Below are 56,744 nucleotides of genomic sequence, written 5' to 3' on the forward strand. Positions count from 1 at the left end.
AGCGCCAGGGTGGCGACGTCGGCCTCCAGCCCGTCGATGATGGAGCGCGCCTGCTTGCCCGAGCCGCCGTGGCTTTGCTTGACGGTCACGTCCTGGCCGGTCTTGGCTTTCCAGTGCTTGGCGAATGCCTGGTTGAAGTCGACATACAGCTCGCGGGTGGGGTCGTACGACACGTTGAGCAGCGTCACGGACTGGGCAAACGACGGCAATGCCGTCAGGGCCAAGCTGCCCACCAGGGCGGCGGCGAAGGGAAACTTGATAAAGTCGCGGCGAAAGTTCATTGGGAGGCCTCTTTTTTGGAATGCTGAACGGTGCAATTCACCGATGAAGCGCATTCTGAAAGCCCCTCTACAAAACTGGAACTACTGAGATTTCAGTTCTTTATATCCAAATCATCTGAGCCGCACCACCTCCAGGACGCGGCTCACCCCACATTCATACACAAGGAAACCCCATGGCACGCACCGTCCAATGCATCAAGCTCAACAAGGAAGCCGAGGGCCTCGACTTTCCGCCCTACCCCGGCGAGCTGGGCAAGCGCATCTGGGAAAGTGTGAGCAAGGAAGCGTGGGCCGGCTGGCTCAAGCACCAGACCATGCTGGTCAATGAAAACCGCCTGAACCTGGCCGACGCCCGCGCCCGCCAGTACTTGGCGCGGCAGATGGAAAACCATTTCTTTGGCGGTGGCGCAGATGCTGCGGCCGGCTACGTGCCCCCCAGCGAGTAAGCAGCGAACCGCGCACCCTTTCGCACCCGTCGCAACAATCAGTCAGCACACACGTCCAAGCCTCATGTCCGAACCAGTGGACTGGCTGCCGGACGGCACCCCCTACAGCCCCCGCTTCGGCGACCGCTACCACAGTGAAAAAGGCGGCCTGGACCAGGCCCGCCACGTTTTTCTGCACGGCTGCGGCCTGCCCGCGGCGTGGGCGGGGCAGCCGCAATGGCGCATTCTGGAAACCGGGTTCGGCTTCGGGCTGAACTTCCTGGTGACCTGGGCTGCCTGGCGGGCCGACCCCGCACGCCCCACCCTGCTGCACTTCGTGTCGACCGAGGCGTGGCCCGTGAGCGCGGCCGACCTGCTGCGCGCCACCACGGCCCACCCCGACCTAGCGCCGCTGGCCGAGGAACTGCACCGCCAATGGTGGGGCCTGCTGCCGGGCGTGCACCGGCTGCGCTTTGACGAAGGCCGTGTGCTGCTCACCCTGTATGTGGGCGACACGCAGGCCATGCTGCGCGCGCAGAGCCTGACGGTGGACGCGGTCTACCTGGACGGCTTCAGCCCCCAGCGCAACCCCGAGATCTGGGACCTGCACACCCTCAAAGCCGTGGCACGCTGCTGCCGCCGCGGCACCCGCCTGGCCACCTGGACCATTGCGCGGGCCGTGCGCGACGCGCTGGCGCAGTGCGGCTTCGACGTAAGCCGCGTGCCGGGCGTGCCGCCCAAGCGCGACAACCTGCATGCGGTGTACGACCCGCGCTGGGAGCCCCGCACATCCCGCAAGGATGGGCGCCAGGATGCCGCCGGGACCGCCCCGCGGCCACCCGGCCGCTGCATCGTCGTCGGCGGCGGGCTGGCCGGAGCAGCCACGGCCGCCAGCCTGGCGCGGCGCGGCTGGCAAGTGCAGGTGCTGGACCAGGCCGACGCCCCCGCGGCGGGCGCATCCGGCCTGCCCGCAGGCGTGTTCGCCCCCCATGTGTCGCCGGACGACAGCGTGCTGTCGCGCCTGTCGCGCAGCGGGGTGCGCACCACGCTGCAACAGGCCGCCTGGCTGCTGCGCGAAGGGGCGGACTGGACCCCCAGCGGCGTGCTGGAGCACCGCACCGACGGCACGCCGGGCCTGGGCGCCGGCTGGGCCGACGGAGCCGGCGCGGACTGGAGCGAGGCCGCCAGCGCCGACGCCCTGCAGGCCGCCGGCCTGCCGTTGTCCACCACCGCATGCTGGCACCACCAGGGCGGCTGGGTGCGGCCACCCCGCCTGGTGGCCGCGCTGATGGCGCAACCGGGCATCGAGTGGCAGGGTCGGTGCAAGGTGGCGCAATGGCGGCGCGTGGACCCCGCGCCCGCGGACGCCCCAGCGCCTGAGCACGCAGACGCCGCCCCTGACACAGCGGCCCAGACGGCCCCGCCGGGCACTGCCGGCCACTGGCAGGCTCTGGACGAACAGGGCCATGTGCTGGCACAAGCACCCGTCGTCGTCATCGCGGCAGGGGCCGGCAGCTTGCCATTGCTGCCAGCTCACTGGCAGTTGCAGCCGGTGCGCGGCCAGGTGTCCTGGGGGGCTGCATCAACCGCTGCGGAGGCCCCGCGCGTGCCGTTTCCGGTCAACGGCCACGGCAACCTGGTGCCCCGGTTTCCCCCAAGCGACGGCAACAATGACACCCACACCGAGAGCGCGCCCCCTGCCACCGCCTGGGTCATGGGCTCCACCTTCGAGCGCGATGTGAGCGCCCTGCCCCCTTCGCCCGCCGACCAGCAGGCCGCGCACGCCACCAACTGGGCCAAGCTGCAGACGCTGCTCCCGGCTGTGGCGCAGCAGCTACAGCCTGCTTTCGCCACGGTGCTGCCCGTGGGTGGAGGCCCCGGTGCAGACGCCAGCCCGACGCCACCAGCCGCTGCGGTCCAGTCCTGGGCCGCCGTCCGCTGCACGGCCGCCGACCGCCTGCCCATCGTCGGCCCGGTCGACCCTGCCACCCTGCCCGGCATCTGGGCCTGCACCGCCATGGGGGCCCGCGGCCTCACGCTGGGGCTGCTGTGCGCAGAACTGCTGGCCGCCAGGCTGCAGGGCGAGCCCCTGCCGCTGGACGCCAGACTGGCCAGGGCCCTGGGCAGCGAGCGGCTTTGACGGGACGGCAGCCCCTGCAGGGCTGGGCACTGCAACCCCGCCACATCCCGCATCAATCCTTGCTTATATGAAAAAAGACATACTGGAAGTCAAAAACAATAGTTTGTTTTCATAAGCGAGGCCTCTACATTCGCTGCCATGCATGAATTGGCGTTTGTTTTTGCGGGCTTTGCGGTGGGGCTGATCGTCGGCCTGACCGGTGTGGGCGGTGGCTCGCTGATGACGCCTGTGCTGATCTTTTTCTTCGGCGTGAAGCCGCATTTGGCCATCGGCACCGACCTGTTGTTCGCGGCCTTCACCAAGATGGGCGGCACGGTCAGCATGGCGCGCCAGCGCCTGGTGCCCTGGCGCGTGGTGGGCCAGCTGTGCGCGGGCAGCATCCCGGCCGCGCTGCTGTCGCTGTGGGCGCTGCAGATCCTGGGTCCCGCCAGCGGCACGGCGCAGCGCGTCATGACCACGACACTGGGCTTTGCGCTGCTGCTGACGGCGGCGGCCACGCTGTACAAGGTGGTGGCCTTCTCGCGCGAACGCCAGGCGGCCGACCATGCCAAGCGCGTGGCCGGTGCCGAGCATGCCACGCGCCCCCGCCACTGGGCCCTGCCCGTGCTGCTGGGCGCCGTGATCGGCACCATGGTCACCTTCACGTCCGTGGGCGCAGGCGCCATCGGCGTCACGGTGCTGCTGCTGGTCTACCCGCTGCTGCCCCTGCCACGCGTGATCGGTGCCGACATCGCCTACGCGGTGCCATTGACCCTGGTGGCAGGCCTGGGCCATGCCACGCTGGGCTCGGTGGACTGGCCTTTGCTTGCACAATTGCTGGCTGGCTCGTTGCCGGGCATCTGGCTGGGCTCGCGCCTGGTCACCCGCACGCCTGAACGCCTGATCCGCTCCGCGCTGTCCCTCCTGCTGGCCTGGGCAGGCGCCAAATTAATAATGATCTGATGGGTCCACGATGTACCAATACACCCCTTTCGACAAGAAGTTCGTAGAGCAGCGCGCACACCAGTTCCGCGACCAGCTCAACCGCTGGCAGGCCGGCAAACTGGCCGAGGACGACTTCCGCCCCCTGCGCCTGCAAAACGGCTGGTACGTGCAGCGCTACGCCCCCATGCTGCGCGTGGCCGTGCCCTACGGCGAGATCGCAAGCCGCCAGCTGCGCGTGCTGGCCACCATCGCCCGCGAGTACGACGAGCCCGAAGCGGCCGTGTTCAAGGCCGCCATGGAAGGCCAGGGCCTGCTGGGCACCACCTTCCTGCCCAAGAACTGCGCCCACTTCACCACGCGCACCAACGTGCAGTTCAACTGGATCCCGCTGTCCAAGAGCGCTGACGTGATGGACCTGCTGGCCACCGTGGACATGCACGGCATCCAGACCAGCGGCAACTGCATCCGCAACACCACCACCGACGCGCTGGCCGGCGTGGCCGTGGACGAGATCGTGGACCCGCGCCCCTACGCGGAAATCATCCGCCAGTGGACCACGCTGCACCCCGAGTTCGCGTTCCTGCCGCGCAAGTTCAAGATCGCCATCAGCGGCGCCAAGGACGACCGCGCCGCCACCGGCTGGCACGACGTGGGCCTGCACCTCATCAAGAACAATGCGGGCGAGATCGGCTTCAAGGTCTTCGTGGGCGGCGGCATGGGCCGCACGCCGGTGATCGGCACGGTGATCCGCGAGTTCCTGCCCTGGAACCAGATCATGAATTACATCGAGGCCATCGTGCGCGTGTACAACGAGCACGGCCGCCGCGACAACAAGTACAAGGCCCGCATCAAGATCCTGGTCAAGTCCGAAGGCCAGCAGTACATCGACGATGTGGAAGAAGAGTACCGCCAGATCGTGGAGATCGACGGCGGCCCGCACACCGTGCCGCAGGCCGAATTCGACCGCGTGGCGGCGTGCTTCGTGGCACCCCAACTGGCCGACATCGCCGACGTGGACCCCGCGGCGCTGCAGGCATCGCTCACGGCCCAGGCGGCCGAGCACGTGGCCTTCGGCCGCTGGCTGCAGCGCAACGTGCACGCGCACCAGAACCCGCAGCTGCGCGCCGTGACGCTGTCGTTCAAGCGCCCCGGCCAGTCGCCCGGCGACGCGACCAGCGAACAGCTGATCGCCGTGGCCGACCTGGTGGACAAATACTCCGCCGGCGAAGCCCGCGTGACGCACGACCAGAACGTGGTGCTGCCCTGGGTGCATGCCAGCCGCCTGTTCGACCTGTGGCAAGAGGCCAAGGCCCTGGGCCTGGCCAGCGCCAACGTGCAGCTGCTCACCGACATGATCGCCTGCCCCGGCGGCGACTTCTGCGCGCTGGCCAACGCCCGCTCGCTGCCCATCGCAGAGGCCATCACCCAGCGCTACCAGGACCTGGACGAGCTCGACGACATCGGCGAGATCGACCTGCACATCAGCGGCTGCATCAACAGCTGCGGCCACCACCACAGCGGCCACATCGGCATCCTGGGCGTCGACAAGGACGGCAAGGAGTGGTACCAGGTCACGCTCGGCGGCTCGGACGGCTCGGACCTGTCGGGCGCCGCCGTGGCCGGCAAGGTGATCGGCCCGTCGTTCTCGGCCGCCGAGGTGCCGGACGTGATCGAAGCCGTGCTGACCACCTACCGCAGCCTGCGCGAAAGCGGCGAGACCTTCCAGAACACCGTGCGCCGCGCCGGCCTCGACCCCTTCAAGGAAGCCGCCAAGACCGCCCGCCACCCCGCCAAGCAAGAGCTGGCCACCGCCTGATCGCCAGCCGCCAAGCCCTGATAAGACCCATGAAAATTCTTGCCTCCCAAGACCACCAGCCGCCCGCAGAGGGCGATGCCCGCGCCGTGGCGCTGGCCAACGATGCCGACGCACTGGCGCTGCCGCTCGACGGCGTCGAGCGCGTGGACCTGCATTTCCCCAACTTCACCGATGGCCGCGCGTTCAGCCAGGCCTTCCTGCTGCGCCGCCGCCGTGGCTTCAAAGGCGACATCCGCGCCACGGGCGACGTGCTGATCGACCAGCTGGTGCAGATGCAGCGCACAGGCTTTTCGTCGGCCGTGCTGCGCGATGGCGTGGACCCGGCCGACGCACAGCGCCAGTTCGAGATGTTCCCCGGCTTCTACCAGGGCGACGCGGTGCACCCGCAGCCTATCTTTGCCGACAAGGCTGCCGCCTGAGCCAGGCCCGCAGCGCTGCTACGCACACCCACCAGCACTCCACCATGAGCCAATTCGATCTCGCACGCGTCAATGCCGACCTGGGCCGCAACGCCGAAGGCCTCGTCGCCTGGGCCCTGGGCCTGGGCCAGAGCCCCATCGTCACCACCAACTTCCGCCCGTTCGAGGCGGTGATCCTGCACATGGTGTCCGCGGTGAACCCGGACGTGCCGGTGGTCTGGATGGACAACGGCTACAACACCGAAGCCACCTACCGCTTTGCCGACGAGGTGACGAAGCAGCTGGGCCTGAACCTCAAGATCTACCTGCCGCTGCGCTCGCGCGCGCACCGCGAGGCCGTGGACGGACCGACGCCTGCGCTGGACGACCCACGCCACGCTGCGTTCACCGAAGAAGTGAAGCTTGAGCCCTTTGCCCGCGCCCTGCGCGAAACCGCGCCCAAGGTCTGGTTCACCGCGCTGCGCGCCACCGACACCGCCGTGCGCGCACAGATGGACCCGGTCAGCATCAACCCCGACGGCCTGATCAAGGTGGCGCCGCTGCTGCACTGGTCCTCCAAAGAGTTGCACGAGTACTGCGTCAAGCACGGCCTGCCCAACAACTTCGACTATGTGGATCCGACCAAAGGCGAAGACAACCGTGAGTGCGGCCTTCACATAGCGCACTGAAATGACACCCCCTGAGCCGCTTCGCGTCTTCCCCCTGTCTCGCTTCGCGGGAGGCGGACGCACCCGGTGGCCCGGCAAAGCCGGTTCCACGGGTGCACTGGCCTCGGGCGTGCCAGTTGCGCACGCCACGGACATTGAATCGACGACCGAAAGCAACCCACCATGAATGCCCGCACCGATGCCGCGCAGCTGCTGCAGAACAACGACATGAGCTACCACCTGAACAACTCGCACCTGGACGCGCTGGAAGAAGAAACCATCTTCATCCTGCGCGAAGTCGCCGCCGCCTTCGAGCGCCCCACCCTGCTGTTCTCGGGCGGCAAGGACTCGCTGGTGATGCTCAAGTGCGCCGAGAAAGCCTTTGGCACCAAGGCCAGCGGCGGCGGCATTCCGTACCCGCTGCTCATGATCGACACGGGCCACAACTTCCCCGAGGTGACGGACTTCCGCGACTTCCGCGCCAAGGAACTGGGCGCCGAACTCATCGTGCGCAGCGTCGAAGACTCGATGGCGCGCGGCACCGTGCGCCTGTCGCACCCCGGCGAGAGCCGTAACGTGCACCAGTCGGTCACGCTGCTCGAAGCGATCGAGGAATTCCGCTTCGACGCGCTCATCGGCGGCGCGCGCCGCGACGAGGAAAAGGCCCGCGCCAAGGAGCGCATCTTCTCGCACCGCGACAGCTTCGGCCAATGGCAGCCCAAGGCCCAGCGGCCCGAGCTGTGGACCCTGTTCAACACCCGCCTGCAGCCCAATGAGCACTTTCGCGTGTTCCCCATCAGCAACTGGACCGAGCTCGATGTCTGGCAGTACATCGACCGCGAAAGCATTGCGCTGCCCAGCATCTACTACACCCACAAGCGCCAGGTGGTGGACCGCAAGGGCCTCCTGATGCCGGTGACCGAGCTGACCCCGCCGCGCGACGGCGATGTGGTGGAGACGCGCGACGTGCGCTTTCGCACCGTGGGCGACATCACCTGCACCGCACCGGTGGAGAGCACCGCCGCCACCGCGGCCGACATCGTGATCGAGACCCTGGCCGCCGACGTCAGCGAGCGTGGCGCCACGCGCATGGACGACAAGACGAGCGACGCTTCGATGGAGAAGCGCAAAAAAGACGGCTATTTTTGAGACGGGTACTCTGATGACCACTATGAATTCGATAGCTAGCAGCGCTTTGCAGGCAAGCGGTACAGCCCCAAACAACCGTGCTTCCGCCCTGAAGTTCATCACCTGCGGGTCGGTGGACGACGGCAAGAGCACGCTGATCGGCCGCCTGCTGGTGGACAGCAAGGCCGTGCTGCAGGACCACCTGGCCGGCGTGCAGCGCCAGGGCGAGACCGACCTGGCCCTGCTGACCGACGGCCTCTCCGCCGAGCGCGAGCAGGGCATCACCATCGACGTGGCGTACCGCTACTTCGCCACCGAAGAGCGCAAGTTCATCATCGGCGACGCACCCGGCCACGAGCAGTACACCCGCAACATGGTCACGGCCGCCAGCAGCGCCGACGCGGCCGTGGTGCTGGTCGATGCCACCAAGCTCGACTGGAAGAACGCCGGCCTGGCCCTGCTGCCGCAGACCCGCCGCCACAGCCTGCTGGCCCACCTGCTGCGCGTGCACTCGCTGGTGTTCGCCGTGAACAAGCTCGATGCGGTGGAAGACCCCGCCCTGGCCTGGAAGCACATCCAGGGCGCGCTGGCAGCGTTCGCCCAGGCCGCCGGCATCGCCGTGCGTGCGACGGTCCCCGTGTCGGCCCTCAAGGGCTGGAACGTGGTGGACGCCCACCCCGGCTGGTGCGGCTACAACGGCCATACGCTGCTGCAGGTGCTCGAAGAGCTGCCAAACACGCCCGCCGACACCGGCCTGCCCCTGGCCTTCCCGGTGCAGTGGGTCGAGAAAACCTCGTCCTCGTCGTCGGACACATCCCAGGGCCGCCGCGTGTTCTGGGGCCGTGTGGCGTCGGGCCGCGTTGCGCCCGGCACGGCGGTGCAGATCTTCCCGAGCGGCCAGCTGGCCACCGTGGCCCAGGTGCTGGACCACGCCCGCCGGCCCACCGATGTGCCCGCCGGCACCAGCGCCGGCATCATCCTGGACCGCGAGGTGGACGTCTCGCGCGGCGACTGGATCCTGGCCGCGCCCACGGCGGCTGCCGCTGCGCCCGCCGACGACGACTTCGGCGACACCCCGGCCGCCACGCCCGCCTGGCCCGCCAGCCGCGAACTGCGCACCACCGTGGCGTGGATGGACGACGAACCCCTGGTCGCCGGCCGCGTGTACTGGGCGCTGCACGGCCACCGCTGGGTCAAGGCCAAGGTGAAAGCCGTGGTGCACAAGCTCAACATCAACACGCTGGCCGAAGAGGCCGCCACGCAGCTCGACCCCAACGCCATCGGCCACGTGCAGCTCGTGCTGCAAGAGGCGATTCCGGCCGCGGCATTCGGCACCGCGCGGGTGCTGGGCTCACTGATCCTGGTGGATACCGCCAGCCACAAGACGGCGGGCGCCGTGCTCGTGAACTGATCCGCATCAGGCCTGAGGCGGATTGGCCCTCCATCGCATGACCTAACGGGAGCCGAAGCAGTGCTTTGGCACGGCAAGGCGAACCAACGGCGTCAGGCGTTTGAAGGCAAATTCTCAAGACATCCCTCCCAAGAGAGGGGCCCTGTAACCAAAGGTCGGTGAAAGCTTTTAAAATCGAGGGTTTTCACCGACCCACACAACACTGTCATGACCCACGTCGTCTCCGAAAACTGCATCAAGTGCAAGTACACCGATTGTGTGGACGTGTGCCCTGTGGACTGCTTCCGCGAAGGCCCGAACATGCTCGTCATCGATCCCGATGAGTGCATCGACTGCGCCGTGTGCATCCCCGAGTGCCCGGCCAACGCCATCTTTGCCGAAGAAGACCTGCCCGCAGACCAGATCGCCTTCATCAAGATCAACGCCGACCTGGCCTTTGCCGACGGCTGGAAGAGCATCACCAAGCGCAAGCCCGCCCTGCCCGACGCCGACGAATGGAATGGCAAGCCTGGCAAGGTCAACGAATTGGTCAAGTGACCCTTCACACCCATCCGTTCGGGCTGAGCTTGTCGAAGCCTTGCGCCGCGCTTCGACAAGCTCAGCGTGAACGGTTTGTGTCGATCCAACTCGACGTGGCGCCTGACGCTGCCACCCTGCCGTGCCGACCATGATTCAAGAAACCGACGCCGTCGTCATCGGCGCCGGCCCGGTGGGCCTGTTCCAGGTCTTCCAGCTGGGCCTGCAGGGCATCACCGCCCACCTGATCGACGCCCTGCCCCATGCGGGCGGCCAGTGCGTGGAGCTGTATGGCGACAAGCCCATCTATGACATTCCGGGCATTCCGGTGTGCACCGGGCGCGAACTGGCGACGCTGCTGCTGCGGCAGATCGAGCCCTTCAACACCCACTGGCACCTGAACACGCTGGTCGCTGCGCTGTCTCTACAGGACGACGGACGCCTGCTGGTCGAGACATCGCAGGGTGCGCAGTTGCTGGCCCGCAGCGTGTTCATCGCGGCGGGCGTGGGCGCTTTTGTGCCGCGCGCGCTCAAGGTGGACGGTATCGAGCAATATGTGGGCACGCAGGTGCACTACCAAAGCCTGCCTGCCAACACCGAGCTGGCCGGGCAGCATGTGGTGGTGCACGGGGGCGACGAGCCCGCCGTGGCGCGTGCAGTGGAGCTGGCCGAGCAAGGCCAGGCCACCCGCGTGAGCCTGCTGCACCGCCGCGATGTGTTCCAGGCGCCTGACGCCCTGCTGCAGCGCCTGCAGCAGTTGCGGGATGCAGGCCGCATCCATGTCGAGGCCGCGCAGATCACGGGCATCGAGACTGCGGGCGACCGGCTGGCCGCACTGCAGCTGGTGGATGCCGATGGCAGTACCCGCGCGCTGGCGCTGGACCTGCTGGTGCCGGTGCTGGGCATCTCGCCGCGCCTGGGGCCGATCGCCGACTGGGGCCTGGCCATGGACCGCAAGCAGCTGGTGGTGGACACCGAGGCGTTCCGCACCAGCGTGCCGAGCATCCACGCGGTGGGCGACATCAATACGTACCCCGGCAAGCGCAAGCTGATCCTGTGCGGCTTTCATGAAGCCACGCTGGCTGCGTTCGGCGCGGCCGAGGCGCTCAAGGGCGACAAGGTGGCGCTGCAGTACACGACCACCAGTGCGCGGCTGCACCAGTTGCTGGGTGTGGCACCGGCCGGTAACGCGTAGGCCGCTGGCGCGCAGCCCTCTGCTGCAGGGGGCGCATCCAACTTCTGCGAGATGACTTACCGTGCGCACCACGTGCGGCACGGTGCGGTGTGCGGCTGTCGGCTCCGCGCCGTCAGGGGCGGTGCTGATCACCCAGGCATGCGCTCCACGCCCGTGGGCCGTGCGCCACGCTTCAGGCTCAGAAAAAAGCACAAAATGTCCAATTGGCGCGAGGCCGGTCGGCACGATGGCGTCTCCAAACCACCCCAGGAGCACCGCACCATGAACCCACAACCCCTTCAATCCATCTGGGACACCTACACCGCGTCGTGGAAGACCGACTCGGCCGCCGAGCGCGACGCGCTGTTCGCCCAGTCCCTCGACCCTGCCTGCACCTACAACGACCCGCTGGCCGCCACGCAAGGCTGGACGCAGCTGACGGCCTACATGGACGACTTTCACCGCCAGGTGCCCGGGGGCCATTTCGTGACGCACTACTTCGCCAGCCACCACCAACAAAGCATCGCCAAGTGGAACATGCTGGACGGCAACGGCCAGGTGATTGGCGAAGGCGTGAGCTACGGCCGCTACAACGACGACAACCGGCTGGTGGCCATGACCGGCTTCTTCGAAACCCCTTGATCCACAGGCCCGACTCCCGTGCTGCATCTGCGACAACTCCAGGAGGGCATCGACTTCATCGAGGCCCATCTCGAATCCGACATCGAGCTGGCCGACGTGGCACGGGCCGCGGGCCTGAGCCAATGGCACTTTCAGCGCATCTTCAAGGCGCTGACCCACGAGACCTTGAAGACCTACATCCGCTCGCGCCGGTTTGCCAAGGCGCTGGAGCAACTGGCCGGCACCCGCCTGAGCGTGCTGGACATCGCACTGGCCGCGGGCTTTGAGACGCAGGAGAGCTTCACCCGCGCCTTCAAGGACTGCTTTCGGCTGACCCCGTCGCAATACCGCCGCATGGGCAACCGATCGCTCTTCGTGCGCAAGATCCGGCTGGACGAGGGCTACCTGGCGCACCTGCGCCACAACGTCTCGCTGGCGCCCCAGATCGAAGCCCGGCCCGCGATGCGCATGGTGGGCCTGCCCACCGACTATTACGGCGTCGACTCCGAAAAGAACAACCTGGGCCAGAAGCTGCCACCCCTCTGGGGACAGTTCGTTCCGCGGCTGAAAGAAATTACCAACGCGATACCAGGCGTCTGCTACGGCGTGGTGGCACCGGCCGCGCCCGACAGCGAGCAACTGCGCTACCTGGCCTGCACCGAGGTCCAAGGCCCCGGCGATGTGCCGCCGGGCATGGCTGCGCTGGAGCTTCCAGCTGCGACCTATGCACGGTTCACCCACCGAGGCCCGGCCCAGAACGTCGATGCCACGGTCAACTACATCTACGGCAGCTGGATGATGTCGTCCGGCCAGGCCCACTCCCTGGGGCCGGACCTGGAGATCTACGATGCGCAGTACCACCCGACGTCCGAGCAGTCGGTGATGCACTACGCGATCCCCGTGAAGCCCACGGGAACTTGAACAGCCATCACGGCGCAGCGCCGTGAACGTCTTGAACGCCGTTATTGCGGTTGTCGCGGTTATCGCCGGTCAGGTCGGCGCACCATCTCCAAACCACTGCAGTGCACCTGCCGCGTGGAGCGACTGCAGCACGTCCACCGGATCGACGGCCTGCGCCAGGGCCAGCGCGCCGCGGTGCGGGTACGCAGGGCCGAGCAGGCGCTGCGCCACCTCCACCACGATGGGCGCCGTCACCGCATAGATGTCCTGGCCGCGCACCCCTGCCGTGCGGCTTGAGCCGCCCTGCACCACATGGACGGCCAGCTCGAACCGCTGGGCTGAGCGCCCCGCGCCGTCCGTGGCCGTGGGTGGCGGGGTGGCCGCATCGCGGATGTCCTGCAGCGCAGAGCGGTTGAGCAGCGAACGGATCTCGCCCACCGGCAGGTGGTGGGCCAGGGTGATGACTTCGCTGAACGGAATCTCGACCATGGCCTGGCGGCCCAGCGGCTCGGCAAAGGTCCAGTCCGGCACGTCGGCGGACGGCACCAGGGGCGCCAGTCGGCCCTGCTGGACCACCAGCCGGGGCGCGGTGTTGCGCTCGCCGGTGCGGCGCGTGCCCGCCGTGGGCCACCAGTGGTCGAGTGCGACCGCCACGGTGATCATGTCGATAGGGCCGGGTGCGGCGAGCGCGCTGGCCAGCAGGTCGGCCAGCCCGCCGTAAAAGGCAGCGGCTGGCACCACCACGCGGCCCGCCGCGCGGGCCGGAGCATCCAGCCCGTCCAGGGTGGCTTGGGTGCTGGCCTGCTCGGCCGTCACGTCCAGGTAGTGGCACCCTGCCCGCAGGGCGGCCTGCCCCACCGGCACGGCGGTGTCCATGAACGGCCCGGCGCAGTTGATGACGACGGCGCAGCCGGCAAACGCCGGGTCCAGGCTCGACGGGTCGGCCAGGTCTGCGGTACGGCAGGCCACGCCCGGCGGCATGGTGTCGGCCAGCTTGCGTGCGTCCCGGCCCACGGCGACAACGGCCAGGCCGCGCCGCAGCGCCTCTTGCACCACGAACTGGCCGGTGTGGCCGGCGGCACCGAACACGGCGATGGATGGCTGGGTGGAATTCATGGCAGTCCTTGATGGTTGGGCTTGAAAAGATACAGACCTGTCTGTTCTTAAAATATTACAGACAGGTCTGTATCATTGTCAACATGCCCACTGCAAAAACTTCTGAACCCGTTGCCGACCGGGGTGTCCCGTCGTTGGACGCCGGCGCCAGCGCCACGGCCGCTCCCTCCCGCCCAGCGCCCAGGCGCGCTGCCAAGGCCGCCGCCAGCGACGGCGCCGATGTGCGCAGCCGCATCCTGGACACGGCCTCCCGGCTGTTCTACGAACGCGGCGTGCGCGCCGTGGGGGTGGACCTGGTGGTGCTGGAGGCCGAGGTCGCCAAGACCAGCCTGTACCGCTACTTCCCCACCAAGGACGACCTCATCGTGGCGTTTCTGGAGCGGGAGGATGTGGACTTCTGGGCTACCTGGGATGGTGTGGCCGCGCAGTTCCGCGACGACCCCGCGGGCGAGCTCAACGCCCACATGGGCTGGATCGGCGAGCGCCTGGCACGGTCGAACTACCGGGGCTGCCCGCAGATCAACGTGGCGGCCGAATTTGCCGAACAGGACCACCCCGCGCGCCTGGTATCGCAGCGGCACATGCAGGCGCTGCGCCAAAGACTGCATGAGATCGCAGAGCGGCTGAGCGCCCCCCGGCCTGACCTTTTGGCCGCCCAACTGGCCGTGCTGGTCAACGGCGCCTTCGTGAGCGCAGGTTTGCTCAGTGCGGAGGAAGGCACGGGCGTGCTGCGTGCCGCACTGCAGGCCATGCTGGCCGGCGCGCAAGCCAAGGGCTGATGCCATCGCGGGGCTGCTAAGTTCCAAGACTGGGCGTGCGTGGGGAGTTCCTTCACACGCGCCCACGCCCTGCCCCCTTTGCCGCCCCGGTCGTAACCGACCGTTTCCGCGTGGCACAATCGCGCCGCTGCCTTCGGGCGGCAATGCTAGGGGTGTCCCGCCGAGCGCGGGGCTGAGATCACACCCTTTGAACCTGTTGCACACCCGCCGTCCGATCGCCTGACGGCTGTGTGCGTGAGATCATCCTCGCGCAGGGAAGCCAAGTCCGACGACGCCACGCCCTGCACCTTCTGCGCTGCGGGGCGCCAGCCACCCGGGCCGCCCCTGCTCTGTATGCCTGTCTGTCTACGGAGCCCTCCATGCCTGTCCACACCGCCGCGCCCGCTGCCACCAACGAAGCGCTGGCGCCCGTCTCCCCCGACCGCCGCGTCTTCCAGTGGCACGACCACGCCTCGCTCTGGTTCAGCCTGGGCGTAGGCCTGCTGGTCATGCAGGTGGGCGCGTACCTGATGCCCGCGCTGGGCACGCAAGAGGCGCTGATCGCCATCGTCTGCGGCTCCATCGTGGGCGCAGGCCTGCTGGGCTGGGTGGCCAAGCTGGGCTGCGACAGCGGCCTGGCCAGCGCCGGGCTGATGCATGCGGTGTACGGCCGCACGTTCGCCAGCCTGCCGATCATTTTGAACATCGTGCAGTTGGTGGGCTGGGGCACCTTCGAGCTGGTGGTCATGCGCGATGCCACGGTGGCCATCGGCCAGCAGTCCGGCACCCTGGCCGGCGCGCACTGGCCCGTGCTGGCCACGCTGCTGTGGGGCGGCGTGGTGATGCTGCTCATCAGCGGATCGATGGTGCAGCTGGTGCGCAAGGTGATCGCCCGCGTGGCGCTGCCGCTGGTGGTGCTGTCGCTGCTGTGGCTGTCGTGGCAGTTTTTGTCGCTGGCGCAAGCCCAGGGCTTTGAAGCGCTGTGGACGCGCAAGGGCGCAGGCGGCATGGGCGTGCTGCCCGCGCTGGACCTGGTGATCGCAATGCCGATCTCGTGGCTGCCGCTGGTGGCCGACTACGCGCGCCACGGCAAAAGCGGCGGCGCTGCGCTGCGCGGCACCTGGCTGGGCTACGCGCTGGCCAACATGTGGTGCTACACCCTGGGCGTGCTGGTGGCGCTGACGCTGCCCAGCAAGGACCTGGTGCAGGCGCTGCTGCTGGCCCAGGGCGGGCTGATCGCGCTGTCGCTGATCCTCATCGACGAGGTGGACAACGCCTATGGCGACACGTACTCGGGCGCGGTGTCGGCCCACAGCCTGCTGCCGCGCTGGAGCGTGCGCCGCTGGGGCCTGGGCGTGGCCGCCGTGTGCACCGCCCTCGCGCTGGTACTGCCCATGCACAGCCTGGAGCCCTTCCTGCTGCTGCTCAGTTCGGTGTTCGTGCCGCTGTTCGGCGTGATCCTGGGGCGCCTGGCATTCGGCGCCAACGCACCCGCACTGCTGGCCAATGCGCGCCGCGTGAATGCGGCGCCGGTGGCCATCTGGGTGCTGGGCATCGCGGTGTACCACCTGGCCCCGCAAGTGGTGCCCGGGGCCGGGTCGGCACTGCCGGCGCTGGCGTTCAGCTTCGTGCTGGCGCTGGCCACGCGGCCGCGCGCTGCGTGATCTGCACCCCTGGCAAAGCCTGCAACGCCTTCACCCTGGCGTTGCTACCAAATTCATAGCTTCTACCGCTTTATGGACAAGCGGTAGCAGCCTAAAAGCCATGCATCAGTCCCGAACCATCCCCATGGCTGCGGCATCTTTTATTTAACTTGAACAAACCGTTCGGGCTGAGCTTGTCGAAGCCTTGCGCGGCGCTTCGGCAAGCTCAGCGTGAACGGTTCAAGTTGAAGAACGCCGAATCAATAAACCACGACCTGCGCCACCGGCGCATAGCCGTGGTTCAGCGGCCCGTGGCCACGGCCCGTGTGCACGTCGGCACCGGCGGCGATGGCGCCCAGGATGTAGCTGCGGGCGCGCTCCACCGCCTGCTGCAGCGGCAGGCCCAGCGCCAGGTGCGCGGCAATGGCGGACGACAGCGTGCAGCCCGTGCCGTGGCCGTTGTGCGTGGCGATGCGCGCTGATTCGAGCCGCTGCGCCACGCCGCCGCGCGTGCCCAGCAGGTCCACCACCCAGTCGCCGGGCAAGTGCCCGCCCTTGAGCAGCGCGGCGGGCGCGCCCAGCGCCAGCAGGCCATCCACTGCGGCCTGCAACGCATCCACACCCTCGATCGTGCGGCCCAGCAGCCAGCCGGCCTCGTCCAGGTTGGGGGTGATCACCTCGGCCAGCGGGAACAGCTCTTGGACCAGCACGCCCACCGTCTCCTGCGCGATCAGCCGGTCGCCGCTGGTGGCCACCATGACAGGGTCCAGCACCACGTGCGGCAGCTGGTAGGTGCGGATGGCATCGGCCACCACGCGCACCACCTCGGGCGAATGCAGCATGCCGATCTTGACCGCATCCACGCCGATGTCCTGCACCACCGCGTCGATCTGGGCCTTGAGCATCTCGGGCGGAATGCCGTGGATGCCGGTGACGCCGCAGGTGTTCTGCGCGGTGATGGCGGTGATCGCCGTCATGCCGTAGCAGCCCAGGGCGCTGAAGGTCTTGAGGTCGGCCTGGATGCCCGCCCCGCCGCCGCTGTCCGAGCCGGCAATGGAAAGCACGCGTGCGTAGCGCCGCGCCGCGGGGGGCGCCTGAGTCGAAGATGTCATGGCAAAAATTATGGCCTATGCGCCACATCAAAAAGGCGCGGCAGAGGGATGTGCTGTAATTGATTTTTCCGGACGAAACAGGGGTGTCCCGCCCGCCCGGTCATGGATGCATGGCCGGCAAGGGGGACTGAGAAATACCCTGGGGCCCCGCATCGCCACCGGCATGCAACCGCCCCGCTACCCGATCCAGGTCATGCTGGCGTGGGGAGTTTCCACCAACGGCACAGCCCCGTTTTGTCCTTGCACCCTGGCTCGCACCGTCGTCGCGCCTGGCCTGCAGCCCACGGACACACGAATCGCCTATGCCCCTGTCACCCTCTTCCTTTGCCATCCTGGGCGCAGGCCTCATGGGCCGTCTTCTGGCCGTGGAGCTGGCCCGCCAGGGGCACCGTGTCGACATCTACGACGCCGGCAGCCCGGCCGCCGAAGGCTCGGCCGCCACCGTGGCGGCGGCCATGCTGGCGCCCCTGGCCGAATCGGCCATCACCGAGCCCGGCGTGGTGCGCATGGGCCACCACGCACTCACCCGCTGGCCGCAGTTGCTGGCGCCGCTGGCCGAGCCGGTGTTCTTCCAGCAGGCGGGCACCCTCATCGTCTGGCACCGTCAGGATGCCGCCGAGGCCCAGCGCCTGACGCGCCAGCTGGAGACCAACCAGCGCGCCGTGCCGGAGCTGCCCAGCCTGCAAAAGCTCGATGCCACCGGCCTGGCCCAGGCCGAGCCCACGCTGGCCCACCGGTTTGCGCAGGGCCTGTACCTGCCCGGCGAAGGCCAGCTGGACAACCGCCAGCTGCTCGCCGCCCTGGTGGTGGAGATGCAGCGGCTGGCGGTGCGCACCCACTGGCACGCACCCCGCTCGCCCGACGCCTTTGCCCCCGGCCAGCCGGGCCAGCCCGACTGGGTGCTCGACTGCCGCGGCCTGGGCGCACGGCCCCAGTGGGCCGCGCTGCGCGGCGTGCGCGGCGAAGTGGCGCGCATCCACGCCCCCGACGTGACGCTGCTGCGCCCCACGCGGCTCGTTCACCCGCGCTACCCCATCTACATCGCGCCCAAGGAAGACCACCTGTTCGTCATCGGCGCCACCGAGATCGAGTCCGACGACCTGTCGCCCGCCAGCGTGCGCTCCACGCTGGAGCTGCTGTCTGCCGCCTACGCCGTGCACCCGGGTTTTGGCGAAGGCCGCATTCTGGAGTTGGCCACGCAGTGCCGCCCCACCCTGCCCGACAACCTGCCCGCCATCCGCCAGCCGCGTCCCGGCGTGCTCGAGATCAACGGCCTGTACCGCCACGGCTTCATGATCGCGCCCGCCATGCTGGATGTGACGCTGGAGGTGCTGAACGGGGGACAATCGCAGCTTTCGCAACGTTTTGACCTGGCGCTGGACCTGGAACACACCCCCGAGGGCCCGGCCCGCACCACAGATTCAGCAGCCCGCGCCATCGCATGAACATCTCCATCAACCAGACCCCGCACGACCTGCCCGAGGGCGCCACCGTGGCCGACGCCGTGGCCGCCATCGCCGCGCGACCCCCGTTCGCCGTGGCGGTGAACACCACCTTCGTGCCCAACACACGTTATGCCGCCCACACGCTGCAGCCGGGCGACCGGGTGGAGGTCATCTCGCCCGTGACGGGGGGCTGATCCACCCTCAAATTCGAGCAAAATCGGCCCCTACCGCTGATCCAGCAAGCGCTAACAGCTATCAAATTCATAGTACAGACATGACCACCCCGACGCCCCAAGACCCCCTGGTGCTGTACGGCCAGCAGTTTGCCAGCCGGCTGCTGCTGGGCACCTCCCGCTACCCCTCGCCCGCCGTGCTGGAGGCCGCCGTGCAGCGCGCGCAGCCGGCCATGGTCACCGCGTCGCTGCGCCGCCAGGGCAGCAACCCGGCCGAGAGCGGCAACAGCTTCTGGGAGCTGCTGCGCAAGCTCAACGTGCCGGTGCTGCCGAACACCGCGGGCTGCCACAGCGCGCAAGAGGCGATCACCACCGCGCAGATGGCGCGCGAGGTGTTCGACACGCCGTGGATCAAGCTGGAACTGATCGGCGACGACTACACCCTGCAGCCCGACACGCTCAACCTGGTGGGCGTGGCCGAACACCTCATCAAGGAAGGCTTTCAGGTGCTGCCCTACTGCACCGAAGACCTGGTGCTGTGCCAGCGCCTGGTGGACGTGGGCTGCCAGGCCGTCATGCCCTGGGCAGCGCCCATCGGCACCGGGCGCGGCCCCGTCAACCCGTATGCCCTGCAGACGCTGCGCGAGCGGCTGAACGTGCCCATGCTGGTGGACGCCGGGCTGGGCCTGCCGTCGCACGCCTGCCAGGTGATGGAATGGGGATACGACGGCGTGCTGCTGAACACCGCCGTCGCCCTGGCGCAAGACCCGGTCGCCATGGCTGGCGCGTTTGCCGACGCGGTGAACGCCGGGCGCACCGCGCGCCGGGCCGGCGCCATGTCGGCGCAGGATGCCGCCCAGCCCAGCACGCCCGTGCTGGGCACCCCTTTTTGGCACCATGCTCAAGATGCTTGATACGAAAGCCCTGGCGCAACAGATCGTTGCGCACCACGCCGCCACCTTTGCGGGCTTTGCGCCCCAGGCGGCGCCTGCCCCCACCCGGCAGGACCCGGCCTATCTGGCGGCACTGCAGGCCTGCAGCACGCTGGGATTCATCGCCCACGACGCCGAATGCGTGGCGCAGGCCTGGCAGGCCCGCACCGAGCGCACCGGCGCCGTGCAGCCCGACCTGTGGCCCGACGCGTCCGAGGATTTCGGCCTGCAGCCCGTGCCGCGCGCGCAGGCATTCGCCCCCTGCCCGCAGCACCTGGGCCTGTACGCCGTGCTGCCCGACGCCGACTGGGTGGGCCGCATGGCCCGTGCGGGCGTGCCGACGGTGCAGTTGCGCTTCAAGTCCGACGACGCGGCGGCCATCGACCGCGAAGTGCGGGCCGCCGTGCAGGCCGTGCTGGGCACGTCCGCGCTGCTGTTCATCAACGACCACTGGCAGGCGGCCATCGCCGCGGGTGCCTACGGCATCCACCTGGGCCAGGAAGACCTGGATGCGCTCAGCGCGGACGACCTGCAGGCCCTGCGCGCGTCCGGCCTGCGCCTGGGCGTGAGCACCCATGGCTATGCCGAAATGGTGCGCGCGGATGCCGTGGGCCCGAGCTACATCGCCATGGGCGCCGTGTTCCCCACCACGCTCAAGAAGATGGCCACCGCGCCCCAGGGCGTGGGCCGCCTGGGCGTGTACGCGCGGCTGCTGCGCCACTACCCGCAGGTGGCCATCGGCGGCATTGGCGCCGGTCAGTTCGCGGAGGTCCTGGCGACCGGCGTGGGGTCGATCGCGGTGGTGAGGGCGCTGGTCAATGCGCCCGACCCGGAGGCCGAAGCCGGCGCCCTGATGCGGGCCATGCGGGTCGTGGGCACCACCGCCTGAACCCGCGGCGCCCTGCGGGCTGCGGCTCGCGCCAGCCTTGGTCGCGTCGCCTGCCAGAGCGGCAGCCACCACGGACCCGCTGAACGGCCGGCGCTGCCCCGCACCGCAAGACGGGCGTGGGCGGAACCCGAAAGAATGGGAACCACTGGGAAAGGCCGGCAAGCGCTCGGCCCCTCGCCCATCCGCAACCCCCGCTGAGCGGCTCAGCGGCTCAGGGACGGCCCTTGTTGCTGTTGTCCTTTTGCTCCAGCTCCAGGCGCAGTTCCATCAGGTCGTTATCCATGCCAAAGCCCACCGCCCCGCCCGATGCCGGAGGTGGCGTGACCGGCACGGGCGGCAGGTCGCTGAGCGTGAGGTGGGGAGGCTCGGACAGGTCCAGGTCCAGCGGCGCGCCCCGCGTGTCCACAGCGACGCCAGGCGGTGCCATGGGGGGCCGCGTGGCCGCAGGCGGCTCGGGTGCCTGCACGGCGCGCGGCGTGCGCAGCGACTCGTCGAAATCGAACTCCAGGCTGGCCGCCAGCGAGTCGAGCGGCAGGTCGTCTTGCGGCGCGGCAGGCCGGGGCGGCGGGGCCGAGGGCTCGGTCATCACCACCGCGTCGATGCGGTCGGGCGCCAGCGGCGTGGTGCGCTTGCGCGGCCCGTCGCCGCCGCGTGCGGAGGCCGGCGTGGTCTGCGCAACGGCCAGCAACAGCAGCAGCTCGTCGTAGGCCGCCATGTCGAACGGCTCGATGGCGCCGACACCATCGCGCCTGAACAGGTACTTCTCAAGCAGTACCAGCACGGACGGCGACGTCCACTCGGCCTCGATCTCGGCCAGCGCATCGGTGTAGTGGTACAGCATGCGTCCCGTGCGGTGAAAGCCGGTGAACTCCGGCACTTGCGCGTTGAACGACTGCATGAACTGCTTGCGCAGCTGGGCGAACTCTTCCACGCGACTCAGCGTGTGGTACAGCCGCAGCAGCTCCAGGTACGCCAGCGGGGACACATCGCCGCGCTCGTCGATGTGCTTCTTGAGCACTTCGATGGCCTGCTGGTGCTCGCCCACCGAGATGAAGAACTCGGCTTGCTGCTGGATGTCGAACAGCTCTTCCGGGCTGACGATGTGCAGCGCTGCCCGGCTGGCGGAGGCCGATGCGGCGGCGGCTGCCGCTGCGGTGGCCGCGGTGCTCGCAGGCGCCGGCGCCGTGGGGCTGGGCGCCGCCTGGGTATCCGCCATGGAGGGCGCCAGCGGCGCGGCCCCCGAGCTGCGGCCGGCCCCCTGGGCCGCCGGGGCTGCGGCGGGCGCGGCCTGCGGCACTGGGGACGGCGTCGTGTCGGGCGGCAGCCAGGTGTCGCCCGGATGGGGCCTGAGGCCCAGCGCCTCGTCGCGGGCCGCGAGCGCGGGGTCCCGCCCGCCCAACGCAGCCACGGAGTCGCGCCAGTCGCGGATGGCCTTCTCGGAGCGGGTGCGCATCCGCACCAGCACCCACGCCACCAGCAGCAGAGCGGCGGCCAGCAGGCCACCGAGCACATACACCACCAGGGCGGGGAAACGTTCTTCCTGGACCTGCTCCAGCTGTTGCTGCGCCTGCGCGGCGCTGGCGCGGTCGCGGCTGGCCTGGGCGCGCAGGGTGGCCATGTCGGCCTCCAGCGCCTTCAGGCGGTCTGCGTCCTGGTTGATGTCTTCGGGCTGCGCGTTCAGGGACTTCCAGACCGCAGCAGCCTGGGCACGCTGTGCAGACGGCTGGTCCGACGGCGTGACCAGCAGCTCGGGCGACGCACGCAGGGCCACGGGGCGGTCGAGCCACAGGTCCAGCGGCTCCACGACCAGGCGCGAGCGCTCTGCGGGCTTGGGTGCAGCGGCCGCAGCCGCAGCCGCAGCCGCAGCCGTGGGAGGGCGCTGCGCACTGCGCGCTGGCGCCGCATTGTTGGCTGCAGCGCGTGGCACCGGCCGGCTGGCAGCCGCGGCGGATGGCCGCGCTGGCGCGGCAGGCGTGTCACCGGGCAATGCGGCGGGCGCGGAACCGGCGGGGGCACGCTGAGCGGTAGTGCCCGTGCCCATGCCAGTTGCGGCGCTGGTGCCGGCCGCGCTGCGGGGCACGTCCGCCGCGCCAGGCGTTGCCGACGACAGCCGCGACACATCGACAGGCGCCGTGGAGCGCGCCACCGAGGCAGGCAGTTCGGACAGAAAGGTATAGGTGCGGCTGATCTTGCTGCTGCAGCCCGCCGACAGCGTGACGGTGAGCACGGGCTCGTCGATGGCCACGTTGGCCTGCACGCGCACACCGGGCGGGCGGCCGCGCATGTCGGGCAGCGGCGTGATGCGCACCCGGGCGTCGCCGATGGGGGTATCTCCGGCCCGGACCTGGGCCGACACGCAGGACGATGCGACATCGGAGCCGGCATCCGGCTGCACCTCGAACGACACATCCAGGGGCGCGCCCAACACCACCGTGCCTCTGCTGCTGCCGAGCGAGAGTGCACCGGCGCCCGCAGCAACCACCCACAGCCCGGCTCCAAGTACGGTGTTACGGATTTTCACAATAGGTTCTATTTATGGTGCGGCCCATTCTTGCACATAAGTCCCGGTCAAGGCCAGAGCCATAATGGCGCTATGAAAATTCAGTTTCACCACATCGGAATCGTAGGCACCGGCGCCATGGGCCGGGGCATTGCCCAGATCGCAGCCCAGGCCGGAAGCCAGGTGTATCTGCTGGACGCCAATCCCGGCGCCGCCCAGGCCGCGCAGGCCGCGCTGCAAGAGCAGTGGGCCAAGCTGGTCGCCAAGGGGCGCATCGAGGCCGACGAGGCCACGGCCCTGGCCGCGCGGCTGCACCCGGTGCAGGCGGTGGCCGACCTGGCGGGCTGCGACCTGGTGGTGGAAGCCATCGTGGAGCGCCTGGATGTGAAGAAAACGCTGTTCGCCGAGCTCGAAGCCGTGGTGCGCAGCGACGCGGTGCTGGCGACCAACACGTCCTCGCTGTCCGTCACCGCGATTGCGGCGGGCCTGCAGCGGCCCGAGCGCCTGGCGGGCTTTCATTTCTTCAACCCCGTGCCACTCATGAAGGTGGTCGAGGTGATCGCCGGGCTCAAGACCGACGCTGCCGTCTGCACCGCGCTGGCTGCATACGCCCGCCAGATGGGCCACACGCCCGTGCAGGCGCAGGACACGCCGGGCTTCATCGTCAACCACGCAGGGCGCGGCTTCGGCACCGAGGCCCTGCGCATCGTGGGCGAAGGCGTGGCCGACTTCGCCACCATCGACCGCATCCTGCGCGACCAGGTGGGTTTCAAGCTCGGGCCCTTCGAGCTGATGGACCTCACGGCGCTGGACGTGTCGCACCCGGTGATGGAATCCATCTACCGCCAGTACTACGACGAGCCGCGTTTTCGGCCCAGCGTGATCACCGCGCAACGCCTGGCCGGTGGCGTGGTCGGCAAGAAGGTGGGCGAAGGCTTCTACCGCTATGTGGACGGCGCGGCCCAGGTGCCCGCCGAGCCGCCCGTGCCGGTGGTGGGCGACATCCCGCCGGTGTGGGTGTCGCCCCGCGCCGCGCGGCGTGCCGAGCTGTACCAGCTGCTCAAGGACCTGGGCGCCACCATCGAGACCGGGCAATCGCCCTCGCCGCAGGCCATCACGCTGGTCGCGCCGCTGGGCTTTGACGTGACCACCGTGGCGGTGGTCGAGCGGCTGGACCCTGCGCGCACCATCGGCATCGACATGCTGGTGGAGGACGCAGCCACCAAGCGCCGCGTGCTGGCCACCAACCCCGCCACGCGCGTGGACATCCGCAACGCGGCGCACGCCCTGTTCGCCCGCGACGGCAAGGCCGTGAGCGTGATCCGCGACAGCGGCGGCTTCGTCACGCAGCGCGTGGTGGCCACCATCGTCAACATCGCCGCCGACATCTGCCAGCAGGGCATCTGCTCGCCCAAGGACCTGGAGACCGCCGTGACCCTGGGCCTGGGCTACCCGCAGGGCCCGCTGGCCATGGGCGACCGCTGGGGCCCGCCCAACATCCTCGAGGTGCTGTTCAACATGCAGACCGTGTATGGCGACACCCGCTACCGCCCCAGCCCCTGGCTGCGCCGGCGCGGCGCCATCGGCCTGAGCCTCACCCACGTCGAGGAATGAGGCACTCCGGTTCTGACCGGATGCCTCAGCAGTCGTTACAGCCACCGCCCACACTGTCCACCAGGTCACGCACATGCCCGCAGAACTCAAGAGCACCAGCCAGGGCCAGACCCTGATCCTGACCCTCAGCAACCCCGAACGGCGCAACGCGATCGACCCGTCGATGTACGCGGCGGGCATCGAGGCGCTGAGCGTGGCCGAAGGCAGCGCCGACATCCGCAGCGTGATCATCACCGGCTCGGACGGCATGTTCTGCTCGGGCGGCAACCTGCAGCGCCTGCTGGCCAACCGCCAGCAGCCGCCCGAGGTGCAGGCCCAGAGCATCGAAGGCCTGCACAACTGGATCGAGACCATCCGCACCTACCCCAAGCCCGTGATCGCAGCGGTCGAAGGCGCGGCGGCCGGTGCGGGCTTTTCGCTGGCGCTGGCCTGCGACTTCATCGTGTCGGCACGCAATGCGGTGTTCGTGATGGCGTACAGCAACGTGGCGCTGTCGCCCGATGGCGGCGCGAGCTGGAGCCTGTCGCAGGCCCTGCCCCGGCACGCGGCCACCGAGATCCTGATGGGCGGCGACCGCATCGGCGCCGAACGCCTGCACGCGCTGGGCGTGGTCAACCGCGTGGCCGAGCCCGGGGCGGCGCTCGATGCGGCGCTGGCGCTGGCCGAGCAGCTCAATGGCAAGGCGCCCAACGCGCTCGCCAGCATCAAGGAGCTGCTCAACGACGCGCCCGGTGCCAGCCTGACCCAGCACCTGGGCCACGAGCGCGACCACTTCGTGAAGAACCTGCACCACCTCAACGGCGGCGAGGGCATCACCGCCTTTTTGGAAAAGCGCGCGCCGCGCTACGAGTGACCGCGCGCCTTGCGCCGCGGCAGTGTCCGCGCCGCTTGCAAAGCACTCCACAAGCCCCTGCGTGCCCCGTCGGCACCCAGGGGTTTTTTTCTGCGCGCACGCGCAGACGCGCAGGTGACAACCCTGACGCAGCGCGAAGGTCCCTCACGCGACAATGGTCCTGTTTCTAGTCACGCAAAAGACAGGCCATGGACGACCCGATTCTTACTATCGAAGAACGTGAAGCGATCAACTCAGGTCGCTGGTTTTCATCCCTTTCACCCTCGCTACGCCACGACATCCTGCGATGTGCATACGTCAAACGCTTCAAGGACGGCGGCCTCATCGCCGCCCGCGGCGACCCGCCCGAGGAGTGGATCGCCTGCGCGCGCGGTGCGGTGCGGGTGAGCTCCACCTCCATCTCGGGCAAGCAGATCACGCTGACCTATGTGGAGCCGGGCATCTGGTTCGGCGACGTGGCGATCTTCGACGGGGACCGGCGCACGCACGATGCCTATGCGCATGGGGACACCACGATCCTGTGCGTGGCCAAGGCCGACTTCAAGAAGATCCTCGCGGCGCACACCGAGCTGTACGAGGCCATGCTGCGCCTGCATGCACGGCGCATACGGCAGCTGTTCGGGCTGGTGGAAGACCTCAACACCCTGCCCCTGCGCTCGCGCCTGGCCAAGCAGCTGGTGCACCTGGTGCGCAGCTACGGCGTGCCCAGCCTGTCGGACGGCAGCGAGATGCGCATCGGCCTGCAGCTGGCGCAGGAAGAACTGGCGCAGCTGCTGGGTGCGTCGCGCCAGCGGGTGAACCAGGAGCTCAAGGCCATGGAGCGCGAGGATGCCATCCGCATCGAGCCGGGCGGCCTGGTGGTGCGCGACCGGGAGGCGCTCATGCGCATTGCCGAAACCGACAACTGAAGAACGACAACACACCCCTCGCCCACCCATGAGCAACTTTGACCATTTCGTGGGCACCCGGCCCGTCTCCGACCAGCACGCGTTCGACATCGACACGCTGACGGCCTGGCTGGCACAGCACATGGAGGACTTTGCCGGCCCCCTGACGGTGGAGATGTTCAAGGGAGGGCAGTCCAACCCCACCTACAAGCTCATCACCCCCGGCACCAGCTACGTGATGCGGGCCAAGCCCGGCCCGGTGGCCAAGCTGCTGCCCTCGGCCCATGCTATCGAGCGTGAGTTCGCGGTGATGAGCGGCCTGCACGGCACCGATGTGCCGGTGCCCCGCATGTTCGTGCTGTGCGAGGACGAATCGGTCATCGGCCGCGCCTTCTACGTCATGGAATGCATGCAGGGCCGTGTGCTGTGGGACCAGTCCCTGCCCGGCATGGCCCCCGCAGAGCGCGCCGCGATCTATGACGAGATGAACCGCGTGATCTCTGCGCTGCACAGCGTGAAGTTCGCCGACCGGGGCCTGGCCGGCTATGGCAAGCCCGGCAATTATTTCGACCGCCAGATCGGCCGCTGGAGCAAGCAGTACGTCGCGTCGGTCACGCAGCCCATCCCCGAGATGGACAAGCTCATGGAATGGCTGCCCGCCCACATGCCCGCCAGCGCGCGGGACGAGGGGCACGTGTCCATCGTGCACGGCGACTACCGGCTCGACAACCTGATGTTCCACCCCACCGAGGCGCGCGTGATCGCGGTGCTCGACTGGGAGCTGTCCACGCTCGGCCATCCGCTGGCGGACTTCAGCTACCACTGCATGAGCTGGCACATCCCCGCCGCCATGGGCCGCGGCATCGCCGGGCAGGACCTGGCGGCGCTGGGCATCCCCGACGAAGACAGCTACATCCGCCGCTACTGCGAACGCACCGGCATCGCCACGCCCGACGCACTGCGTGCCGACTGGAACTTCTACCTGGCCTACAACATGTTCCGCATCGCCGCCATCCTGCAGGGCATTGCCAAGCGGGTGGAGGCCGGCACCGCGTCGAGCGCGCAGGCCAAGGCCTCGGGCGACACGGCACGGCCCATGGCCGAGCTGGCCTGGTCGTTCGCGCAGCGCGGATGAAGACCACACCCACGCCCGCACCGAGACCCACACGATAGAGCGGCACCGACGCCGCCCTGACGATCCAACGATTACCAACGGAGACGACACCCATGGACTTTGACTACTCGCCCAAAACCAAGGAACTGCAGTCCAGGCTGCTCCAGTTCATGGATGACCACATCTATCCGAACGAGGTGGCGTACAAGAACGAGCTGATCGCCAACACCGCGGCCGGCAAGCGGTGGACGGCCCTGTCCACCATCGAGAACTTGAAGCCCAAGGCCCAGGCCGCCGGTCTGTGGAACCTGTTCCTGCCGGTGGACAGCGCCGCAGCCTCGGGCTACGACGGTGCAGGCCTGACCAACCAGGAATACGCGCCCCTGGCCGAGATCATGGGCCGCGTGCCATGGGCCAGCGAGGTGTTCAACTGCTCGGCGCCCGACACCGGCAACATGGAGACCATCGCCCGCTACGGCGACGAGGCCAACAAGGCCCGCTGGCTCAAGCCGCTGCTCGAAGGCAAGATCCGCTCGGCTTTTGCGATGACCGAGCCCGACGTGGCATCGAGCGACGCGACCAACATCGAGACGCGCATCGAGCGCGACGGCGACGAGTACGTGATCAACGGCCGCAAGTGGTGGATCTCCGGTGCGGCCGACCCGCGCTGCGCGGTGTTCATCACCATGGGCAAGACCGACCCCGAAGCGCCGCGCCACTCGCAGCAGAGCATGGTGCTGGTGCCCGCCGATGCCAAGGGCATCACCATCATCCGGCCGCTGAACGTGTTCGGCTACGACGACGCGCCGCACGGCCATGTGGAGATGACCTTCGAGAACGTGCGCGTGCCCGTCTCCAACATCCTGCTGGGCGAAGGCCGCGGCTTCGAGATCGCCCAGGGGCGCCTGGGCCCCGGGCGTATTCACCACTGCATGCGCCTCATCGGCCTGGCCGAGCGCGCGCTGGAGCTGATGTGCAGGCGCGCCTCGTCGCGCGTGGCCTTCGGCAAGACCGTGGCGCAGCAGACCGTGACGCAGGAACGCATTGCCGAAGCCCGCTGCAAGATCGACATGGCCCGCCTCTTGACCCTGAAGGCCGCCTGGCTGATGGACGTGGCCGGCAACAAGGTCGCCAAGACCGAGATCGCCATGATCAAGGTGGTGGCCCCGAGCATGGCCTGCCAGGTCATCGACTGGGCCATGCAGGTGCACGGCGGCGGCGGCATGAGCGACGACTTCCCGCTGGCGTACGCCTACGCCGGTGCACGCACGCTGCGCTTTGCCGACGGCCCGGACGAGGTGCACCGCAACGCGATCGCCAAGTGGGAGCTGGGCAAGTACGGCGCCTATGGCCGCGATGCGGGTGTGCCGATCACTCGCGGAAGTTAAGTAAGCACCCCCTGAGCCGCTTCGCGTCTTCCCCCTCTCTCGCGCTGTGCGCGGGAGGGGGACGCACCCGGTGGCCTGGCGAAGCCAGTTCCACGGGTGCACTGGCCGGGGGCGTGCCAGTTTCAAAGGGCAAGGGCGTACGACACCAAACAACACGGGGCCACAGGCCCCGTTTTTGTTTTGCAGCGAGAGTGTGCGATGTCAGCGGCCGAAACCCGCCTCGTCATCCGGCCCCGCCACCGACATGGGCGGCAGGTTTTGCAAGGCGGCTTGGCCGGCGACCAGCAGCAGTTGTTTGGCATGGGCGATCTCGGCCAGGCTGCGCTGGGTGTGTTCCAGGCGCAGATAGACCTTGCCGCGCGCGAGCATCAGCACCATGGGGGATTTGGCGCGTTCGGCGCCGCCCTCGCCTTCCACCGCGTTGAGCAGCTGCGAGACCACGGGCGCGTGGATCCAGCGCTGGGCCTGCTCGATGCGCTCGGCGACCACGGTGAAATGGTCGCGGAACGACGTCGGCAGGCCGGGCCAGGTCACCTCCTCGTACATCGACAGCCATCGCATTTCTTCAGGCAGGCTGGTGCTGATGGCCGTCTGCAGGGTGTCGGTGATCTCGTCGTAGGCGGTGCGCTCCAGCACCTCCTGCAGAGGGCGGTTGATCACCATCACGGCGGCATCGGGGTCGGCGCCCACGTCGGCGCGGCCGCGCAGCTCCAGGCCCTGCACGTAGTCGCGCGTGGGCGTGCTGCACTCGAGCCGCCAGGGGTGGCCGTGGATGTCGCCGCCCAGGTCGAAATGCCCGTCGGTGGCGTGGGCGACGATGGGCAGGCGCTGGTCCGCCGCCCAGCGGGACACATCTCGGTTGGTCACAGGCCGGCCGGGGGCGCCCAAGGAGCCAGTGGCGCTGAATGCTTTGCGGAGACGGTCGAACATGTTGGGCCGAAGCACAAAGCTTCGCAAGAGTCACAGGTGCAGGCATTATTGAGGGCATTGCAGTGGATAGAAAGCCCCCCTGAGTCGCCTGGCGGCGCCTTCCCCCAGAGGGGGACGCACCCGGTGGACTGGCGAAGCCAGATCCACGGGTGCACTGGCCGGGTGCGCGCCAGTTTCGGCGGTTGTGCGTGTGAGCACGCTTTTTGGATGAAGACATGTTTTTTGTGACTGTGAACCGGCGTTTTGCCGTGACGGCTTTGGTTGCTGGTGGTGTGCTGGCAGCCGTGCCCGCGGCCGCTGCGCCATTGCCCCAGGATGCCTCGCCCACGGCGCGCCGGCTGGTGCGCTGGGCCACCGACACGGCCGACCACCAGGGCCTGCCGTTTGCCGTGATCGACAAGCCAGCCGCGCGCATCCATGTGTTTTCGGCACAGGGGCAGTGGCTGGGCAGCTCGCCGGTGCTGCTGGGCGCGGCGCTGGGCGACCGGTCGGCGCCGGACATCGGCCAGCGCCCGCTGTCGCAGATCCGCCCCGAAGAGCGCACCACGCCCGCTGGGCGCTTCGTCACCGAGCCCGGGCGCAATTTGAAGGGCGACGACATCGTCTGGATCGACTACGACGCCGCCGTGTCGCTGCACCGGGTGCGCAGCGTGAGCGCCGCCGAGCGCCGCCACCAGCGCCTGGCCAGCCAGGGCGCGCAGGACAAGCGCATCAGCTACGGCTGCGTGAATGCGCCCGAGGCGTTCTACAACCAGTTCATCGCACCGCTGTTCGGCCAGTCGCGGGGCGTGATCTATGTGCTGCCCGACACGGAGCCGTTTGCTACTATTTTTGTAGCTGCTAGCGCTTACTAGTCAAGCGGTAAAGGCATTTTTCAATCAAATTCCGGCGCGCGCAGCGCAGTGGCCCGCACGACAGCCCCGGCAGAACCACTGCCAAATTCCCGGCTCAGGCGCTGGCGGGCTCCAGCTTGAACACCGCCCGCCGCTCGCCCACCTGCAAGCCCTTGGCGTTGACGATGCGTGCGGACCGGCGCGGGGCCAGTGCCTCGCGCTGACCGGCATCCAGCCAGCCGAGCTGGTCCATCACCTCCACGGCGGCCGCGACCTGCGCCACCATGCTGCCGTCCATGACCTTGAGCGCAAAGGCCTCGCCCCGGCTGCGGCTTCCCACCACCTGCACGCCGTCGGCGCCGGTCTTGGATACCCAGTCACCCTGCCCGGCCCGCATAAAGTCCAGGTCATGCCGCCCGGTGCCCGAACCCAGTTCGGGCCGCGCGACCATCGCGTCGGCCAGCGTGGTCAGGCTGTGGTGCAACGCAGTATCCGGTGCGCCGCCCGCCAGACGCGCATAGCCGCGCGCCAGGTGGGCCAGCGGCATGGCGTAGTTGGGCGCCGAGCAGCCGTCGATGCCCATGGGCATTTGGTCGGGCGCCAGGCCCACGGCCTGCGCCACATGGTCACGAATGGCCACCTGCAGCGGGTGCGCCGGGTCCAGATGCCCCTCCAGCGGCAAGCCCTGCTGCACGCAGTGCGCCACAAAACCCGCGTGCTTGCCGCTGCAGTTGTTGTGGCGCTCGTCGGGCACGAAGCCTGCGGACATCGTGCCCAGCCCCAGCTCTGCGAACAGCGGCCGGTGGCAGCCGCACTGCAGCGCGTGGTAGTCCTGGCCCACGGTGGCCAGCATGCGCTCGGCCTGCTGCACGTGCATCGGTTCGCCGTTGTGGCTGGCGCACAGCAGGGCCAGCTCGCCCTGGCCCCAGCCCAGTGCGGCCGCGCCGCCGGCCTGCATGAACGGCAGCGCCTGGAAGGCCTTGATGGTGGAGCGGGTGAAGGTGACGGTGTACGGGTCGCCCACGCGGGCCAGCACCTTGCCTTCGCGGTTGGACACCGCCACGGCACCCCAGTGCTGGCACTCTGCAAAGCCGCCGCGGCTGACGTCGATCAACGGTACGAAACCCATGGTGTATTCCTTGCAGGCCGCGTCACTTCGCGGCGGTGTCGGGGGTCAGCGTGAGCGTATGCACCCAGCGTGCGGGCTCGCGCTGCAGCGCGCGGTAGCCGGTGGCCGCCCAGGTGGCGCTCATGTCGCGGTAACGCGGCGAGAACACCAGGCCGCTCTGGCCCGTCTGGTAGATGAAGCGCGACTGCTCCAGGTCGGCCAGGTCGTACACCGCGCGCAGCGATGCCGCATGGCGGTTGACGAACGGGCCGCTGGCCTCGCCCGCGTTGTACTGGCCCACGTTCACCGTGTAGCCGTCGCCATGCGAGGGCACGCTCACGTCGAAGAAACGGGCCAAGGCCGGCACGTTGCCAAAAGGCCGGTGCACGCTGAGCGCGGGGTGTGCCGCGCCCCAGCGCCACTGGGCCGGGTCTGCGCCATAGGCGGCCTGCAGGCGGTCGAGCGCACGGCCCAGGGCGGCGGCGGACTGCTCGGCGCAGGTCGCGGGCTGGCACCACCAGGTGTCGTTGCGCTCCAGGATGCCCTCCAGCGCCGCACGGTAGTCGCGCTTGCCGTAGGTGGCGGTGAAGCGGTCCTCGCCGATGCGCGGGACGATGAGGCCGCGGGCCAGCTCGTCCGTCCAGGCGGCAAAGATCAACGGGGCCGGCTTGTTCGCGTCCATCACGCCATCGAAGCCCTGCAGCTGTTTGTGCGCTGCGGCTGCCAATGCATGGGACGACTGTGCCTGCTGCAAGTACGGCAGCAGGCGGCGCGCCGCGAGCGATGTGATGTCGCGGTGGATGGCCTGCATGCTGGCCGCGTCGTGCTTCGGCGTGGCTTCGATCAATTGTGCGATGCGGTCGTAGCGGTAGGGCAAGGCCCAGTCCTGGGTCAGGAAGTGCGGGTAGTCGGGGGGCGTCACGCGCTGGTTGGCGGTGGCGATCCATCCCTTGCTGCCGTCGTCCTGCGGGGTCTGGTCGTACGGTATCCAGCCCTTCCAGTCGTAGCGCGCATCCCATCCCGGCGACGGGGCCACGCCGCGGATGTCGTTGGCGGCATCGCGCAGCGGCGCGCGGCCTGCGGCCTTGAAGCGGATGGTGCCCTGGTCGTCGGCCGCCACCACGCTCTGCATGGGCGAGTGGTAGTGCGCCAGGCCCGCAAACAGCGCGTCCACGCTCTTGGACTGGTTGGTCTTGAAGCCCGCGACCACGGTCTGGTTGTCGTCGTCCAGCGCGCTCCAGCGCAGCGCCAGCACGTACTTGCCCAGGTCCAGCACCTCGGCGTGCGACTTCTGCGCGTCGCTCAGCACCGGGCCGTGCCGCGTGCTGCGCAGCGGCACCTTCACGTCGGCCTCGCCCTTGACGCGGATGGTCTCGTTGCGCACCGTGAACGGCGCCCAGCCGTCGGGCGTGCGGTACTGCGTGGGGTCGGCGGGGTTGATCTGCTCCAGGTACAGGTCCTGCACATCGGGCCCGGTGTTGGTGAAGCCCCAGGCCACCTTGTCGGTGCGGCCCAGCACGACGAAGGGCAGGCCCGGCAAGGTGGCGCCCACCGCGTCGATGGGCGCGATCGGCGTGCCGTCGGCGGCCTTGCCGGCCGGTGCCTGCAGCCCCGCGAAATACCAGATGGCGGGGGCCGACAGGCCCAGGTGCGGGTCGTTGGCCAGCAGCGGCTTGCCGCTCACGGTGCGCGTGCCAGCGATCACCCAGTTGTTGCTGCCCTTGCCCTCGTTGGTGCCCGCGTTGCGCGTGAGCTCGTCGGCCCAGGCCAGCATGCCGGCGCTGATCTGGCGGGACAGAGGGCCTCGGGCCTGCCGCCCGGCCACACCGGCCACGTCTTCTGCTGCGGAGCCCGGCACGGCCGCGGTGGAGCCCGCCCCGGCCGCGCGGTACACCCCCAGCTGGCGGTACAGCGCCGCCAGGTCGGCCGTTGCGGCGGGCTTCTCGCCAGGGTATGGCGGCATCAGCTGCCACAAGCGTTCGGTGTCGAGCGTGCGGGCCACCGACAGGCGCGCAAACTCGGTGCCCCAGTTGCCGCCCAGGTCCAGCGCCATCATCAGCGCCCAGCCCACGCTGTCTTCGGGCTCCCACACGGCACCCCGGTCGCCTCCGGGCTTGGCGCCCAGCAGCAGGAACTCCGGCGGCAGCGCCTGCGGGCGCTGGTTGTGGAAGGCGTGGATGCCCTGGCTGTAGGCCTGCAGCGCCTCTTTGGCGTATGGCGGCAGCCCCGCATACTGGCGGCGCGCCACGCCCATGATGTCCAGCGCGCGCATGAGCTTGTCGGTCTCCAGCGTGGCGGGGCCGAACAGTTCGGACAGCTCGCCGTGCATCACGCGGCGGTTGAACTCGAGCTGCCAGGTGCGCTCCTGCGCATGCACGTAGCCCATCGCAAACCAGGCGTCCTGCGGGGTCTGCGCCCGCACGTGCGTCACGTCGGCCGCATCGCGCTGCACCTGCACCGCCTGGGCCAGGCCCGCCACGCTGAGCTTGCCGTCCAGCGCCGCAAAACTGCGCTGCACATACACCGCTGCGCCGGTCCCGGCGAGCAACGCCACCGCCACCAGGCCGACGGCGGTCCGCTTCATCCATGCCATATTGATCTGTCTCCGATACTGTCTTGAAGGGGCCGGCGCGGCGGGTGCGCGCATGCCAAAAGGGGGGCCCGGCCGTCAGCCCAGGTGGACGTTCGCACCTGCGACCTGGAAGTTCATGACCGGTGCGCTGGGCTCGTTGAACGACACGCCCAGCGCAATCTGCCCGGTGCCGTGCAGGATGCAGGCATCGCGGCGCAGCCGCACCGGCGCGTCGCTGCCGTCAAAGCGCACCCAGGTGCCGAAGCTGCTCATGTCGGTCAGCAGGAACCCGCTGTTGCGCCAGTCGATGCGGGCATGCAGGCGCGACACGCGGGGGTCGTTGATGCACAGCTGGGCGTGGTTGGCGCGCCCCACATGCACCGGTGCGTCCGACGAGCTGAAGGACATGTCCACCCCGTGCCACGAGAACTGGATCTGCCCCAGGATGGAATCGGCGGGCGCGAAGCTGCTGACCAGGGCGGCCTGCATGGTGAGCGAGTCGGGCGCTTCGTCCTCGCGCCATTCGACCTGGTAGAGCATGAGCGATTCGGCCTTGCCGCGGATCTCCATCATGCCGAGCTTGCGGTACCAGACGTCGGGCGCGGCACCTGCGAGCAGCACCGTGGTCTCGGTGGCCCAGATCTCGGCCGGGCCGGCACGCTCGCACAGGCGGGACGCGACGTTGACGGCGTCGCCATAGCAGTCGCCATCCACGTCGATCACTTCGCCGCTGGCCACGCCCACCCGGATGTCCATGCGCAGGGGCTGGGGCCAGCGTCCTAGCCGCAGCTTGTGCTGGCGCAGCATGGTGGCCATGGCGGACACGCCGCCGGCCGCATCGCCGAACACGCCCAGCACGCCATCACCCAGCGTCTTGACCACCCGCCCGCCGTGGGTCTCGATGGTGCCGCTGATCCACTGCGTGACCTGCGTCACCGCCTCGGCAGCCCGCTCGTTGCCCAAAGCTTCGTACAGCGCCGCACTGCCCGATATGTCCGCGAAGACCATCGTTGAGAGCACACTCATGAACGCTGGCCTATTAGTAACATCATGTGAATCAGTTTAGACCAAGCTCCCTGGCGGCGCACACACAAAACCGTCAAGAATCGTTGCGCCAGGCGGCCAGGCTTCGTACCGGGCAGGTTTGCCGGCCCGCCGGCAGGACGGCGACCCGAACTGCGTAAAAGTTGGCAACAAATCCGCTTGATTTGTTGTCTTTCTGCAAAAACAGGAGCAACACCCTTGCGCCGATGCGAGCTCCCGCTTAATTTGGCCGGCCCTGTTACAAAAACCCTGCCTCACTTTCCCCACCATGCGCTGGAACAAGCCCAATGTCCGCAACAACCTGCACGACCTGCTCGGCCGTGACAAGCCGTCGTCCACGGCGTGGGTGCGCGACCAGGGCCTGGAGGACGTGCGCCGGGCCATGCTGCAAAGCCTGATGGGCACGACCGGGTGCGAAGTCGCCCGGATGAGCATGCGCCTGCGCTATGCCGCGGACATCGAGGCGCTGTGGTACCTGCGCATCGACCTGTTCAAGACGCTGCTACTGCTGCGCGGCGACATCAGCGCGCAGCGGACCATCGATGAGCTCACCATCCTGTTCCAAGGCCAACTGCCGCGGTCGCCGCGCCCGCCGCAGGCGCCCCATCTGCCGCCCATGCACTGAGCGCCGCGCAAGCGCTCAGCCCTCCAAGGCCAGCGTCAGCTCTGGTGCCCCCAGTAGATCAGCGCATCGCGCTCTTCCACCGACAGCGACACCGTGGCGCCCACGGGCAGCAGGACCTTGGTCTCCACATGGCCGAACGGCAGGTTGGTCAGCACCGGCGCCTTGATCTGCGTGCGCAGCCAGTCCACCACCGACTGCAGCTTGTAGCCCTTGTCGTGGGGCGCGAGCTTGAAGTTGGTGAACTGCCCCAGCACCACGGCCTTTTGCTGGGCCAGCACCCCGGCGTGCAGCAGCTGGGTGAGCATGCGCTCGATGCGGTAGGGGTGCTCGTGCACGTCTTCAATGAACAGCACGCCGCCCTTGATGGCCGGCAGGTACGGCGTGCCCACCAGCGAGGCCAGCACGGCCAGGTTGCCGCCCCACAGCGTGGCGCTTTTCACGTACACGTTGGGCACTGCGGGCTTGCCGGTGATGGCGTTGGGTTTTTCGTTGTTCATGCGCCAGCCCGTGCCTTCGCCGTGGCCGGTGAGCAGGTCGTCGAAACAGGCTTCCATGATGTCGTCCGGCTCGCCCGCCACGCCGAAGTCGGCGCCCAGCGACGGGCCCGCCCACGAGGTAGCGCCTGTCTTGGCCAGCAGCGCCATCTGGAACGCCGTGAAGTCGCTGACGCCCACGAAGCGCATGCCGCCCGCGATGGCCTTGGCCACCGCCTTGTAGCGAATGCCCGGCAGGATGCGCGACAGGCCGTAGCCGCCGCGCGAGATCAGCGCCACATCGGCGCCGCTGGCCGCCGCGCGGTGGATGGCGGCCAGGCGCGTGTCGTCGTCGCCCGCAAAGCGGGTGTGCGTGGCCAGCGCGTCCACGTCCACCTCCACCTCGTGGCCCAGGGCCTTCAGGCGGGCGATGCCGCGCTTGAACGCGGCCTTGTCGCGCACCGCGCTGGAGGGCGAGTAGATGTAGATGTGCTGGGGGCCGTGGTCGTGGCTGCACTCGGAATGGTCGTGATCGTGGTGGTGATCGTGTGCGTGGTCGTGCAAAGCGCTCAGGCCGTGAAGGGGCCTGCTCCGTCAAAAAGAGGGGTCGTGCGGGGCCAGGTCAGCCGGCAGAGCGGCCGGCCCCGGGAAACGAGAAGTATTCCACAGCCTGCCGGGCGATCGCGCCGCCCTGCTCCTGCACGAAGTGCCCGGCGTCTGGCAGCACCGTCGGCGCGGGGCAGCCGCGAATGTGGCGGTGCAGCCCGTGCATGGTGGCGGGTCCCAGCACCGGGTCCCGCGCGCCGATGACCATCAGGCTCTGGCCCTGCCACTGGTGCTGCCAGAAGTCACGCGCCTGGCGGGACAGCGCAGCGCCGGGCGCATCGGTGCGGTCCGGCACGCGCTCGGGGAAAGCGCGCAGCGCGGCGCGATAGCCCTTGTCCGGAAACGGCGCGTCGTACGCCGCGCATTCGGCGGCGGTCAGGTGCGGGTTGCCGCGTGCGAGCAGGCGCCCCACGCCGTACAGCGGCTTGTCGCGGCACATCGCGCGCCAGTCGACAAACCCGTCAGGCAGCGGCGCATCGCCCGTGGCCAGCACCGTGTTCATCACCAGCAGGCCCGCAAAACGGTCCGGGCAGGCCATGGGCAAGGTCAACCCCAGAATGCCGCCCCAGTCCTGCACCACCAGCACCACGTTGCGCAGGTCAAGCCGCTCGACCAGCTCCAGCAGCACCTGGCGGTGCCACTCGAACTGGTGCACGGCCTCTTTCTTGGGCTTGTCGCTCTTGCCGAAGCCGATCAGGTCGGGCGCCACCACGCGGTCGCCCGCGGCCACAAACACCGGCAGCATGTGCCGGTACAGGTAACTCCAGGCCGGATTGCCGTGCAGGCACAGCCAGGTGCGGGGCGCATCCGCCGGGCCTTCGTCCACGTAGTGCATGCGCAGGCCCGCCAGGCTGGGCAGGTCGCTGACGTACCGGGGTGCCCACGGGTAGCCCGGCAGATCGGCAAAGGCGGCATCGGGCGTGCGCAGCGCATCGTCGCGCAAAGGGTGGCGGGCCCGTGCATCGGCGCGCTGCTGGTTGCGCCGGGCGCCGAAGAAGCCGGTGAGCAGCGCGCTGCATTCGGCCGCCAACACCCCGCCGTGCACGCCGGTCTGGTGGTTGATGGCGGTGTGCGCAAACAGGTCCAGCACCGAGCCTGCCGCGCCGGTGCGGGGCTCGGTGGCGCCGTACACCACGCGCGCCAGGCGCGCATGCAGCATGGCACCGCTGCACATGGCGCAGGGCTCCAGCGTGACGTACAGCGTGCAGCCGTCGAGCCGGTAGTTGCCCAGGCGCTGCGCCGCAGCGCGCAGCGCCACGATCTCGGCGTGGGCCGTGGGGTCGTGGGACTGCACGGGGGCATTGCGGCCGGTGGCGATCACCTGGCCGTCCTTGACGACCACGGCGCCCACGGGCACCTCGCCCGCGGCCACAGCGGCCCGCGCCTCGGCCAGCGCCAGGCGCATGCCGTCTTCGTCGCTCGACACCACTGCCGCTGTCATGTCCGCATCACTTGTCGGCTTCAGGGAGGCTCTGGGCGCGCTGCTTCATGATGTCGTCGAGCTGCTGCTGCACCTGCTGCTGCACCTGCTGACTTTGCTCGCGCACATTGCCCGTGGGGTTGATCACGGGCACCGATGCGCCCACGCCCGGGCCAGGCGCCTGCTGCACCGCCGCCGCTGGCGCGCGCGTGGCCGACAGCTGCTTCCTGGCCACGATGCCGACGATGGCCAGCACCACGACCAGCCCCACCAAACCGAACAATCCCCGCATGCCTGTGCTCCCTGTGCTGTGCAGGACTGCACTGTAAACCGGGACGGCCCGCTCCTTGCGCGCAGTGCGTGCGCCCGTGGGCCTCTCGGTACGATTCAGCGCATGTCAGTGTGTCAGGGGCAGCGCCGCGCCCATCAGCCCGAACAGCCCGCCGCAGGCACGGTTGAACTTTTTGCCGGTGCGCTGCAGCCAGGGGCGGATGCGGTGCGCGAGGCTCGCCAGGCCGAATTCGACCGAACACTCGACCACCGCGAAGGTGCCCGCCATCACCACGAACTGCAGCCACAGGTCGCGCCCTGGCGCTATGAACTGCGGCAAGAAGGCGCCGTAGAACAGCAGCACCTTGGGGTTGGAAATGGCGGCCAGCAGGCCCTGGCGCCACAGCCTGGCGCCGGTGGCAGTGCGGGTGCCCGCGGCGGGGTCCATGGCCTCCGCCGCGGGCAGGGCCTCCTGCAGTTGCATCGCCGGTGCCCGCCACAGCTGGATGCCCAGCCACACCAGGTAGGCACCGCCCACCCACTTCATCGCCGTGAGCGCGTGGGCCGACGACTGCAGCAGCGCGCCGATGCCCAGCATGGACAGCCCGATCAGGCCCACAAACCCCACCGCCCCACCCGCGATGGTCCACAGCGTGCGCACGCGCCCGTGCAGCGCGCCATGGGCCAGCACCAGCAGGCTGTTGGGCCCCGGGGTCAACGACAGCCCGACGACCGCCAACAGGTAGACGAGCCAGATCTTCAAGTCCATCGCCGCACCATTCCATTCCTCTGAAACATGTGCGCAGTCTAGGTGGCGGTGGCCCGCTGCGGCGAATCCAATCTGGCTATTATCAATACCCAACTGGACACTCCATGCTGCCCGCCGACGCCAGCCCCCTCCCCCGCCCCGACGTGCGCCTGTTGCTGATGCCGCTGCCCGACTTCGCGCTGCTGCCCTTCGGCGCGTTTCTGGACAAGCTGCGCTTTTCGGCCGACGACGAGGACCGCAGCCGCCAGCGCTATTGCGCCTGGACGCTGATGGGCATCGACGGCGCGCCCGTGGTGTCCAGCAGCGGTGTGCAGGTGTCGGTGGACACCGCGGCCGACGCGGTGGACCTGGCGGCCTACGACTACCTGGTGGTGTTTGGCAGCCGCACGGTCCAAGCGTCGCTCGCGCATGTGCACACCCATGGGGCGGTGCTGCGCCGGGCCGCCGCGCGGGGCGTGCCGCTCGTGGCCATCGACAACGCCAGCTTTCTGCTGGCCGGGGCAGGTTTGCTCACAGGCCGCCGGGTGGCGCTGCACTGGCGCCATGTGTCCGAGTTCCGCCATGCCTTTCCGCGCATCGCGGTGGCCAGCGAGCAGATCTATTGCTTTGACCGCGACCGCATCACCTGTGCAGGCGGCACGGCGGCCATCGACATGGCGGTGGAACTGCTGTCACGCCACTGCGGCCGGGAGCGCGCCTTCAAGGGGCTGGCCGACATGCTGGTGGACGGGCCCCGCCACCAGGGGCATGCCTTGCAATCGATGGAAGGCGGCGGGCCGGACCTGGGCCGCCACGTGGCGCGCGCGGTGGCGCTGATGCGCAGCTCCCTAGCCGACGGCCTGACCGTGGCCGGGATCGCCGAGCGCATCGGCATCGGCCGCCGGCAGCTGGACCGGCTGTTCACGGAGCGTTTCGGCCACAGCGCGCACGACCACTGGACCACGATGCGCATGGAGCACGCCCACTGGCGCGTGACCCATTCGCACCACAGCCTCTCGGCCATCGCCGACGAGGTGGGTTTGGGCAACGCCAGCAGCCTGGCGCGCCTGTTCCGCCGCCACTACGGCACCAGCCCCGGCGCAGTGCGCGCTGGAGCGGGCAGGAAACTGATGCCGAAGGATCAGTTCAGCGCTACGCGGTTGCCGTCCTTGTAGGTGTACAGCGTCACGGCAGGCGTGGTCAGCTCGCCCTTGGCGGTGAAAGCGATGTTGGCGGTCACGCCCTTGTACTCGGTCTTGCCGATGAAGGGGATGTACACCTTGGGGTCCACCGAATTGGCGCGCTTCATCGCGTCGGCCAGCACCATGGCGGCGTCATAGGCGTAGGGGCTGTAGATCTGGAACTGGCCAGGGAACTTGGCGTCGTAGCGCTTCTTCCAGTCGGCGCCACCCTGCATCTTGTCGACGGACGCGCCGCCCGTGGCGCAGTTCACGTTCTTGAGCGCGGGGCTCTTGCCCGACAGCTCGGGCAGCTTTTCGGTGCACAGCGCGTCGCCGCCGAAGAACTTGACCTGCCCCAAGCCCAGTTGCTCCATCTGGCGCAGCATGGGGCCGGCCTGCGCATCCAGGCCGCCGTAGAAGATCGCGTCGGGCTTCTTGTTCTTGATGGAGGTGAGGATGGCCATGAAGTCGGTGGACTTGTCGTTGGTGAACTCCTCGCCCACTACCTTCAGGCCCTTTTGCAGCGCCGTGGCCTTGAACACCGAGGCCACGCCCTGGCCGTACGCGGTGCGGTCGTCGATGATGGCCACGCTCTTGAGCTTCAAGTGGTCGGCCGAGAAGATCGCCAGCGCTGCGCCCAGCGCGCTGTCGTTGGCGATCAGGCGGTAGGTGGTCTTGTAGCCGGGCTTGGTCAGGTCCGGGTTGGTGGCGGCCGCCGTGATGTGCGGCACGCCGCACTTGTCGTAGATGGCGGCTGCAGGGATGGAGGTGCCCGACTGCAGGTGGCCCACCACGCCCGCCACCTTCTGGTCGCACAGCTTTTGCGCCACGGCGGTGGCCTGGCGCGGGTCGCCCGCGTCGTCTTCGGCCGCCAGCTCGAACTTGATCTTCTTGCCGCCGATGACCAGGTTCTGCGCGTTCAGGTCGTCGATGGCCAGGCGCACGCCGTTTTCAGTGTCCTTGCCGATGTGGGCGATGCCGCCCGACACGGGGCCTGCGTGGGCGATCTTGACGGCCTGGACGTCCTGGGCGAAAGCCGCCTGGGCAGCGGCAGCGCAGACTGCGGCGATGGTCAGTGGCACGAAGGGGCGGGAAGCACGGCGAAACACGTTGGAAGTCTCCGGAAATTGATCAATGGCAAAGGGTCTGGCCCAACGCCATGCACCACCTTGGGGCACAGCGCGGCCCCGCATCCTAGCCACACGAGCCCCTGTTGACGCGTAAATGCTATGTAAACATAGCAACTTGGCGGGTCATTAAGCGGGCTAATAGTGGCAATACCGCACTCGGACCTGCGCATCCGGATGCCCCACACCGCTGCATGGCTGGGATAATCACGTCCCATGTCCCTCCTGCCCCACCAGCTTGAACTGCTCTCGCCCGCGCGAGACGCCGACATCGGCATCGAAGCCGTCAACCACGGCGCCGACGCCGTCTACATCGGCGGCCCTGCCTTCGGCGCACGGGCCGGCGCGGGCAACGACATCCGGGACATCGAGCGCCTGGTCCAGCACGCGCACCGGTTCAACAGCCGCATCTTCATCACCCTGAACACCATCCTGCGCGACGACGAACTCGAAGCCGCGCGCCGCATGGCCGGGCAGGTGTACGAGGCCGGCGCCGATGCGCTCATCATCCAGGACATGGCCCTGCTGGCGATGGACGACATGCCGCCCATCCAGCTGCACGCCAGCACCCAGACGGACATCCGCACGCCCGAGAAGGCGCGCTTTCTGCAGGACGCGGGCCTGTCGCAGATCGTGCTGGCGCGCGAGCTCACGGTGCAGCAGATCGCCGCGGTGCACAAGGCGCTGGGGCCGGTGGATGCGCCGGGGCGCGCCAACATCGAGTTCTTCATCCACGGCGCGCTCTGCGTGGCCTACAGCGGCCAGTGCAACATCAGCCATGCGCAGACCGGCCGCAGCGCCAACCGGGGCGACTGTAGCCAGGCCTGCCGCCTGCCCTACCAGGTGACCGACGCGCAGGGCCGCTTCATCGCGCACGACAAGCACGTGCTCTCCATGAAGGACAACAACCAGAGCGACAACCTGCGCGCGCTCATCGACGCCGGGGTGCGCAGCTTCAAGATCGAGGGGCGCTACAAGGACATGGGCTACGTGAAGAACATCACCGCCCACTACCGCACGCTGATCGACGAGATCCTGCAAGAGCGCGAGAGTGCCGGCCGGCCGCTGTCGCGCTCTTCCAGCGGCGCCACCACCTTCACCTTCACGCCCGACCCGCTGCAGAACTTCAACCGCGAGTTCACCGACTACTTCGTGACCGGCCGCAAGGAAGACATCGGCGCATTCGACACCCCCAAGAACCCGGGCCAGGCCATCGGCTGGGTGACCAAGGTGGGGCCGGACTTCGTCGAGCTGGAGGTGAGCGACCCCGCCACCGTGCTGCACAACGGCGACGGCCTGTGCTACTACGACCTGCACAAGGAGCTGGTGGGCATGGCCATCAACGTGGCCGAGCCCGTGTCCGCGCGCAGCGTGGGCCAGTGGCGGGTGTACCCCAAGGACCCCATGGACGGCTTCAAGGATCTGCGCAAGGGCACCGAAGTGAACCGCAACCGCGACATGGACTGGGTGCGCACGCTGGAGAAAAAGTCCAGCGACCGCCGCATCGGCCTGTGGGCGCACCTGAGCGAAACGCCGGCCGGCTTCAGCCTGATGCTGACCGACGAAGACGGCAACGTGGGCTGCGCCGACGTAGAGCAGCCCCACCAGAGCGCCACCGACGCCGCCAAGGCCGAAGCCAGCCTGCGCGAGCAACTGGGCCGCTTCGGCGCCACCATCTTCGCGGTGCACGACATCGCGCTGCAGCTGTCCGAGCCCTGGTTCGTGCCCGCCTCCGTCCTCAACGCGCTGCGCCGCGACGCGCTGGCCGACCTGGAAGACTGCCGCGCGAGCAACTTTGCGCGCCTGCAGCGCGCTGTGCCGGTCGACCCACCCGTGCCCTACCCCGAAGACACGCTCTCGTTCCTGGGCAACGTGTTCAACCAGAAGGCGCACGACTTCTATGTGCGCCACGGCGTGAAGGTGATCGATGCGGCCTACGAGGCGCACGAGGAGGAAGGCGAAGTCAGCCTGATGATCACCAAGCACTGCGTGCGCTTTTCGATGAGCCTGTGCCCCAAGCAGGCCAAGGGCGTGACGGGCGTGCAGGGCACCATCAAGGCCGAGCCGCTGATGCTGATCAACGGCAAGGAAAAACTCACCCTGCGCTTTGACTGCAAGCCGTGCGAGATGCACGTGGTGGGCAAGATGAAGAAGTCGGTGCTCAACCAGCACGCCAAGGAGACCGAGGCGCTGGCGGTGCCGCTGCAGTTCTACCGCGCACGGCCCACGGGCAATTCGCTATCGAAATAGTAGCTGCTGGCGCTTGTCCATCCAGCGGTGAAGGCACTTTTCATTCAATAGTCGCAGGCCGTAACGCGCCTGCGGTCAGCCTGTGTTCAGCCTGCATCGGCCCCGCATCGAGCCTGAATGCAGCTTGAATACAGCCTGCGCCGAGCGCATAAGCTCATAGCCAACGATTCGACCCATGCGCACCGTCCCGGTGCAAGAATGGCCGCTGCCGCCTGCGCACACACCGTGCCGCAGGCGCCCGTGTCAGCGTTTTCATTCCATCCAACGGGAGCCCCCTCCGCATGAAGATCGAAACCCTTGCCGTCCACGCAGGCTACTCGCCCGACCCCACCACCAAGGCCGTGGCCGTGCCCATCTACCAGACGGTGGCCTACGCCTTCGACAGCGCGCAGCACGGCGCGGACCTGTTCGATCTGAAGGTGCCGGGCAACATCTACACCCGCATCATGAACCCGACGACCGACGTGCTGGAAAAGCGCGTCGCGGCGCTCGAAGGCGGTATCGCGGCGCTGGCCGTGGCCTCGGGCATGGCGGCCATCACCTACGCGATCCAGACCATTGCCGAGGCGGGCGACAACATCGTGTCGGCCAGCACGCTCTACGGCGGCACCTACAACCTGTTTGCGCACACGCTGCCCCAGCAGGGCATCACCACGCGCTTTGCCGACCCGCGCGACCCGGCCAGCTTTGCGCAGCACATCGACGCGCGCACCAAGGCGATCTTCATCGAATCCATCGGCAACCCGCTGGGCAACGTGACCGACATCCGCGCGTTGGCCGATGTGGCCCACGCGCACGGCATTCCGCTGATCGTGGATAACACGGTGCCCAGCCCCTACCTGCTGCGCCCCATCGAGCATGGCGCCGACATCGTGGTGCACTCGCTCACCAAGTACCTGGGCGGCCACGGCAACAGCGTGGGCGGCGCCATCGTGGACAGCGGCAAGTTCCCATGGGCTGAACACAAGGCGCGCTTTCCGCGCCTGAACGAGCCCGACGTGAGCTACCACGGCGTGGTCTACACCGAAGCCCTGGGCCCCGCCGCCTTCATCGGCCGCGCGCGCGTGGTGCCGCTGCGCAATACCGGCGCGGCGCTGGCACCGCTCAATGCCTTCTTGATCCTGCAAGGCATCGAGACCCTGGCCCTGCGCATGGACCGCATCTGCGACAACACGCTGGCGCTGGCGAAGTACCTGCAAAGCCACCCCAAGGTGGAATGGGTGCGCTACGCCGGCCTGCCGGACCACCCGGACCACGCACTGGTGCAACGGCAGTCGGGCGGCAAGGCGTCCGGCATCCTGAGCTTCGGGCTCAAGAGCGCCGACGCCGACCCGCGGGCGGCCGGTGCGCGCTTCCTGGATGCGCTGCAGCTCTTTACGCGCCTGGTGAACATCGGCGACGCGAAATCGCTGGCCACGCACCCCGCATCGACCACCCACCGCCAGCTCAACCCCGAAGAGCTGGCCAAGGCGGGTGTGAGCGAGAGCATGGTGCGGCTGTCGGTGGGCATCGAGCACATCGACGACCTGCAGGCAGACCTGGTGCAGGCACTCGACGCCGTCTGACCGTTCGACCGTTCGACCGCAGCCGACGCCAGTTGCGGGATACTGGCGGGATGGCCCCGCAGATCGCGGGGCGCCCTGCCCCTCTCATCGCCATGTTCCGCCTATCTTCTCTTGCACCGCTCACCCTCGGCCTGCTGACTCTGGCCGGCTGCAGTTCCTCACTGTTCACGCCGCCGCGCGGCGCGGATGTCACCGAGTCCCACGTTTCCAGTTTCCGCCAGCGCGAGGACGAACAACTACTGCGGCAGCAGGTGTCGCCCCCGCTCGACACGCCCTTGACGCTGCTGGAGGCGCCGCTGCCGCGCTACCCGTCTTTCCTGCTGAATGACACCTCGCCCCAAGCGCGCGGCGATGTGACGGTATCGTTCGAGATCATGCCCAGCGGGCTGGTCGGCACCGTGCGCGTGGTGTCGAAAACGGGCGAAGATGCCCTGCACAAACCGGCGATCGATGCGGTGCGCCGCTGGAAGTTTGCGCCGCTGGTGCGCAACGGCGAGCCCGCCCGGCTGGTGCTGCAGCACACCTTCCGCATGGAACCCTGAGCGGGCCAGATGCCCCGGTAAAGCGACTCAAGCGTCACGCGCCAAGCGCAGTCCCGTGTACTGCCAGCGCGCCGTGGCCGGGAAGAAGTTGCGGTAGGTGCTGCGCGCATGCCCGGCAGGCGTGGCGCACGAGCTGCCGCGCAGCACGTACTGGTTGACCATGAACTTGCCGTTGTACTCGCCCACCGCGCCGTCGGCGGTGCGAAAGCCCGGGTAGGCGGCGTAGCTCGACTGCGTCCATTGCCAGGCGCTGCCGAAGAGTTGTTCCAGCGCTTGGCCGTCGTGGCCTCCGTGGCCGTCATCGCCGTGCCCGTCAGCCACCGCGGCTTGCGCCGCATGCTCCCACTCGGCTTCGGTCGGCAGGCGTGCGCCCACCCAGCGGGCGTAGGCATCGGCTTCGTAGTACGACAGGTGCACCACAGGCAGGTCGCCCCGCAGCGGCTGCAGTCCTGCCAACGTGAACGCATGCCAGACGCCGCTGCCCAGTTGCTGCCAGTACAGGGGGTGGTCAAGCCCCTGGGCCACGCGCCAATCCCAGCCTTCGGCCAGCCAGTGGGCGGGGTTGTCGTAGCCGCCGCCTTCCACAAAGGCCAGCCATTCCGCGTTGGTCACCAGCCGCGAGGCCAGCGCATACGGCGCCAGGTAGGTGCGGTGGCGCGGGCTTTCGTTGTCGAACGCAAAACCGTCGCCCCGGTGGCCGATGTCCACCAGTCCGCCGTCCAGCGTCAGCCACCCGAAGGGCTCGATGGCTGGCACCAGGGCCAGGTCGCCCGCCGAATCTGAAGTTGTACCGTACGCCGGCCACGTGGAGTTGCACGACAGCAGGTGCTTGACGTCCGTCACCAGGAGCTCCTGGTGCTGCTGCTCGTGCTGCAGGCCCAACTCGATCAGCGCGCACAGCGCCGCGTCGTTCAACACGGTGGGCAACAGGCGCGCCATGCGCTGGTCCACGTTGGCACGGTAGGCCCGCACGGCATCGAGCGACGGGCGGGTCAGCAGCCCGCGCTGCGCACGCGGGTGCTTGGCGCCCACGCCGTTGTAGTAGGAATTGAACAGCACGCGAAACGCGGGGTCGAAGGGCGCAAAGCCCGGCTCGTTCGGCTCCAGCACGAAGGTTTCGAAAAACCAGGTGGTGTGCGCCAGGTGCCACTTGGCAGGGCTGGCGTCGGGCATGGACTGCGCGCCGCAGTCCTCGGCTGACAGGGGCGCGACCAGGGCCACGCTGTGGTCCCGCACCGCGGCGTAGCGCGAGAGCAGCGCGGTCAACGGGGGGCACACATCCATGTTGGTCATAGTCCATCCATCCTCAGGGGCGCGCGTGCAGCACGGCAAACCAGCCGCGGTCATCCGTCCACGCCTGGGCCTGCGAGAACCCCGCGCGCGCCAGCATGTCGGTGAACACGGGCAGGGGGTATTTGTAGCTGTTTTCGGTGTGGATGCGTTCACCCTGGTCAAACCGGCGGCCGCCACCAGGCCAGCGTACGTCGGCGTCGGCCACGGCCTCCAGGTGCATTTCGATGCGGGACTCTTCCTGGTTGAAGAACGCGCGGTGCTGCCACTGCTGCACGTCGAAGTCGCTGCCGATCAGCCGGTTCACATGCGTGAGCACGTTGCGGTTGAACGCCGCCGTCACGCCCGCAGCGTCGTCGTAGGCGGCTTCCAGCACCTGCACGTCCTTGGGCAGGTCGATGCCGATCAAGAGGCCGCCGTCGTCGTCGACCAGCTCCCGCATGTGGGCCAGCAGCTCCAGGGCGTGCGGCGGGTCGAAGTTGCCGATGGACGAGCCCGGATAGAACACCAGCCGCCCCTTGCGCGGAATGTCTGCGGGCAGCACCACGCCCTGGGTCATGTCGCCGCCCACGGCGCGCGCATCCAGCCCGGGGAAGTCGTCGCGCAGGCCCTGCACCGCGGCCTGCAGGAAGTCTGCCGAAATATCCACCCCCACGAAGCAGGCGGGTTGCACCAGGCGGCACAGCGTGCGCGCCTTCTGGCAATTGCCCGCACCCAGCTCGATCAGCGTACGGCCCGGGCCCACAGCACGCCCAATGCTGTCAGCGTGCTGCTGCATGAGCGAGGTTTCGGTGCGGGTGGGGTAGTACTCGGGCAGGCGGGTGATCTCCTCGAACAGCTCTGAGCCGTGCTGGTCGTAGAAGTACTTGGGGGAGATGCTGGCGGGGCGCTGGTTCAGGCCGCGCGTGATGTCGTCGGTGGGGCTGGGCAAAGGCATGGATCTTGAAGCGTCTGGCGCGGCATGGCTTGCCACTGCTGGTAATAGAGCGGAATCGCCGTGGAGCCCACAGGCTCCGAGCCGGCCATCCCGCCCGCAGGCTGGACCGTGGAAGGCAATATAACCCCACGGCCATCGGGACATTCTGCGGCGGCGGGATGATGCGGTGTGTAGGTCATTTCCCCGTTGCCTGCGGCGCACAGGCCGCCTACACCGACCGGCGCGGCACGGCTGCGGCACTTTTTGCGCGCCGGGTGGCTCCTACCGCCGTGCGTCCGACACGGAGCCGATCACCCACCCGCAGCCGCCCCAGGCAGGAGCCCGCCATGCCCGACAACATTGCCAACGCCCACCTTCCGCCACGGCACACCGCCCCCACACGCCGCCAGTGGCTGCAGCAGGGCCTGCGGGGTGCTGCGCTGGTTGCCGCACCAGCGCTGGTGCAGCCGGCGGCAGCCCAGGCCCGCGCCATGCCCACACCGCGCCAGACCGAGGGGCCCTACTACCCCGTGGACATCCCGGCGGACAGCGACGGCGACCTGCTGCGCAACGGGATGCTGCGCTACACCCAGGGCGAGGCCGTCTGGGTGGAAGGCCGGGTCACCGACACACAGGGCGTGCCGCTGTCGGGCGGCACGGTCGAGATCTGGCAGTGCGATGCCGACGGCCACTACCACCACCCGGGGGACGGCGGCAAGGCGGCACCGGCCTTCCAGGGCTTTGGCCGCGTGGTGCTGGGGCGCGACGGACAGTACCGGTTTCGCACCATCCGGCCGGCGCCGTACACCGGCCGAACCCCGCACATCCACTTCAAGGTGCGGCTGCCGGGGCGCGAGTTGCTGACCACGCAGATGTATGTGGCCGGCGACTCCGGCAATGCGCGCGACTACCTCTGGAGCCGGCTGAGCGAAAAGGACCGTGCGGCGCTCACGGTCCGCTTCGCCCCCTCGGCCGACGGCGTGCGGGGAGAATTCCCGATCGTCGTGCAGACCTGATAGGGTCGCAAGGCAACGGCACCAGCCTGCGCCCCCGTCCATCCACCTGCCTCGCACCCGCACCACACGCCCGCATGGATTCCGTCACCCAAATCGTTCTGGGCTCCTCCGTTGCCATCGCCACACTGGGCCGCCGCACCGCCGTGTGGAAGGCGGCGCTGTGGGGCGGCATTGCCGGCACGCTGCCGGACCTGGATGCCTTCGTCAACCACGGCGATGCCATCCTGAACATGGTGCTGCACCGCGCAGAAAGCCATGCCCTGTTCTACCTGACCGTGCTGTCGGTGCCGATGGCGTGGCTGGTATCGCGCCTGCACCGCGAAGCGGACCGGTTCACGCGCTGGTGGCTGGCCCTGTGGCTCGCCCTCATCACCCACCCGCTGCTGGACTGGATGACGGTGTACGGCACGCAGCTGCTGCGGCCCTTCACCGACACGCCGTATGCCGTGGGCAGCGTGTTCATCATCGACCCGCTGTACACCCTGCCGCTGCTGCTGGGCGTGCTGCTGGCGCTGGCGATGCGCCAGGGGCGCGGCATAGCCTGGGCACGCGCCGCGCTGGTGGTGAGCACGGCGTACCTGGCCTGGGGCGTGGCCGCACAGCAGATCGCCACCCGCCAGATGCTGGCGTCCGCGCCGGTGCCGCACCTCACGCCGGAGCAGCTGCTGGTCACGCCGGCCCCCTTCAACACCGTGTTGTGGCGCGCCGTGGCCGTCACACCCACGCACTACTACGAGGGCTACTACTCGCTGCTGGACGGCGACCGCCCCGTGCGGTGGACCACCCACGTGCGGGGCGCCGATCTGTATGCACGCTACCGTGACCACCCCCTGGTGGACCGCGTGGCCCGGTTCAGCCACGGCTTCTTCAAGATGAGCGAAGCGGCGGGGGGCGACGTCTTCATCACCGACCTGCGCATGGGCAACGAGCCCACGTACAGCTTTCACTTCAACCTGGGCACGCCCGCAGAGATGGCCGCCGGCCAGCGCGCCGCCACGCTGCAGATGCAGCGCCCCGACCTGGCCACCGCCCTGCCCTGGCTGTGGAAGCGCATGTGGGGTGCCGACGTGGTGCTGGCAGCGCCAGCGCCGCCGCAAGGCCGCACGCCGTAGCTGCGTTGCTGCGTTGCTGCGTTGCTGCGTTGCTGCGTTGCTGCGGTGTGGAGCCACTGACAAAGGATAGAGCCGCGCGCTGGCGCGCCGGCCCAGTGGGCTGTACTGCGTGTGCGCGCCCCACCGGCACCTTGCCCTGCAGCGACGGCTTGGCATACGCTTGGCAACGCCAGTGCCCCATCTTCCTCTTCACAACCACCCAAGGACACCCATGCTCGAGCTGCGCCCCAACTGCGAATGCTGCAACAAAGATTTGCCGCCCGACTCCACCGACGCCCGCATCTGCACCTTCGAATGCACGTTCTGCAGTGACTGCGCGAGCACACGGCTTGACCACATCTGCCCCAACTGCGGCGGCGACCTGGTGCAACGCCCGCGCAGGCCCGCGTCCAAGCTGGCCAAGTACCCGGCATCCACCGAACGCGTGCTCAAGCCGGTGGGCTGCGGACTGCTGGCATGACACTCGCGCGTTCGTGACGCTGGTGCAGATAGCCAGATCGGAACGCACGGTTTGCTGATCAAGGCAGGCAAGCCCGCTGTCTCCCGCTGCGCCGGATCCATAGCGGCGCTGCGCTGGCCAGCACCACCGTGGATCCGGCTTTGCCGGTCCGCAGGAGGCACTGCCACGAAGGCGCGCAGTGCCTCAGGGGGAGCCCTCTAGAACCTCCAGCCCAGGCCCACGCCCACCAGCACGGGGTCAGCCTTGAAGGTGCCCAGCTTGGCGCCGCCCGCCGACACATCGGTCTTGATGAACACCTTCTTCACGTCGAAGTTCAGATACAGGTTCTTGGCCAGCGGAATGTCCACACCCACCTGCAGCGCGGGGCCGAAGCTGTTGCGGTCGATGTCCACGCCCGCCGGCAGGCGCACGCCGGAGAAGCGCGTGTAGTTCACGCCCGCGCCCACATAGGGCTTGAAGCCGGGCGCGTTGAAGTGGTACTGCACCAGCAGCGTAGGCGGCAGGTGCTTGAGCGAGCCGATGGCGGTGCCACCGGCGCTGAGCGTGTGTTTCTGCGGCACGGTCAGGATCAGCTCGGCCGCGATGTTCAGGTTGAAGAAGTAGGTGACGTCGACTTCAGGAATCGTCTTGTCGTTGATGGCAAGGCCCAGGGGCGTGCTGTCCTTGTTGGCGCTGTCCAGGTGCACGGCGCGGGCACGGACCATCCAGGGGCCTTCGGCCTGTTGCGCCATGGCAGCGCCAGAGGACAGGACACACAGGGCAACGACAGCCAGCAGGTTCTTTTTCATGTTCAGTTCACATCGGTTGGACGGGGACGACCCCCGTGCATGCATTGAACTGCTGCGGCCGCCCACCGGCCTTGCCCTATCTCAAGGCCCGCTCACCCGCCCTTAGACATACATCAAGAAAGAACAAAGGCCTGCACCTGCAGGCCTTGCCACACTGCCAGGGGCCGCACTGCACAGCGCTCAATGCGCAGCCGACTTGCCCCGCACGCGCTTGACCAGCGTCACCGCGGCCAGCACCAGCCCCCCGGCGATGATGCCGACCACCGCGTTCAGCAGGTTGGGCACCAGCACGGCCCACAGGCCGCCCACCGGCCACTGCGCCGCTGCCGCGCCCGTGCCATCGACGGCATGGTGCAGCGCAGGCACGCCGTGCACCAGGATGCCACCGCCCACGAGGAACATGGCCGCCGTGCCCGCGATGGACAGGCCCTTCATCAGCCAGGGCGCGGCGCGCAAAATGCCGTTGCCCACGGCCTGCGCCGCGCTGCTGGCCTTGCGGCTGAGCCACAGGCCCAGGTCGTCGAGCTTGACGATGCCGGCCACCAGCCCGTACACCCCGATGGTCATGATGACGGCGATGCCGGACAGCACGGCCACCTGCTGCGAGAACGGCGCGTTCGCCACGGTGCCCAGCGTGATGGCGATGATTTCTGCCGACAGGATGAAGTCGGTGCGCACCGCGCCCTTGACCTTGTCCTTCTCGAAAGCCACCAGGTCCACCGCCGGGTTGGCATTGGCCTGGGCGTGGCTCTCGCGTTCGGCCGCGTCTTCATGGGGTGCGTGCAGCAGCTTGTGCGCCACTTTCTCGAAACCCTCGAAGCACAGGAAGGCGCCGCCCACCATCAAGAGCGGCGTCACCGCCCAGGGCGCAAAGGCGCTGATCAGCAGTGCGGCGGGCACCAGGATGACCTTGTTGATCATCGACCCCTTGGCCACTGCCCAGACCACGGGGATCTCGCGCTCGGCACGCACGCCGGTGACCTGCTGGGCGTTGAGCGCCAGGTCATCCCCCAGCACACCGGCCGTCTTCTGCGCGGCCACCTTGGTCATGACCGACACGTCGTCGGCCATGGCCGCGCTCTTCTTGGCTGCGACCTTGGTCATCAGTGCCACATCGTCGAGGATGGTGGCGATATCGTCGAGCAGGGCCAGCAAGCTGCCAGAAGCCATGGGGAATCCTTGAAGAAAATGGTTGTGGGTGGGGCTGTCCGGCGGATCGCGCGGCACCACGGTGGCCGCATGCGCGGCCCCGGGCACGGGTGTGCGGCCCCACCGCTGTGGGCTGCACTATAGCAACGCGGTGCAGGCCATCGCGATGTTGCAGGGCTGGCAGGCACGGGCCGGTACCTGCACGCGCAAAGCCCGCCCGGCAAAGCGGCGGGGGGCTGGGGCTGCCAGGCACTTCGCGGCAAGGCGCATACTCGCGTCTTCACCCACCAACTCTGGGGGTCCCTGCAAGCCCGTGCTTGGACGGGCTTCGCACCCCGCCATGCCAGGCTATCTCACCAAGCAGGAGGACATCGCCATCGCCGGCGCTGCCGACCTGGTCATCCGTTCACTGCTGGACAAGCAGCAATTCAGCGACCCCGAGGGCGCCGCCGAGGCCCTGGGCATCTCATCGGCCGCCTGGCCGCTGTTCGGACTGCTGTGGCCTTCGGGCGCGCAGCTGGCGCAACGCATGGCCACCCGGCCTCTGCGGGCCGGAGAGCGCGTGCTGGAGATCGGCTGCGGCCTGGGCCTGGCCAGCCTGGTGTGCCACCGCCGCGGGGTGGACATCACCGCCAGCGACTGCCATCCGATGGCCCAGCAGTTCCTGCAGGAGAACACGCGCCTGAATGGCCTGCCGCCCCTGCAGTACCGCACCGGCCAATGGGGCTCGGACGCGCCCGCCCCGGCCGGTGCCGTGCAGGGCCGCTTCGACCTGATCATGGGCAGCGACGTGCTGTACGAGCGCGATGCGCGCGCGTCGCTTGCGGCCTTTCTGGACCGCCATGCCGGCAACGGCGCCCAGATCTGGATCGTGGACCCCAACCGGGGCAACCGATCCACCTTCCACAAGCAGATGGCCGTGCACCGGTTCGAAGTGGTCGAAGAGCGGCTGGACCACCCTGCGCTGGACGCCACGCCCGCCTACAAGGGCCGTCTGCTGGTTTACCAGCGGCCATTGTTGGACTGAAACCGCCTGACGACCCCGCGGGCGTCGTCAGGTAGCCAGGTGGCCGTTTGCCAGAAAGCGGCCTGCAGCGCAGGCCAAGGTGCGCGCAAGGGACCAGCTCAGCAGCCTGCAGAGCCGGCCGGCTGGCAGTCTCCCGCCAGCGTTGCCAGCACCCGCCCGGCCTGGGGCCTTACCCCACCCACTTGCGGGCATTGCGCCAGATGCGCATCCAGGGGCTCGCTGCGCTGCGGTCGCCGCTGGTCCAGCTCATCTGCACGTTGCGGAACACGCGCTCGGGGTGCGGCATGATGGCCGTGAAGCGCCCGTCCGCGGTGGTCACGCCGGTCAGGCCGCCCGCGCTGCCGTTCGGGTTGAAGGGGTACTGCTCGGTGGGCGCGCCGTGGTTGTCCACGAAGCGCATCGCGGCCACGGCCTGGGCCGCGTTGCCGCGGAACTTGAAGTTGGCATAGCCCTCGCCGTGCGCCACGGCAATCGGCAGGCGGCTGCCCGCCATGCCGGCAAAGAACAGGCTGGGCGACTCCAGCACTTCCACCATCGACAGGCGGGCTTCGAAGCGCTCGCTCTGGTTGGTGGTGAAGCGCGGCCAGTCCTGCGCGCCGGGGATGATGTCGGCCAGCTCGGCAAACATCTGGCAGCCGTTGCACACGCCCAGGCCGAAGGTGTCCGTGCGGCCGAAGAAGCCCTGGAACTGCTCGGACAGCACCGGGTTGAAGGTGATCGAGCGCGCCCAGCCGATGCCGGCGCCCAGCGTGTCGCCGTAGCTGAAGCCGCCGCAGGCGACCACGCCCTTGAAGTCTTCGAGCTTGACGCGGCCGGTCTGCAGGTCGGTCATGTGCACGTCGTAAGCCTCGAAGCCCGCCTCGGTGAAGGTGTAGGCCATCTCGATGTGCGAGTTCACGCCCTGCTCGCGCAGGATGGCCACCCGGGGTTTGGCCAGGTTCAGGAACGGCGCCGCCACGTTGTCGGCCGCGTCGAACGTGAGGTGCACGTGCATGCCGGGGTCGGTGGCCTCGCCCGCGGTGGCGTGCTCGGCATCGGCATTGGCGGGGTTGTCGCGCTGCTGGCAGATCTTCCAGCTCACGGCGTCCCACACCTGGTGCAGGTCGGTGAGCTTGGCGCTGAACACGGCCTTGGCGTCACGCCAGACCTGCAACTCACCCTTGCCGGCGTCGATGCTCGACGACTGCGGACGCGTCTTGCCCACGAAGTGGCTGAATCTGGACAGGCCGTGCTCGCGCAGCACCTGCATCACATCGTTGCGCTCTGCGGTGCGCACCTGCAGCACCACGCCCAGCTCTTCGCTGAACAGGGCCTTGAGCGTGAGCTCCTCGCGGCGTGCGCTGACCTGCTGCGCCCAGTTCTTGGCGTCGCCGGTTTCCATGCGGCTGTCGCTGATGCCGTCGCCTTCGGTGACCAGCAGGTCCACGTTGAGCGACACGCCCACATGGCCGGCAAAGGCCATTTCGGCCGCGGCCGCGAGCAGGCCGCCGTCGCTGCGGTCGTGGTAGGCCAGGATGCGGCCCTGGGCGCGCAGCGCGTTCACGGCGTTGACGGTGTTGACCAGGTCCTTCGGGTCGTCCAGATCGGGCACCACGTCGCCGCTTTGCTCCAGCGTCTGGCCGAGGATGCTGCCGCCCATGCGGTTCTGGCCCTTGCCCAGATCGATCAGCACCAGGGTGGTGTCGTCTTCCTGCGCATCGAGCTGGGGCGTGAGCGTGCCGCGCACATCGGACAGCGACGCGAACGCGCTCACGATCAGGCTGACGGGGGAGGTGACCTTTTTCTTGTCATTGCCGTCAGACCATTGCGTGCGCATGGACAGCGAATCCTTGCCCACGGGGATGCTGATGCCCAGGGCGGGGCACAGTTCCATGCCCACGGCCTTCACGGTGTCGTACAGCGCAGCGTCTTCGCCCGGCTCGCCACACGCGGCCATCCAGTTGGCCGACAGCTTCACGCGCGGCAGCTCGATGGGCGCGGCCAGCAGGTTGGTGATGGCCTCGGCCACCGCCATGCGGCCCGATGCGGGTGCGTTGATGGCGGCCAGCGGCGTGCGCTCGCCCATGCTCATCGCTTCGCCGGCAAAGCCCTTGTAATCGGCCAGCGTCACGGCGCAGTCCGCCACCGGCACTTGCCAGGGGCCGACCATCTGGTCGCGGTGCGACAGGCCGCCCACCGTGCGGTCGCCGATGGTGATGAGAAAACGCTTGGAGGCCACCGTGGGGTGGGCCAGCACGTCGATCACGGCCTGTTGCAGCGGCACGCCGGTCAGGTCCATGGGCGCGAACTGGCGCTGCACGGTGGCCACATCGCGGTGCATTTTGGGCGGCTTGCCCAGCAGCACGTCCATGGGCATGTCCACGGGCAGCTTCTGGTCGCCCGCCACCACGGCGGTGTCTTCCAGCACCAGCTGGCGCTCTTCGGTGGCGGTGCCGATCACGGCGAAGGGGCAGCGCTCGCGTTCGCAGAACGCCTTGAACAGCGGCAGCGACTCGGGCGCGATGGCCAGCACGTAGCGCTCCTGGCTTTCGTTGCTCCAGATTTCCTTGGGCGCCATGCCCGATTCTTCGAGCGGCACGGCGCGCAGGTCGAAGCGCGCACCACGGCCGGCGTCGTTGGTCAGCTCAGGAAAAGCGTTGGACAGGCCGCCCGCGCCCACGTCGTGAATGGCGAGGATGGGGTTGGCAGCGCCTTGCGCCCAGCAGTGGTTGATGACCTCTTGCGCGCGGCGCTCGATCTCGGGGTTGCCGCGCTGCACGGAGTCGAAGTCGAGCTCGGCCGCATTGGTGCCGCTGGCCATGGAGCTGGCAGCACTGCCGCCCATGCCGATGCGCATGCCGGGGCCACCCAGCTGGATGAGCAGCGA

At 68.7% G+C, this 56,744-nt stretch carries 51 protein-coding genes (2 of these 51 cut by a window edge); 33 read left to right on the top strand and 18 right to left on the bottom strand.

The features are described 5' to 3' along the window. Positions 1–281: the start of a sulfate ABC transporter substrate-binding protein gene (locus ASG27_RS15250; protein ID WP_056421270.1), read on the bottom strand. Its footprint begins 742 nt before the window's first position; only the first 281 of its 1,023 coding nucleotides appear in the window; it begins with the start codon at positions 279–281; its stop codon lies off the left edge, out of view. Between the two features lie 173 nt (positions 282–454). Between ASG27_RS15250 and ASG27_RS15255 the strand changes: the two genes are divergently transcribed. The 12 genes from ASG27_RS15255 to ASG27_RS15310 all read left to right on the top strand — a co-directional run bounded on the left by ASG27_RS15255 (position 455) and on the right by ASG27_RS15310 (position 12,423). Next, positions 455–727, top strand: coding sequence for an oxidative damage protection protein (locus ASG27_RS15255; RefSeq protein ID WP_056421269.1), 273 nt, complete (start codon positions 455–457; stop codon positions 725–727). 64 nt (positions 728–791) lie between these two features. Next, a complete protein-coding gene (gene mnmD / locus ASG27_RS15260) occupies positions 792–2,846 on the top strand; it encodes a tRNA (5-methylaminomethyl-2-thiouridine)(34)-methyltransferase MnmD (RefSeq protein WP_056421268.1) in 2,055 nt (684 codons plus the stop codon). Between the two features lie 138 nt (positions 2,847–2,984). Then, positions 2,985–3,788 (top strand): sulfite exporter TauE/SafE family protein, encoded by an 804-nt coding sequence (locus ASG27_RS15265; protein ID WP_056421267.1) that lies wholly within the window; start codon positions 2,985–2,987, stop codon positions 3,786–3,788. 10 nt (positions 3,789–3,798) lie between these two features. After that, complete coding sequence (locus ASG27_RS15270; protein ID WP_056421266.1) at positions 3,799–5,586, top strand: nitrite/sulfite reductase; 1,788 nt, start codon at positions 3,799–3,801, stop codon at positions 5,584–5,586. Positions 5,587–5,615: 29 nt separating this feature from the next. Then, positions 5,616–6,005, top strand: coding sequence for a DUF934 domain-containing protein (locus ASG27_RS15275; RefSeq protein WP_056421265.1), 390 nt, complete (start codon positions 5,616–5,618; stop codon positions 6,003–6,005). 44 nt (positions 6,006–6,049) lie between these two features. Further along, positions 6,050–6,673 (top strand): phosphoadenosine phosphosulfate reductase domain-containing protein, encoded by a 624-nt coding sequence (locus tag ASG27_RS15280; protein ID WP_056421264.1) that lies wholly within the window; start codon positions 6,050–6,052, stop codon positions 6,671–6,673. A 162-nt stretch (positions 6,674–6,835) separates the two neighbouring features. Further along, the gene (cysD, locus tag ASG27_RS15285) at positions 6,836–7,801 is read left to right on the top strand and encodes a sulfate adenylyltransferase subunit CysD (protein WP_056421263.1); all 966 of its coding nucleotides are present in this window, start codon (positions 6,836–6,838) and stop codon (positions 7,799–7,801) included. Positions 7,802–7,814: 13 nt separating this feature from the next. After that, on the top strand, positions 7,815–9,191 hold the full coding sequence (locus tag ASG27_RS15290) for a GTP-binding protein (RefSeq protein ID WP_056421262.1): 1,377 nt from the start codon (positions 7,815–7,817) through the stop codon (positions 9,189–9,191). Positions 9,192–9,398: 207 nt separating this feature from the next. Next, a complete protein-coding gene (gene fdxA / locus ASG27_RS15295) occupies positions 9,399–9,728 on the top strand; it encodes a ferredoxin FdxA (RefSeq protein WP_056168144.1) in 330 nt (109 codons plus the stop codon). A 130-nt stretch (positions 9,729–9,858) separates the two neighbouring features. Further along, positions 9,859–10,902, top strand: coding sequence for an NAD(P)/FAD-dependent oxidoreductase (locus ASG27_RS15300; protein ID WP_056421261.1), 1,044 nt, complete (start codon positions 9,859–9,861; stop codon positions 10,900–10,902). A gap of 261 nt (positions 10,903–11,163) precedes the next feature. Beyond that, positions 11,164–11,523 (top strand): hypothetical protein, encoded by a 360-nt coding sequence (locus tag ASG27_RS15305; RefSeq protein WP_056421324.1) that lies wholly within the window; start codon positions 11,164–11,166, stop codon positions 11,521–11,523. A gap of 18 nt (positions 11,524–11,541) precedes the next feature. Beyond that, a complete protein-coding gene (locus tag ASG27_RS15310) occupies positions 11,542–12,423 on the top strand; it encodes an AraC family transcriptional regulator (RefSeq protein ID WP_056421260.1) in 882 nt (293 codons plus the stop codon). A gap of 69 nt (positions 12,424–12,492) precedes the next feature. Here ASG27_RS15310 and ASG27_RS15315 read toward each other — a convergent pair whose 3' ends face one another. Next, entirely contained in the window at positions 12,493–13,518 is a 1,026-nt protein-coding gene (locus ASG27_RS15315; protein ID WP_056421259.1) for a saccharopine dehydrogenase NADP-binding domain-containing protein, read from the bottom strand. A gap of 83 nt (positions 13,519–13,601) precedes the next feature. Here ASG27_RS15315 and ASG27_RS15320 point away from each other — a divergent pair, with 83 nt between their 5' ends. Beyond that, positions 13,602–14,297, top strand: a complete 696-nt coding sequence (locus tag ASG27_RS15320) for a TetR/AcrR family transcriptional regulator (protein ID WP_082486092.1) — start codon at positions 13,602–13,604, stop codon at positions 14,295–14,297. A gap of 359 nt (positions 14,298–14,656) precedes the next feature. Further along, positions 14,657–15,940 carry a purine-cytosine permease family protein gene (locus ASG27_RS15325; RefSeq protein ID WP_056421258.1) on the top strand — a complete coding sequence of 428 codons (1,284 nt, stop codon included), beginning with the start codon at positions 14,657–14,659 and terminating at the stop codon, positions 15,938–15,940. 239 nt (positions 15,941–16,179) lie between these two features. Here ASG27_RS15325 and thiD read toward each other — a convergent pair whose 3' ends face one another. Beyond that, complete coding sequence (gene thiD, locus ASG27_RS15330; RefSeq protein ID WP_056421257.1) at positions 16,180–17,031, bottom strand: bifunctional hydroxymethylpyrimidine kinase/phosphomethylpyrimidine kinase; 852 nt, start codon at positions 17,029–17,031, stop codon at positions 16,180–16,182. A 302-nt stretch (positions 17,032–17,333) separates the two neighbouring features. Here thiD and ASG27_RS15335 point away from each other — a divergent pair, with 302 nt between their 5' ends. The 4 genes from ASG27_RS15335 (at position 17,334) to ASG27_RS15350 (ending at position 20,470) form a co-directional block, all read left to right on the top strand. Next, complete coding sequence (locus tag ASG27_RS15335) at positions 17,334–18,476, top strand: FAD-dependent oxidoreductase (protein ID WP_056421256.1); 1,143 nt, start codon at positions 17,334–17,336, stop codon at positions 18,474–18,476. Next, positions 18,473–18,670, top strand: a complete 198-nt coding sequence (gene thiS / locus ASG27_RS15340; RefSeq protein ID WP_056168117.1) for a sulfur carrier protein ThiS — start codon at positions 18,473–18,475, stop codon at positions 18,668–18,670. Before ASG27_RS15335 ends, thiS begins: the two co-directional genes overlap by 4 nt. A gap of 80 nt (positions 18,671–18,750) precedes the next feature. Further along, the gene (locus ASG27_RS15345; RefSeq protein WP_056421255.1) at positions 18,751–19,563 is read left to right on the top strand and encodes a thiazole synthase; all 813 of its coding nucleotides are present in this window, start codon (positions 18,751–18,753) and stop codon (positions 19,561–19,563) included. Beyond that, on the top strand, positions 19,556–20,470 hold the full coding sequence (locus ASG27_RS15350) for a thiamine phosphate synthase (protein ID WP_082486110.1): 915 nt from the start codon (positions 19,556–19,558) through the stop codon (positions 20,468–20,470). Before ASG27_RS15345 ends, ASG27_RS15350 begins: the two co-directional genes overlap by 8 nt. A gap of 211 nt (positions 20,471–20,681) precedes the next feature. Here ASG27_RS15350 and ASG27_RS15355 read toward each other — a convergent pair whose 3' ends face one another. Next, entirely contained in the window at positions 20,682–22,991 is a 2,310-nt protein-coding gene (locus ASG27_RS15355) for a type IV pilus assembly protein FimV (protein WP_235504131.1), read from the bottom strand. 72 nt (positions 22,992–23,063) lie between these two features. Here ASG27_RS15355 and ASG27_RS15360 point away from each other — a divergent pair, with 72 nt between their 5' ends. The 5 genes from ASG27_RS15360 (at position 23,064) to ASG27_RS15380 (ending at position 28,826) form a co-directional block, all read left to right on the top strand. Further along, positions 23,064–24,584, top strand: coding sequence for a 3-hydroxyacyl-CoA dehydrogenase (locus tag ASG27_RS15360; protein WP_056421253.1), 1,521 nt, complete (start codon positions 23,064–23,066; stop codon positions 24,582–24,584). Positions 24,585–24,657: 73 nt separating this feature from the next. After that, positions 24,658–25,437 (top strand): oxepin-CoA hydrolase, alternative type, encoded by a 780-nt coding sequence (locus ASG27_RS15365; RefSeq protein ID WP_056421252.1) that lies wholly within the window; start codon positions 24,658–24,660, stop codon positions 25,435–25,437. 188 nt (positions 25,438–25,625) lie between these two features. After that, positions 25,626–26,345, top strand: a complete 720-nt coding sequence (locus ASG27_RS15370) for a Crp/Fnr family transcriptional regulator (protein WP_056421251.1) — start codon at positions 25,626–25,628, stop codon at positions 26,343–26,345. Positions 26,346–26,373: 28 nt separating this feature from the next. Then, positions 26,374–27,459 (top strand): phosphotransferase, encoded by a 1,086-nt coding sequence (locus tag ASG27_RS15375; RefSeq protein ID WP_056421250.1) that lies wholly within the window; start codon positions 26,374–26,376, stop codon positions 27,457–27,459. Positions 27,460–27,551: 92 nt separating this feature from the next. Next, positions 27,552–28,826, top strand: coding sequence for an acyl-CoA dehydrogenase family protein (locus tag ASG27_RS15380; protein WP_056421249.1), 1,275 nt, complete (start codon positions 27,552–27,554; stop codon positions 28,824–28,826). Positions 28,827–29,027: 201 nt separating this feature from the next. On the opposite strand, the gene ASG27_RS15385 is transcribed toward ASG27_RS15380, so the two are convergent. Next, a complete protein-coding gene (locus tag ASG27_RS15385) occupies positions 29,028–29,693 on the bottom strand; it encodes a hypothetical protein (RefSeq protein WP_235504130.1) in 666 nt (221 codons plus the stop codon). 278 nt (positions 29,694–29,971) lie between these two features. On the opposite strand from ASG27_RS15385, the gene ASG27_RS15390 reads away from it, so the two are divergent. Beyond that, positions 29,972–30,610 (top strand): hypothetical protein, encoded by a 639-nt coding sequence (locus ASG27_RS15390; protein WP_056421247.1) that lies wholly within the window; start codon positions 29,972–29,974, stop codon positions 30,608–30,610. 94 nt (positions 30,611–30,704) lie between these two features. Here the strand turns inward: ASG27_RS15390 and ASG27_RS15395 are convergent, their stop codons facing one another. The 3 genes from ASG27_RS15395 to ASG27_RS15405 form a co-directional block, all read right to left on the bottom strand. Next, entirely contained in the window at positions 30,705–31,718 is a 1,014-nt protein-coding gene (locus ASG27_RS15395; RefSeq protein WP_056421246.1) for an asparaginase, read from the bottom strand. Between the two features lie 22 nt (positions 31,719–31,740). After that, positions 31,741–34,290, bottom strand: a complete 2,550-nt coding sequence (locus ASG27_RS15400) for a penicillin acylase family protein (RefSeq protein ID WP_056421245.1) — start codon at positions 34,288–34,290, stop codon at positions 31,741–31,743. A gap of 75 nt (positions 34,291–34,365) precedes the next feature. Beyond that, positions 34,366–35,295, bottom strand: a complete 930-nt coding sequence (locus tag ASG27_RS15405; protein WP_200912474.1) for an adenylate/guanylate cyclase domain-containing protein — start codon at positions 35,293–35,295, stop codon at positions 34,366–34,368. Positions 35,296–35,581: 286 nt separating this feature from the next. Here ASG27_RS15405 and ASG27_RS15410 point away from each other — a divergent pair, with 286 nt between their 5' ends. Beyond that, complete coding sequence (locus ASG27_RS15410; RefSeq protein WP_056421243.1) at positions 35,582–35,938, top strand: hypothetical protein; 357 nt, start codon at positions 35,582–35,584, stop codon at positions 35,936–35,938. A gap of 35 nt (positions 35,939–35,973) precedes the next feature. Here ASG27_RS15410 and ASG27_RS15415 read toward each other — a convergent pair whose 3' ends face one another. The 4 genes from ASG27_RS15415 to ASG27_RS15430 all read right to left on the bottom strand — a co-directional run bounded on the left by ASG27_RS15415 (position 35,974) and on the right by ASG27_RS15430 (position 39,476). After that, positions 35,974–36,975 (bottom strand): LD-carboxypeptidase, encoded by a 1,002-nt coding sequence (locus ASG27_RS15415; protein ID WP_056421242.1) that lies wholly within the window; start codon positions 36,973–36,975, stop codon positions 35,974–35,976. 58 nt (positions 36,976–37,033) lie between these two features. Beyond that, positions 37,034–38,458, bottom strand: a complete 1,425-nt coding sequence (gene tadA / locus ASG27_RS15420; RefSeq protein ID WP_056421241.1) for a tRNA adenosine(34) deaminase TadA — start codon at positions 38,456–38,458, stop codon at positions 37,034–37,036. A gap of 7 nt (positions 38,459–38,465) precedes the next feature. Beyond that, positions 38,466–38,729: a hypothetical protein gene (locus tag ASG27_RS15425; RefSeq protein ID WP_056421240.1), complete on the bottom strand. Its 264-nt coding sequence runs from the start codon at positions 38,727–38,729 to the stop codon at positions 38,466–38,468. A gap of 105 nt (positions 38,730–38,834) precedes the next feature. Continuing rightward, positions 38,835–39,476, bottom strand: a complete 642-nt coding sequence (locus ASG27_RS15430; RefSeq protein WP_056421239.1) for a LysE family translocator — start codon at positions 39,474–39,476, stop codon at positions 38,835–38,837. A 104-nt stretch (positions 39,477–39,580) separates the two neighbouring features. Here ASG27_RS15430 and ASG27_RS15435 point away from each other — a divergent pair, with 104 nt between their 5' ends. After that, positions 39,581–40,630, top strand: a complete 1,050-nt coding sequence (locus ASG27_RS15435; protein WP_056421238.1) for a GlxA family transcriptional regulator — start codon at positions 39,581–39,583, stop codon at positions 40,628–40,630. On the opposite strand, the gene ASG27_RS15440 is transcribed toward ASG27_RS15435, so the two are convergent. After that, positions 40,597–41,745, bottom strand: coding sequence for a branched-chain amino acid ABC transporter substrate-binding protein (locus tag ASG27_RS15440; RefSeq protein WP_082493312.1), 1,149 nt, complete (start codon positions 41,743–41,745; stop codon positions 40,597–40,599). The genes ASG27_RS15435 and ASG27_RS15440 overlap by 34 nt on opposite strands. A gap of 234 nt (positions 41,746–41,979) precedes the next feature. Here ASG27_RS15440 and ASG27_RS15445 point away from each other — a divergent pair, with 234 nt between their 5' ends. The 3 genes from ASG27_RS15445 (at position 41,980) to ASG27_RS15455 (ending at position 46,120) form a co-directional block, all read left to right on the top strand. After that, positions 41,980–44,013 carry a peptidase U32 family protein gene (locus ASG27_RS15445; RefSeq protein ID WP_056421237.1) on the top strand — a complete coding sequence of 678 codons (2,034 nt, stop codon included), beginning with the start codon at positions 41,980–41,982 and terminating at the stop codon, positions 44,011–44,013. Positions 44,014–44,294: 281 nt separating this feature from the next. Continuing rightward, on the top strand, positions 44,295–45,578 hold the full coding sequence (locus ASG27_RS15450) for an O-acetylhomoserine aminocarboxypropyltransferase/cysteine synthase family protein (RefSeq protein ID WP_056421236.1): 1,284 nt from the start codon (positions 44,295–44,297) through the stop codon (positions 45,576–45,578). A 92-nt stretch (positions 45,579–45,670) separates the two neighbouring features. Next, on the top strand, positions 45,671–46,120 hold the full coding sequence (locus ASG27_RS15455; protein WP_162240455.1) for an energy transducer TonB: 450 nt from the start codon (positions 45,671–45,673) through the stop codon (positions 46,118–46,120). A 27-nt stretch (positions 46,121–46,147) separates the two neighbouring features. Here the strand turns inward: ASG27_RS15455 and egtB are convergent, their stop codons facing one another. Together egtB and egtD are read right to left on the bottom strand one after the other, a co-directional pair. Then, positions 46,148–47,413 carry an ergothioneine biosynthesis protein EgtB gene (gene egtB / locus ASG27_RS15460; protein WP_056421234.1) on the bottom strand — a complete coding sequence of 422 codons (1,266 nt, stop codon included), beginning with the start codon at positions 47,411–47,413 and terminating at the stop codon, positions 46,148–46,150. Between the two features lie 13 nt (positions 47,414–47,426). Continuing rightward, a complete protein-coding gene (gene egtD, locus ASG27_RS15465) occupies positions 47,427–48,347 on the bottom strand; it encodes an L-histidine N(alpha)-methyltransferase (protein WP_056421233.1) in 921 nt (306 codons plus the stop codon). A 326-nt stretch (positions 48,348–48,673) separates the two neighbouring features. Between egtD and ASG27_RS15470 the strand changes: the two genes are divergently transcribed. The 3 genes from ASG27_RS15470 to ASG27_RS15480 all read left to right on the top strand — a co-directional run bounded on the left by ASG27_RS15470 (position 48,674) and on the right by ASG27_RS15480 (position 50,914). Then, on the top strand, positions 48,674–49,342 hold the full coding sequence (locus tag ASG27_RS15470; RefSeq protein WP_235504129.1) for a protocatechuate 3,4-dioxygenase: 669 nt from the start codon (positions 48,674–48,676) through the stop codon (positions 49,340–49,342). Between the two features lie 74 nt (positions 49,343–49,416). Continuing rightward, complete coding sequence (locus tag ASG27_RS15475; protein WP_056421232.1) at positions 49,417–50,454, top strand: metal-dependent hydrolase; 1,038 nt, start codon at positions 49,417–49,419, stop codon at positions 50,452–50,454. A 211-nt stretch (positions 50,455–50,665) separates the two neighbouring features. Further along, positions 50,666–50,914: a DUF1272 domain-containing protein gene (locus ASG27_RS15480; RefSeq protein ID WP_056421231.1), complete on the top strand. Its 249-nt coding sequence runs from the start codon at positions 50,666–50,668 to the stop codon at positions 50,912–50,914. A 197-nt stretch (positions 50,915–51,111) separates the two neighbouring features. Here the strand turns inward: ASG27_RS15480 and ASG27_RS15485 are convergent, their stop codons facing one another. Next, on the bottom strand, positions 51,112–51,702 hold the full coding sequence (locus ASG27_RS15485) for an OmpW/AlkL family protein (RefSeq protein WP_056421230.1): 591 nt from the start codon (positions 51,700–51,702) through the stop codon (positions 51,112–51,114). A 180-nt stretch (positions 51,703–51,882) separates the two neighbouring features. Further along, entirely contained in the window at positions 51,883–52,872 is a 990-nt protein-coding gene (locus tag ASG27_RS15490; RefSeq protein WP_056421229.1) for a DUF808 domain-containing protein, read from the bottom strand. Positions 52,873–53,191: 319 nt separating this feature from the next. Between ASG27_RS15490 and ASG27_RS15495 the strand changes: the two genes are divergently transcribed. After that, entirely contained in the window at positions 53,192–53,878 is a 687-nt protein-coding gene (locus ASG27_RS15495; protein WP_056421228.1) for a class I SAM-dependent methyltransferase, read from the top strand. Positions 53,879–54,047: 169 nt separating this feature from the next. On the opposite strand, the gene purL is transcribed toward ASG27_RS15495, so the two are convergent. Then, positions 54,048–56,744, bottom strand: the 3' portion of a protein-coding gene (purL, locus tag ASG27_RS15500; RefSeq protein WP_056421227.1) for a phosphoribosylformylglycinamidine synthase. The gene runs 1,311 nt beyond the window's last position; only the last 2,697 of its 4,008 coding nucleotides appear in the window; the start codon falls outside the window, past its right edge; its stop codon occupies positions 54,048–54,050.

The sequence above is a fragment of the Acidovorax sp. Leaf191 genome, assembly GCF_001424425.1.
Taxonomy (GTDB): Bacteria; Pseudomonadota; Gammaproteobacteria; order Burkholderiales; family Burkholderiaceae_C; genus Acidovorax.

Coding starts and splice junctions, on each gene's coding strand:
- ASG27_RS15255 (WP_056421269.1), top strand. CDS start 455: ATGGCACGCACCGTCCAATGCATCAAGCTCAACAAGGAAGCCGAGGGC.
- mnmD (WP_056421268.1), top strand. CDS start 792: ATGTCCGAACCAGTGGACTGGCTGCCGGACGGCACCCCCTACAGCCCC.
- ASG27_RS15265 (WP_056421267.1), top strand. CDS start 2,985: ATGCATGAATTGGCGTTTGTTTTTGCGGGCTTTGCGGTGGGGCTGATC.
- ASG27_RS15270 (WP_056421266.1), top strand. CDS start 3,799: ATGTACCAATACACCCCTTTCGACAAGAAGTTCGTAGAGCAGCGCGCA.
- ASG27_RS15275 (WP_056421265.1), top strand. CDS start 5,616: ATGAAAATTCTTGCCTCCCAAGACCACCAGCCGCCCGCAGAGGGCGAT.
- ASG27_RS15280 (WP_056421264.1), top strand. CDS start 6,050: ATGAGCCAATTCGATCTCGCACGCGTCAATGCCGACCTGGGCCGCAAC.
- cysD (WP_056421263.1), top strand. CDS start 6,836: ATGAATGCCCGCACCGATGCCGCGCAGCTGCTGCAGAACAACGACATG.
- ASG27_RS15290 (WP_056421262.1), top strand. CDS start 7,815: ATGACCACTATGAATTCGATAGCTAGCAGCGCTTTGCAGGCAAGCGGT.
- fdxA (WP_056168144.1), top strand. CDS start 9,399: ATGACCCACGTCGTCTCCGAAAACTGCATCAAGTGCAAGTACACCGAT.
- ASG27_RS15300 (WP_056421261.1), top strand. CDS start 9,859: ATGATTCAAGAAACCGACGCCGTCGTCATCGGCGCCGGCCCGGTGGGC.
- ASG27_RS15305 (WP_056421324.1), top strand. CDS start 11,164: ATGAACCCACAACCCCTTCAATCCATCTGGGACACCTACACCGCGTCG.
- ASG27_RS15315 (WP_056421259.1), bottom strand. CDS start 13,518: ATGAATTCCACCCAGCCATCCATCGCCGTGTTCGGTGCCGCCGGCCAC.
- ASG27_RS15320 (WP_082486092.1), top strand. CDS start 13,602: ATGCCCACTGCAAAAACTTCTGAACCCGTTGCCGACCGGGGTGTCCCG.
- ASG27_RS15325 (WP_056421258.1), top strand. CDS start 14,657: ATGCCTGTCCACACCGCCGCGCCCGCTGCCACCAACGAAGCGCTGGCG.
- thiD (WP_056421257.1), bottom strand. CDS start 17,031: ATGACATCTTCGACTCAGGCGCCCCCCGCGGCGCGGCGCTACGCACGC.
- ASG27_RS15335 (WP_056421256.1), top strand. CDS start 17,334: ATGCCCCTGTCACCCTCTTCCTTTGCCATCCTGGGCGCAGGCCTCATG.
- thiS (WP_056168117.1), top strand. CDS start 18,473: ATGAACATCTCCATCAACCAGACCCCGCACGACCTGCCCGAGGGCGCC.
- ASG27_RS15345 (WP_056421255.1), top strand. CDS start 18,751: ATGACCACCCCGACGCCCCAAGACCCCCTGGTGCTGTACGGCCAGCAG.
- ASG27_RS15350 (WP_082486110.1), top strand. CDS start 19,556: ATGCTTGATACGAAAGCCCTGGCGCAACAGATCGTTGCGCACCACGCC.
- ASG27_RS15360 (WP_056421253.1), top strand. CDS start 23,064: ATGAAAATTCAGTTTCACCACATCGGAATCGTAGGCACCGGCGCCATG.
- ASG27_RS15365 (WP_056421252.1), top strand. CDS start 24,658: ATGCCCGCAGAACTCAAGAGCACCAGCCAGGGCCAGACCCTGATCCTG.
- ASG27_RS15370 (WP_056421251.1), top strand. CDS start 25,626: ATGGACGACCCGATTCTTACTATCGAAGAACGTGAAGCGATCAACTCA.
- ASG27_RS15375 (WP_056421250.1), top strand. CDS start 26,374: ATGAGCAACTTTGACCATTTCGTGGGCACCCGGCCCGTCTCCGACCAG.
- ASG27_RS15380 (WP_056421249.1), top strand. CDS start 27,552: ATGGACTTTGACTACTCGCCCAAAACCAAGGAACTGCAGTCCAGGCTG.
- ASG27_RS15390 (WP_056421247.1), top strand. CDS start 29,972: ATGTTTTTTGTGACTGTGAACCGGCGTTTTGCCGTGACGGCTTTGGTT.
- ASG27_RS15395 (WP_056421246.1), bottom strand. CDS start 31,718: ATGGGTTTCGTACCGTTGATCGACGTCAGCCGCGGCGGCTTTGCAGAG.
- ASG27_RS15400 (WP_056421245.1), bottom strand. CDS start 34,290: ATGGCATGGATGAAGCGGACCGCCGTCGGCCTGGTGGCGGTGGCGTTG.
- ASG27_RS15405 (WP_200912474.1), bottom strand. CDS start 35,295: ATGAGTGTGCTCTCAACGATGGTCTTCGCGGACATATCGGGCAGTGCG.
- ASG27_RS15410 (WP_056421243.1), top strand. CDS start 35,582: ATGCGCTGGAACAAGCCCAATGTCCGCAACAACCTGCACGACCTGCTC.
- tadA (WP_056421241.1), bottom strand. CDS start 38,458: ATGACAGCGGCAGTGGTGTCGAGCGACGAAGACGGCATGCGCCTGGCG.
- ASG27_RS15425 (WP_056421240.1), bottom strand. CDS start 38,729: ATGCGGGGATTGTTCGGTTTGGTGGGGCTGGTCGTGGTGCTGGCCATC.
- ASG27_RS15430 (WP_056421239.1), bottom strand. CDS start 39,476: ATGGACTTGAAGATCTGGCTCGTCTACCTGTTGGCGGTCGTCGGGCTG.
- ASG27_RS15435 (WP_056421238.1), top strand. CDS start 39,581: ATGCTGCCCGCCGACGCCAGCCCCCTCCCCCGCCCCGACGTGCGCCTG.
- ASG27_RS15445 (WP_056421237.1), top strand. CDS start 41,980: ATGTCCCTCCTGCCCCACCAGCTTGAACTGCTCTCGCCCGCGCGAGAC.
- ASG27_RS15450 (WP_056421236.1), top strand. CDS start 44,295: ATGAAGATCGAAACCCTTGCCGTCCACGCAGGCTACTCGCCCGACCCC.
- ASG27_RS15455 (WP_162240455.1), top strand. CDS start 45,671: ATGTTCCGCCTATCTTCTCTTGCACCGCTCACCCTCGGCCTGCTGACT.
- egtB (WP_056421234.1), bottom strand. CDS start 47,413: ATGACCAACATGGATGTGTGCCCCCCGTTGACCGCGCTGCTCTCGCGC.
- egtD (WP_056421233.1), bottom strand. CDS start 48,347: ATGCCTTTGCCCAGCCCCACCGACGACATCACGCGCGGCCTGAACCAG.
- ASG27_RS15470 (WP_235504129.1), top strand. CDS start 48,674: ATGCCCGACAACATTGCCAACGCCCACCTTCCGCCACGGCACACCGCC.
- ASG27_RS15475 (WP_056421232.1), top strand. CDS start 49,417: ATGGATTCCGTCACCCAAATCGTTCTGGGCTCCTCCGTTGCCATCGCC.
- ASG27_RS15480 (WP_056421231.1), top strand. CDS start 50,666: ATGCTCGAGCTGCGCCCCAACTGCGAATGCTGCAACAAAGATTTGCCG.
- ASG27_RS15485 (WP_056421230.1), bottom strand. CDS start 51,702: ATGAAAAAGAACCTGCTGGCTGTCGTTGCCCTGTGTGTCCTGTCCTCT.
- ASG27_RS15490 (WP_056421229.1), bottom strand. CDS start 52,872: ATGGCTTCTGGCAGCTTGCTGGCCCTGCTCGACGATATCGCCACCATC.
- ASG27_RS15495 (WP_056421228.1), top strand. CDS start 53,192: ATGCCAGGCTATCTCACCAAGCAGGAGGACATCGCCATCGCCGGCGCT.